The 57,193-nt window shown below is 41.3% G+C and carries 59 protein-coding genes, 1 pseudogene and 3 riboswitches (1 of these 63 cut by a window edge); of the genes and pseudogenes, 19 read left to right on the top strand and 41 right to left on the bottom strand.

From position 1 onward, the window contains the following. Positions 1-653: the 3' portion of a PTS transporter subunit IIC gene (locus tag D0469_RS18375; RefSeq protein ID WP_117328184.1), read on the top strand. The gene continues 367 nt to the left of window position 1, outside the view; only the last 653 of its 1,020 coding nucleotides appear in the window; its start codon lies off the left edge, out of view; it ends in the stop codon at positions 651-653. A gap of 100 nt (positions 654-753) precedes the next feature. Here the strand turns inward: D0469_RS18375 and cobA are convergent, their stop codons facing one another. The 16 genes from cobA to D0469_RS18290 all read right to left on the bottom strand — a co-directional run bounded on the left by cobA (position 754) and on the right by D0469_RS18290 (position 15,804). After that, positions 754-1,518 (bottom strand): uroporphyrinogen-III C-methyltransferase, encoded by a 765-nt coding sequence (gene cobA, locus D0469_RS18370; protein WP_117328183.1) that lies wholly within the window; start codon positions 1,516-1,518, stop codon positions 754-756. 13 nt (positions 1,519-1,531) lie between these two features. Beyond that, a complete protein-coding gene (locus tag D0469_RS18365) occupies positions 1,532-2,920 on the bottom strand; it encodes a cobyrinate a,c-diamide synthase (protein ID WP_117328182.1) in 1,389 nt (462 codons plus the stop codon). Continuing rightward, a complete protein-coding gene (locus D0469_RS18360; RefSeq protein ID WP_117328227.1) occupies positions 2,917-4,041 on the bottom strand; it encodes a cobalt-precorrin 5A hydrolase in 1,125 nt (374 codons plus the stop codon). Before D0469_RS18360 ends, D0469_RS18365 begins: the two co-directional genes overlap by 4 nt. An 11-nt stretch (positions 4,042-4,052) precedes the next feature. Beyond that, complete coding sequence (gene cobM, locus D0469_RS18355) at positions 4,053-4,826, bottom strand: precorrin-4 C(11)-methyltransferase (protein WP_117328181.1); 774 nt, start codon at positions 4,824-4,826, stop codon at positions 4,053-4,055. Further along, positions 4,823-5,524, bottom strand: coding sequence for a precorrin-2 C(20)-methyltransferase (gene cobI / locus D0469_RS18350; protein WP_117328180.1), 702 nt, complete (start codon positions 5,522-5,524; stop codon positions 4,823-4,825). The genes cobM and cobI overlap by 4 nt, the downstream gene beginning before the upstream one ends. A gap of 467 nt (positions 5,525-5,991) precedes the next feature. Continuing rightward, positions 5,992-7,200: a precorrin-6y C5,15-methyltransferase (decarboxylating) subunit CbiE gene (cbiE, locus tag D0469_RS18345; protein ID WP_117328179.1), complete on the bottom strand. Its 1,209-nt coding sequence runs from the start codon at positions 7,198-7,200 to the stop codon at positions 5,992-5,994. Further along, a complete protein-coding gene (locus D0469_RS18340) occupies positions 7,190-8,287 on the bottom strand; it encodes a cobalt-precorrin-5B (C(1))-methyltransferase (RefSeq protein WP_117328178.1) in 1,098 nt (365 codons plus the stop codon). The genes cbiE and D0469_RS18340 overlap by 11 nt, the downstream gene beginning before the upstream one ends. Positions 8,288-8,290: 3 nt before the next feature. After that, the gene (locus D0469_RS18335; protein WP_117328226.1) at positions 8,291-8,938 is read right to left on the bottom strand and encodes a precorrin-8X methylmutase; all 648 of its coding nucleotides are present in this window, start codon (positions 8,936-8,938) and stop codon (positions 8,291-8,293) included. Positions 8,939-8,960: 22 nt separating this feature from the next. Further along, a complete protein-coding gene (gene cobK, locus D0469_RS18330; RefSeq protein WP_117328177.1) occupies positions 8,961-9,734 on the bottom strand; it encodes a precorrin-6A reductase in 774 nt (257 codons plus the stop codon). Continuing rightward, positions 9,731-10,663 carry a sirohydrochlorin chelatase gene (locus D0469_RS18325; RefSeq protein ID WP_117328176.1) on the bottom strand — a complete coding sequence of 311 codons (933 nt, stop codon included), beginning with the start codon at positions 10,661-10,663 and terminating at the stop codon, positions 9,731-9,733. The genes cobK and D0469_RS18325 overlap by 4 nt, the downstream gene beginning before the upstream one ends. Before the next feature lie 501 nt (positions 10,664-11,164). Continuing rightward, a complete protein-coding gene (cobJ, locus tag D0469_RS18315) occupies positions 11,165-12,778 on the bottom strand; it encodes a precorrin-3B C(17)-methyltransferase (protein ID WP_117328174.1) in 1,614 nt (537 codons plus the stop codon). A 10-nt stretch (positions 12,779-12,788) separates the two neighbouring features. Next, a complete protein-coding gene (locus tag D0469_RS18310; protein ID WP_117328173.1) occupies positions 12,789-13,166 on the bottom strand; it encodes a (2Fe-2S) ferredoxin domain-containing protein in 378 nt (125 codons plus the stop codon). Positions 13,167-13,194: 28 nt separating this feature from the next. Next, the gene (locus D0469_RS18305) at positions 13,195-14,037 is read right to left on the bottom strand and encodes an energy-coupling factor ABC transporter ATP-binding protein (RefSeq protein ID WP_117328172.1); all 843 of its coding nucleotides are present in this window, start codon (positions 14,035-14,037) and stop codon (positions 13,195-13,197) included. Between the two features lie 24 nt (positions 14,038-14,061). Next, complete coding sequence (gene cbiQ, locus D0469_RS18300; RefSeq protein WP_158553575.1) at positions 14,062-14,889, bottom strand: cobalt ECF transporter T component CbiQ; 828 nt, start codon at positions 14,887-14,889, stop codon at positions 14,062-14,064. Further along, positions 14,843-15,130, bottom strand: a complete 288-nt coding sequence (locus D0469_RS18295; protein WP_117328170.1) for an energy-coupling factor ABC transporter substrate-binding protein — start codon at positions 15,128-15,130, stop codon at positions 14,843-14,845. Before D0469_RS18295 ends, cbiQ begins: the two co-directional genes overlap by 47 nt. A gap of 2 nt (positions 15,131-15,132) precedes the next feature. Then, a complete protein-coding gene (locus tag D0469_RS18290; RefSeq protein WP_233523117.1) occupies positions 15,133-15,804 on the bottom strand; it encodes an energy-coupling factor ABC transporter permease in 672 nt (223 codons plus the stop codon). A 245-nt stretch (positions 15,805-16,049) separates the two neighbouring features. After that, positions 16,050-16,241: riboswitch (cobalamin riboswitch) on the bottom strand. Positions 16,242-16,468: 227 nt separating this feature from the next. Next, positions 16,469-16,580, top strand: a riboswitch (TPP riboswitch). A gap of 119 nt (positions 16,581-16,699) precedes the next feature. On the opposite strand from D0469_RS18290, the gene thiW reads away from it, so the two are divergent. From thiW to D0469_RS18270, 4 genes are all read left to right on the top strand, one after another. Next, positions 16,700-17,221, top strand: coding sequence for an energy coupling factor transporter S component ThiW (gene thiW, locus D0469_RS18285; protein ID WP_117328168.1), 522 nt, complete (start codon positions 16,700-16,702; stop codon positions 17,219-17,221). Positions 17,222-17,244: 23 nt separating this feature from the next. Beyond that, positions 17,245-19,014 carry a phosphomethylpyrimidine synthase ThiC gene (gene thiC, locus D0469_RS18280; RefSeq protein ID WP_117328167.1) on the top strand — a complete coding sequence of 590 codons (1,770 nt, stop codon included), beginning with the start codon at positions 17,245-17,247 and terminating at the stop codon, positions 19,012-19,014. Positions 19,015-19,326: 312 nt separating this feature from the next. Beyond that, positions 19,327-19,944 (top strand): cell wall hydrolase, encoded by a 618-nt coding sequence (locus D0469_RS18275; protein WP_117328166.1) that lies wholly within the window; start codon positions 19,327-19,329, stop codon positions 19,942-19,944. 174 nt (positions 19,945-20,118) lie between these two features. Further along, on the top strand, positions 20,119-20,937 hold the full coding sequence (locus D0469_RS18270) for an exonuclease domain-containing protein (protein ID WP_158553573.1): 819 nt from the start codon (positions 20,119-20,121) through the stop codon (positions 20,935-20,937). Between the two features lie 98 nt (positions 20,938-21,035). On the opposite strand, the gene D0469_RS21225 is transcribed toward D0469_RS18270, so the two are convergent. Further along, positions 21,036-21,206, bottom strand: a complete 171-nt coding sequence (locus D0469_RS21225) for a hypothetical protein (RefSeq protein WP_158553571.1) — start codon at positions 21,204-21,206, stop codon at positions 21,036-21,038. Between the two features lie 290 nt (positions 21,207-21,496). Here D0469_RS21225 and D0469_RS18265 point away from each other — a divergent pair, with 290 nt between their 5' ends. Then, entirely contained in the window at positions 21,497-22,204 is a 708-nt protein-coding gene (locus D0469_RS18265) for a hypothetical protein (protein ID WP_117328164.1), read from the top strand. Positions 22,205-22,435: 231 nt separating this feature from the next. Here D0469_RS18265 and D0469_RS18260 read toward each other — a convergent pair whose 3' ends face one another. Next, a complete protein-coding gene (locus D0469_RS18260; RefSeq protein ID WP_117328163.1) occupies positions 22,436-22,672 on the bottom strand; it encodes a VOC family protein in 237 nt (78 codons plus the stop codon). 13 nt (positions 22,673-22,685) lie between these two features. Further along, complete coding sequence (locus tag D0469_RS18255) at positions 22,686-23,534, bottom strand: oxidoreductase (protein ID WP_117328162.1); 849 nt, start codon at positions 23,532-23,534, stop codon at positions 22,686-22,688. Between the two features lie 208 nt (positions 23,535-23,742). On the opposite strand from D0469_RS18255, the gene D0469_RS18250 reads away from it, so the two are divergent. The 4 genes from D0469_RS18250 (at position 23,743) to pepF (ending at position 27,973) form a co-directional block, all read left to right on the top strand. Then, the gene (locus D0469_RS18250; protein ID WP_117328161.1) at positions 23,743-23,985 is read left to right on the top strand and encodes a DUF2533 family protein; all 243 of its coding nucleotides are present in this window, start codon (positions 23,743-23,745) and stop codon (positions 23,983-23,985) included. Between the two features lie 319 nt (positions 23,986-24,304). Continuing rightward, positions 24,305-24,484: an H-type small acid-soluble spore protein gene (locus D0469_RS18245; RefSeq protein ID WP_117328160.1), complete on the top strand. Its 180-nt coding sequence runs from the start codon at positions 24,305-24,307 to the stop codon at positions 24,482-24,484. Positions 24,485-24,619: 135 nt separating this feature from the next. After that, on the top strand, positions 24,620-25,663 hold the full coding sequence (locus D0469_RS18240) for a MerR family transcriptional regulator (protein WP_117328159.1): 1,044 nt from the start codon (positions 24,620-24,622) through the stop codon (positions 25,661-25,663). Positions 25,664-26,056: 393 nt separating this feature from the next. Further along, the gene (gene pepF, locus D0469_RS18235; protein ID WP_117328158.1) at positions 26,057-27,973 is read left to right on the top strand and encodes an oligoendopeptidase F; all 1,917 of its coding nucleotides are present in this window, start codon (positions 26,057-26,059) and stop codon (positions 27,971-27,973) included. 212 nt (positions 27,974-28,185) lie between these two features. Here the strand turns inward: pepF and D0469_RS21220 are convergent, their stop codons facing one another. Then, a complete protein-coding gene (locus tag D0469_RS21220; protein WP_158553569.1) occupies positions 28,186-28,350 on the bottom strand; it encodes a hypothetical protein in 165 nt (54 codons plus the stop codon). A 262-nt stretch (positions 28,351-28,612) separates the two neighbouring features. On the opposite strand from D0469_RS21220, the gene D0469_RS18230 reads away from it, so the two are divergent. Continuing rightward, a complete protein-coding gene (locus D0469_RS18230; RefSeq protein ID WP_117328157.1) occupies positions 28,613-29,128 on the top strand; it encodes a DUF2179 domain-containing protein in 516 nt (171 codons plus the stop codon). A gap of 54 nt (positions 29,129-29,182) precedes the next feature. On the opposite strand, the gene D0469_RS18225 is transcribed toward D0469_RS18230, so the two are convergent. Together D0469_RS18225 and D0469_RS18220 are read right to left on the bottom strand one after the other, a co-directional pair. Then, on the bottom strand, positions 29,183-30,739 hold the full coding sequence (locus tag D0469_RS18225) for a glycine betaine ABC transporter substrate-binding protein (protein WP_117328156.1): 1,557 nt from the start codon (positions 30,737-30,739) through the stop codon (positions 29,183-29,185). Beyond that, positions 30,732-31,883 carry an ABC transporter ATP-binding protein gene (locus D0469_RS18220; protein ID WP_117328155.1) on the bottom strand — a complete coding sequence of 384 codons (1,152 nt, stop codon included), beginning with the start codon at positions 31,881-31,883 and terminating at the stop codon, positions 30,732-30,734. The genes D0469_RS18225 and D0469_RS18220 overlap by 8 nt, the downstream gene beginning before the upstream one ends. 764 nt (positions 31,884-32,647) lie before the next feature. Between D0469_RS18220 and D0469_RS18215 the strand changes: the two genes are divergently transcribed. After that, positions 32,648-34,057, top strand: coding sequence for an amino acid permease (locus tag D0469_RS18215; RefSeq protein ID WP_117328154.1), 1,410 nt, complete (start codon positions 32,648-32,650; stop codon positions 34,055-34,057). Positions 34,058-34,195: 138 nt separating this feature from the next. Next, positions 34,196-34,468, top strand: coding sequence for a zinc ribbon domain-containing protein (locus tag D0469_RS18210; protein ID WP_117328153.1), 273 nt, complete (start codon positions 34,196-34,198; stop codon positions 34,466-34,468). Positions 34,469-34,503: 35 nt separating this feature from the next. Here the strand turns inward: D0469_RS18210 and sigH are convergent, their stop codons facing one another. Beyond that, on the bottom strand, positions 34,504-35,160 hold the full coding sequence (gene sigH / locus D0469_RS18205; protein ID WP_117328152.1) for an RNA polymerase sporulation sigma factor SigH: 657 nt from the start codon (positions 35,158-35,160) through the stop codon (positions 34,504-34,506). A gap of 298 nt (positions 35,161-35,458) precedes the next feature. Between sigH and D0469_RS18200 the strand changes: the two genes are divergently transcribed. Together D0469_RS18200 and D0469_RS21420 are read left to right on the top strand one after the other, a co-directional pair. Continuing rightward, positions 35,459-35,749, top strand: coding sequence for a hypothetical protein (locus tag D0469_RS18200; RefSeq protein ID WP_117328151.1), 291 nt, complete (start codon positions 35,459-35,461; stop codon positions 35,747-35,749). Between the two features lie 201 nt (positions 35,750-35,950). After that, a complete protein-coding gene (locus tag D0469_RS21420; protein ID WP_199478566.1) occupies positions 35,951-36,115 on the top strand; it encodes a hypothetical protein in 165 nt (54 codons plus the stop codon). 49 nt (positions 36,116-36,164) lie between these two features. On the opposite strand, the gene D0469_RS18195 is transcribed toward D0469_RS21420, so the two are convergent. The 3 genes from D0469_RS18195 to D0469_RS18180 form a co-directional block, all read right to left on the bottom strand. Further along, positions 36,165-38,678, bottom strand: a complete 2,514-nt coding sequence (locus D0469_RS18195; protein ID WP_117328150.1) for an EAL domain-containing protein — start codon at positions 38,676-38,678, stop codon at positions 36,165-36,167. Between the two features lie 817 nt (positions 38,679-39,495). Next, on the bottom strand, positions 39,496-39,825 hold the full coding sequence (locus D0469_RS18185) for an ArsR/SmtB family transcription factor (protein ID WP_117328148.1): 330 nt from the start codon (positions 39,823-39,825) through the stop codon (positions 39,496-39,498). Then, positions 39,825-40,247 (bottom strand): SRPBCC family protein, encoded by a 423-nt coding sequence (locus D0469_RS18180; protein WP_117328147.1) that lies wholly within the window; start codon positions 40,245-40,247, stop codon positions 39,825-39,827. Before D0469_RS18180 ends, D0469_RS18185 begins: the two co-directional genes overlap by 1 nt. 180 nt (positions 40,248-40,427) lie before the next feature. On the opposite strand from D0469_RS18180, the gene D0469_RS18175 reads away from it, so the two are divergent. Beyond that, a complete protein-coding gene (locus D0469_RS18175) occupies positions 40,428-40,784 on the top strand; it encodes a hypothetical protein (protein ID WP_117328146.1) in 357 nt (118 codons plus the stop codon). A gap of 139 nt (positions 40,785-40,923) precedes the next feature. Here D0469_RS18175 and queE read toward each other — a convergent pair whose 3' ends face one another. The 11 genes from queE to D0469_RS18115 all read right to left on the bottom strand — a co-directional run bounded on the left by queE (position 40,924) and on the right by D0469_RS18115 (position 50,076). Then, entirely contained in the window at positions 40,924-41,652 is a 729-nt protein-coding gene (queE, locus tag D0469_RS18170) for a 7-carboxy-7-deazaguanine synthase QueE (RefSeq protein ID WP_117328145.1), read from the bottom strand. Further along, entirely contained in the window at positions 41,645-42,127 is a 483-nt protein-coding gene (queD, locus tag D0469_RS18165) for a 6-carboxytetrahydropterin synthase QueD (RefSeq protein WP_117328144.1), read from the bottom strand. The genes queE and queD overlap by 8 nt, the downstream gene beginning before the upstream one ends. Positions 42,128-42,131: 4 nt before the next feature. Next, positions 42,132-42,791: a 7-cyano-7-deazaguanine synthase QueC gene (gene queC / locus D0469_RS18160; RefSeq protein ID WP_117328143.1), complete on the bottom strand. Its 660-nt coding sequence runs from the start codon at positions 42,789-42,791 to the stop codon at positions 42,132-42,134. 44 nt (positions 42,792-42,835) lie between these two features. Beyond that, positions 42,836-42,879: riboswitch (PreQ1 riboswitch) on the bottom strand. A gap of 7 nt (positions 42,880-42,886) precedes the next feature. After that, positions 42,887-43,384: a preQ(1) synthase gene (queF, locus tag D0469_RS18155; RefSeq protein WP_117328142.1), complete on the bottom strand. Its 498-nt coding sequence runs from the start codon at positions 43,382-43,384 to the stop codon at positions 42,887-42,889. A gap of 254 nt (positions 43,385-43,638) precedes the next feature. Then, complete coding sequence (locus D0469_RS18150; RefSeq protein WP_117328141.1) at positions 43,639-43,944, bottom strand: hypothetical protein; 306 nt, start codon at positions 43,942-43,944, stop codon at positions 43,639-43,641. Between the two features lie 463 nt (positions 43,945-44,407). Further along, entirely contained in the window at positions 44,408-44,608 is a 201-nt protein-coding gene (locus D0469_RS18145; protein WP_117328140.1) for a cold-shock protein, read from the bottom strand. 149 nt (positions 44,609-44,757) lie between these two features. Then, entirely contained in the window at positions 44,758-45,357 is a 600-nt protein-coding gene (locus D0469_RS18140) for a response regulator transcription factor (RefSeq protein WP_117328139.1), read from the bottom strand. Further along, positions 45,354-46,490, bottom strand: coding sequence for a sensor histidine kinase (locus D0469_RS18135; protein WP_117328138.1), 1,137 nt, complete (start codon positions 46,488-46,490; stop codon positions 45,354-45,356). Before D0469_RS18135 ends, D0469_RS18140 begins: the two co-directional genes overlap by 4 nt. Positions 46,491-46,590: 100 nt before the next feature. Continuing rightward, on the bottom strand, positions 46,591-47,613 hold the full coding sequence (locus D0469_RS18130; RefSeq protein WP_117328137.1) for a fatty acid desaturase: 1,023 nt from the start codon (positions 47,611-47,613) through the stop codon (positions 46,591-46,593). Positions 47,614-48,822: 1,209 nt separating this feature from the next. Next, complete coding sequence (locus D0469_RS18120; protein ID WP_117328135.1) at positions 48,823-49,278, bottom strand: GNAT family N-acetyltransferase; 456 nt, start codon at positions 49,276-49,278, stop codon at positions 48,823-48,825. A gap of 33 nt (positions 49,279-49,311) precedes the next feature. Next, positions 49,312-50,076, bottom strand: coding sequence for a cobalamin-binding protein (locus D0469_RS18115; RefSeq protein ID WP_117328225.1), 765 nt, complete (start codon positions 50,074-50,076; stop codon positions 49,312-49,314). 152 nt (positions 50,077-50,228) lie between these two features. Between D0469_RS18115 and D0469_RS18110 the strand changes: the two genes are divergently transcribed. Then, positions 50,229-50,591, top strand: coding sequence for a VOC family protein (locus D0469_RS18110; protein WP_117328134.1), 363 nt, complete (start codon positions 50,229-50,231; stop codon positions 50,589-50,591). A 432-nt stretch (positions 50,592-51,023) separates the two neighbouring features. On the opposite strand, the gene D0469_RS18100 is transcribed toward D0469_RS18110, so the two are convergent. After that, the gene (locus D0469_RS18100; protein WP_117328224.1) at positions 51,024-51,536 is read right to left on the bottom strand and encodes a GlcG/HbpS family heme-binding protein; all 513 of its coding nucleotides are present in this window, start codon (positions 51,534-51,536) and stop codon (positions 51,024-51,026) included. 237 nt (positions 51,537-51,773) lie between these two features. Between D0469_RS18100 and D0469_RS18095 the strand changes: the two genes are divergently transcribed. Continuing rightward, positions 51,774-52,577 (top strand): FixH family protein, encoded by an 804-nt coding sequence (locus D0469_RS18095; protein WP_158553567.1) that lies wholly within the window; start codon positions 51,774-51,776, stop codon positions 52,575-52,577. A 469-nt stretch (positions 52,578-53,046) separates the two neighbouring features. Here the strand turns inward: D0469_RS18095 and D0469_RS18090 are convergent, their stop codons facing one another. Then, on the bottom strand, positions 53,047-53,487 hold the full coding sequence (locus D0469_RS18090) for a GNAT family N-acetyltransferase (protein ID WP_199478564.1): 441 nt from the start codon (positions 53,485-53,487) through the stop codon (positions 53,047-53,049). A 1,085-nt stretch (positions 53,488-54,572) separates the two neighbouring features. Here D0469_RS18090 and D0469_RS18080 point away from each other — a divergent pair. Continuing rightward, on the top strand, positions 54,573-54,836 hold the full coding sequence (locus D0469_RS18080; RefSeq protein WP_117328131.1) for a hypothetical protein: 264 nt from the start codon (positions 54,573-54,575) through the stop codon (positions 54,834-54,836). 428 nt (positions 54,837-55,264) lie between these two features. On the opposite strand, the gene cobT is transcribed toward D0469_RS18080, so the two are convergent. Beyond that, on the bottom strand, positions 55,265-56,305 hold the full coding sequence (cobT, locus tag D0469_RS18075) for a nicotinate-nucleotide--dimethylbenzimidazole phosphoribosyltransferase (protein ID WP_117328130.1): 1,041 nt from the start codon (positions 56,303-56,305) through the stop codon (positions 55,265-55,267). 275 nt (positions 56,306-56,580) lie between these two features. Then, positions 56,581-57,193: pseudogene (locus D0469_RS18070) on the bottom strand (transposase); the annotation flags it as partial.

Here is a 57,193-nt window from a genome sequence, read left to right as displayed (position 1 = left end):
CAAAGCTGGACATGTTTGCGATTCCAGCTGCTGCCACACTTGTTGGCGGTGTTGCCGGTGTGGGATTGGCTGCTGTTACAACGCCTATGCTGCAATGGCTTAGCGGAGAAATCACTGCTTCCGTTCAGGGTTCGCCAATCATTGCGTCAATGGTCATTTCATTAGTTTGGAGCATTTTGCTTATGACTCCCGCTTCATCTGCAGCCCTGGCAATAGCCCTGCAAATGGATCCGGTCTCAAGCGCAGCTGCTCTAATTGGATGCACAGTACAATTCGTAGGTTTCACTGCAATGAGCCTTCGCCAGAATGACCTTGGCGGATTCCTGGCTCAATGCTTCATTACACCAAAGGTACAGTTCCCAAATCTAATAAAAAATCCAAGACTAGTAATACCGCCATTTGTCGCAGCAGTCATCTGTGCCCCAATTGCTACAATTGGATTTGACTTCCAGGTTTCCTATGAGCTTGCAGGGCTGGGGCTGAATTCATTAATTGCTCCACTTAATATCTTAGCGACACAAGGCATTTCAGGATTCTTAATTTATATCGCTGTTGGAGTCATCTTGCCGATTGCTATCACTCTTGGATTATACATGCTTATTAAACTGGCAGGCTGGGCTAAGACAGGCGATTTGCATATGAAGGTCCAATAAGATTATTTTCTATCAGTTATATTTCGATCGCATACTATTAAATTCAATTATTAGTCTGAATCAGAAAGAGCACAGCCGTCAGCGGATGTGCTCTTTTTGATCAAACTGGAATCAATTGTTCTTCAAACCAATTAATTTTCTCTCTCATTGTCACTACTTTACCCACAAGGATTATTGCCGGGTGCGAAATTCTCTCATTTTTCGCTATCTCTTCGATAGTTTTCAAATTGCCTGTTACTGTCTTTTGGCTGCTTGTAGTGCCCCATTGAATGATGGCAACTGGGGTATTCGGTAATTTTCCGTTTTCAATCAGCTTCCTGCAAATATATGGCAAATTGCCAACTCCCATATAAAAAGCGATTGTGTCAATGCCTTTTGCCAACGAATCCCAATTCAAATGATCAGTCTCTTTTTGGGCCCTGCCATGCGCCGTTACAATTGCAAAAGAGGAGGCATGGTCACGGTGGGTAACGGGAATCCCTGCATATGCTGGTGCAGCAACTCCTGCAGTTATTCCAGGGACAATTTCAAATTCAATCCCCTGTTCCCTTAAGATTTCCGCTTCTTCTCCACCCCTTCCAAAAACAAACGGATCGCCTCCTTTTAACCTTGTGACAATCTTCCCCTCCAGGGCCTTATCTATCAGGAGCTGATTGATTTGTTCCTGGATCAGAGCATGCTTCCCGGGAAGTTTACCGCAAAAGATCAGCTCTGCCCCTGCTTTGGCGTGCTGCAATAATTCCGAATTGACAAGGCGATCATATGTAATTACATCCGCCTTTTGAATACATTCCATTCCGTAAACTGTAATGAGCTTCGGGTCACCTGGTCCCGCTCCAACAAGGTATACTTTTCCTTTTTGCAAGGCGATACCCCCTTTATCTCGAAATTGATTCTTGCTTCTCTTTCCACTCTATACATTTTGCAATCCAGTTCGTTACTAGAGCCGGACAAGATGGAAAATAAAGATGAGTATACCCTGCAATTAAATTGTGCTTCGTATACCCTTCTTTTTTGTTTCCCCGCATCCCTTTCGTTTCATATGCAAAAGGACTTTCTTCCGATGCTTCGTACTTCGAGTAGTGGAATTCATGCCCTTTCGCCACTTCCCCATCCATTAGCAAATAATTTTCTTGTTGTCCTTTAATCGTACGGTATCCAAGAGCTGCCAGCCTGGACTGCATTTTAACACGACCTGGTATGATGCCAATCATCGAATAATTCTCGTTTTCGGTAGTCGATATCGATTCTGTTAAGTACATATAGCCGCCGCATTCAGCAAGTGTTGGCAATCCTTTAAGGATTGCCTCCTTGATAGACTGATTAACCTCTTGCTGGTCAGCAAGTTCAGCCGCATACTCTTCAGGAAATCCTCCGCCTAAATATAGACCTTGTATATCATTCGGGAGCACTTCTCCATGCAATGGTGAGAAAAATACAAGTTCGCCTCCATATGATTGTAAAAGCTCCAGATTTTCTTGATAATAAAAATTAAATGCTTGATCCTTCGCAATTGCCAATCTCACCTTTGTCCCTTGTGCTTCAGGAAAGATCGATTTGGAAGGCTTGTTTAAGGACGCTGCTTCGGACAGTTTAAGTAATAAGTCCAAATCTACTGTTTCCTCCAGCAAAGAACCCAGCCTGTCAAAAAATCCGTTCAGTTCCCCTCTTTCGATGGAGGGAATTAATCCTAAGTGCCGTTCAGGGATTTCAATATCCTGTTCCCGTTTTAAGTATCCGATCACGGGGATTCCGCATTCTTGTTCAATTGCCGTTTTTACAATTTTATAATGCCCTTCGCTTCCAACACGGTTTGCAATAACGCCGACGATATTAGGAGCAGCTGAAAAAACCTGAAACCCCTTCACAATGGCTGCAGCACTTCTGGCCATGCTCGAACAATTTACAATCAGAATGACAGGGCTTTTGGTAATGACGCTAATATCAGCGGTTGTACCGATGTTGGATGCAGGATCCTTTCCATCAAAGAAGCCCATAACCCCTTCGATTACCGATATGTCTGCAGTGCTGCTGCCCCTATGAAAGATTTCAAGGACGGAATCAGTGTCAGCCATCCAGCTGTCCAAATTTCTTGAAGGCCGCCCGGTAACTGCAGTGTGATAAGAAGGATCAATATAATCCGGGCCGCATTTAAAACCCTGAACAGAAAGTCCCCTTTGTTTAAGTGCAGACATAATGGCCAGAGTTACCGTCGTTTTGCCGACGCCGCTCCCTGTTCCGGCAATCACGATTCTGCGGTCTGTCATTTTGCATTCCTCCCATGAGGGATCAGGGCAACTGCAATGGTAACATTGCCTGATTTTTTCTTTGGCAGCAGCGGCTGCTTTGCCCCGCTGGCCAATATGGCAGCAGGTTGGCTGACACCATATGCCCCAGTATATTTATATACCGTTTCCGAAGGATTCTCAATGTCAACCCCGTTCAACTCGGAAGGCTCATAAAAGGAAAAATCCCAGCCATATTTATTTATTAAAAAAAGCAAGCCTTCTTCATCCTTCTTTAAAGCGATGGTTGCTATGCCTTTCACACTTTTGATAGAATACTGTAATTCCGCCAGCGTTTCCTCTATTACTTCTTCAATCTCATCTGCAGACGTTCCCCGGTTGCAGCCAATTCCCAAAATGATATTTTTGGGGCGGAACAAAACCCCATTTCGCAATATGGCGCCCTCTTCCTTTGTTAAAATTCGATGGGTAACGACCAGGGCGGCATCAGGTTCTGCGGCAATTGCTTTTTCAATCGTATCATAGATTTTAATATTTTCAGGCAAAGGGGCATCATAAATCCACCATTCTGTTTCACCTGATTCCTGGACAATTGCTATATGCTCTTCATTAACAACCGATGCACTCACAGGCGTCAGCTTTTCTGGCGAATCCCACTTCCAGCCAAAGCGCTGGCCAAACAGGTCAACGGGAATAGTTTTCTGGACGTCTGAAGCAGTGGTGATAATCGGCGTAGCACCAAGGGAAGCGGCCACTTCCCTCGCAAGCTCGTTGGCCCCGCCTAAATGGCCGGAAAGGACCGATATCGCAAATTCACCTTTATCGTCAATGACAACGATCCCGGGGTCCGTTTTCTTATCCTTTAATAATGGAGCAATCATCCGCACAACCGCACCAAGGGAAATAATAATAATAATACCTTTATATAACGGGAATAGTGACGGAAAGAGGTGGCGGACACTGCCTTCGAACAGCTGAATGCCTTTTTCTTTTTCGTCCCCTTTTTCAAACTTACTCATATAATAAGGATCGACCACCTGAAATGCTTTTTGCAGCTTACGGGCTATTTCCACACCATGTTTTGTTATGGCAACAACTGCATAAGCATTCTTCTGGTGTATAGGCTGGAGCTGATCCTCCATGAGCGAAATGATCAACTCGTCACCCCCTTGCGAAACCCATGCGTGAATGCCTTATCGTACAGTTTTGAACGATACTCCTTTTCGTGAATTGTTGCATCAAGAGCCCAGCCCGCCAGTATCATCGCTTGTTTTCTGATCCCGTTTCTTTTCATATCCTCATCAAGATTTTGAAGTGTGGAATGGACGATCTTCTCATCAGGCCATGAGGCTTTATATACAACAGCAACAGGCGTTTCGGGGCTCCAATTTGCTTCAATCAGTTCTTTGACAACTTTTTTGGTTAGCGTCGCACTTAAAAAAAGCGCGATTGTGCAATGATGCGAAGCTAAGGCTTTGAGTTTTTCGCGCTCTGGTACAGGCGTCCTGCCCTCGGCGCGGGTTAATATGACGGTCTGGGTCAAATCTGGAATGGTCAGCTCTGCCCCAACTGCAGCAGCTGACGCAAAAACTGAGCTTACCCCCGGCACTATTTCCACTTCTACATTGGCGGCTTTTAGCAGTGAGATTTGCTCCATGATTGCCCCATAAACCGCCGGGTCTCCTGTATGGACCCGCACAACCTTTTTGCCCTCTTTTACCCTGTCGACCATCAGGCTGACCATTTCTTCCAAATGCATTCCCGCTGTTTTAATAATCTCCGCTGATGGTTTTCCTTCGTTCATTAATTCTTCATTCACCAATGAATCAGCGTATAAAATCACATCTGCTTCCTGAATCAGCTTCAATCCTCTTACTGTAATTAAGTCGGGTGCGCCAGGCCCCGCCCCTATGATATATAACTTCATTTCCGCACCACCATCAGCGATAAATATTCTAATTCGACACCTTCCAGCTCATCCATGCTCCAAATGACTTCCTCATCTGAGGTGACCTTTGTCACGACCGAGGCTTTCCCCATAAGCTTGCAATCCGATAATACTTTTAACATTGTAGGCAATGCTTTAGCTACTTTAATAAAAACGATACAGTCATTTTCGAGGATTACTTGTTTCATCGCCTCATAATCATTGCGGGCTGGAATGATGGCGACATGATCATCCCCTTCAGCAAGCGGGATGCCCAGTCTAGCTGCTGCACCGTTGATGGAAGAAATTCCTGGTATCACCTTGATCGGTGCCTCAGGGTATCGTTCTTTAATTAGGTTCATCATATGTATAAACGTGCTAAACAGCATCGGGTCACCTTCCGTCACAAAAGCGACATCCTTACCGTCATTAAGCTGCTCCCATACCTTATCTACGGTTGCATTCCATTCCCTTTCCAGTATTCTGGGCTCCTTCGTCATTGGAAATACCAGTCCAAGCATCGTCTTTTCCTCAGGACTTACATATAAATCTATTATTTTATGGGCATAGCTTTTGCTGCCCTTCGATTTCTTCGGATAAGCAATTACATCGGACTCTCTTAAAATCCTAAACGCTTTGATAGTGACTAATTCAGGATCCCCAGGGCCAACCCCGACTCCATATAATGTTCCTACCAACTTAATTCACCTGCCTGTTTGAATTTCCTGCAGTATTGTTTACGGCCTAATTCACAATGCAGAAGTTTACTAACCAAGTTCTTAAGGCCTGTAGTCTATGTTTTACTCAAAAAATGACATCTTTACCCGGCAATTACCGGGCAAACGTACATACCATTCCGAAATACATTCGGCTCTTAAACTCTCAATATTATTTGCCATGAATCTTGCAGGGTTACTAGGAAAAGTTGCAAGTTTAAACGGGATTTTTATTTTACTCACCAAAATCACCTATTAACTTGGTGAAATTTACTAGTTTAATGGCGAAATTATATATTTCACTCATGAAAAGTGCTGGTTTATTCACCAAACTCATATTTGTCTCGCATAAAGTGCTCGTATACTCGCAAATTAACACACTTATTATCCAAAAGTTGTGTTTTACTTGCCAAAACCACTAGTTTACTTGCCAAACAAAATGAATCCTGCTATTCTGCTAATTTTTTTCTTGCTCGTATAATATAAATCGGATTCAGGGCGTCAAAACGCGTTAGATTTAAGATTGGTTTGCTTTTTGAAATTTGCGCCAGGGTAATGCTTGTGTCAAAGCCCCTTTTTTTGAAGCCTTCCACAGATTGGCCCAGGCTTTCAATTGTTACTGCATTCAAGACGATATTGCCATTTTTCTTGAGCCGGCTGCAGCATTGGTCTAGAATATCCTCCATATTTCCCGCTGTTCCACCGATAAAAATCGCATCCGGATCCGGGAAATCTTCCAGTCCTTGCGGGGCCTTTGCATGTTTTACAGTAATATCCGCCCGGAATTTCCTCATATTTTGATAGCAGTTTTCCAAGTCTTTTTCGTTCTTTTCGACTGCAAATACCTGTCCCTCGCTGGCGATTCTTGCTGCTTCGATCGCAACTGATCCTGTACATGTTCCAATATCCCAAACGACGCTGTTCTTTTTTAATTGAAGTGCAATAATGCTTAATGACCGCACATCTTTTTTCGTAATCAGACCCTTGTCAGGTTTTCGCTGATGGAATTCCTCATCCTCTATCCCTAATGGCCATACCGGTCCTTCCTGCACTTTTTTCAAAATGACAACATTTAGAGGATGAAATTCAGCATCAGCCATTTCGGCAAGCTCATGCCAGCCCGACCGCTCTGTTTCATCGCCCAGATTTTCAGCTACAAAAGCCCGATATTCTGTCATACCGTATTCTAAAAGATAGTTTGCGATTTTAGCCGGTGAGTTGCTTTCATCCGTCAAAATTGCAACCTTCTTCTTGCCATCTATCCTCTGGGCCAGTCCAGCCATGCTTCTCCCATGCACACTTACAAAATCAGCATCCTGCCAGGGCTCTCCCATTTTTGCGAAGGCGAGCTGGATCGAGCTTATATTTGGTAAAATCCTGATTGGCAGTTTGTTGGATAAATAACTGCCTATCCCAAAAAATAACGGATCTCCGGAAGCCAGAATAACAGTATTTCTGGTCTCTTTTTGAAGCTTCCGGGCAAGTGAGCTTATATTGCCTTTGATGGCAATCTTTTCACCCTGATAATCAGGAAAGTAAGATAGCTGCCGTTGACCTCCAATCAGCACTTCACTCTCTTCAATCCAGGATAGATATAATGGAAAAAGGCTTGCAGGCCCATTTGTACCTATTCCAATCATTTTTATCTTATTGCTCATATAAACTCGCACTTCCTAACTTCTCGCCTTTTAATGTGTAAAGACTGGTATCGATTTGAACATCTCCGCCTGCTTCTTTTACGGCATGGCGGCAGCAGTATTCACACAGCTTTACGAAATACTCTTTAAAGCCATGCTCCCACATTATGTCGCCAACCTGCGAGGCTGTATTGGCTCCTTTTATTTCATCAATCAGTTCACCTGTCACCCCTGTTTCTTCAGCAATCCGGGCTAGAAAATTAAAATCAATTGGTGCGCTCTTTGAATGCACCATCATGACTCCTTGAGCCACTTTTGAAAATTTCCCCATCATCCCGACCATGGAAATCTTTTTGATTCCAAGCCGTTTACATTGCTTTAATGTAAAACCGACAAAGTCACCCATCTCAATAAAGGCTTCCTCCGGGAGCCCGGGCAGCTGCTCTATCGCAAATTTCTCGCTTCTGCCGCCTGTTGTAATCGCCACATGGTCGCATCCGCTCGCGATCGCTACGTTAATGGCCTGGATAATGCTGGCTTTATAGGCTGCTGAAGAAAAGGGGACCACAATCCCGCGGGTTCCCAAAATAGAGATGCCGCCAAGGATTCCGAGCCGTCCATTAAGGGTTTTCTTGGCCATTTCTTCTCCGTTTGGAACTGAAATGACTACCTTGACACCTCTGTTTATCTGAAAACTGTCAAGCACTTCTGTAACAATCGAGAGAAGCATTTTACGGGGAACTGGATTGATTGCTGCTTCTCCAACTGGGACAGGCAGCCCCGGCTTGGTAACCCTGCCAACGCCTTTGCCTCCATCAAGGATTATATCGGTTCCTTCTGTCCAAGATACTGTAGATAAAATCATCGCTCCATGGGTAACATCAGGATCATCCCCGGCATCTTTAATTACACCTGAAGTCACAAAACCATTTTCCATATTGCAATGTTCTATCGCAAATGTTGCATAGCGTTTTGCCGGGAGATAGATAGTCGCCTCTGTCTGCTCCTCTCCTGTGATAAGAAGAGTTAACGCAGCTTTTGTGGCTGCAGTTGCACATGCTCCAGTTGTGAAGCCCTCCCGCATTATTTTCTGCTTTGTTTCCTCCATCGTTTATACCTGTTCTGCTAATAGAGAAATCGCATTTAATGCTGCAACTGTAACCGTGCTTCCACCTTTCCTTCCAATATTCGTAATGAAAGGAACATCTAATTTTGCAAGCTCTTCCTTAGATTCTGCTGCTGAAACGAATCCGACAGGCAAGCCAATGATCAGTCCTGGCTTTGCTTCCCCTTCTTTAACCAGCCTGATTAATTCCAGCAGGGCAGTCGGGGCATTGCCGATTGCATAAATCCCGCCATCTGCTTCTTTAATGGCTTTTCTCATGGAGATAATCGCCCTGGTCGTGTCAAGCCGCTTTGCTTCCTTCATTACATCATCATCAGAAATGTATACTTTTACTTCACCCCCGAATTTTTCAATCCGAGCTTTACTGACGCCGCTTTGAACCATTTGGACATCAGCGACAATCTTTTTCCCGCTCTTGATTGCCTGGATTCCTGCCCATATTGCATCCTTGTGAAAAAGCAGGCTCTTTCCTAGTTCAAAATCAGCAGACGCGTGAACAACCCGCTGTACTACCCGGTATTGTTCCGGTGTGTATGGATGCTCACCAATTTCCTCATCTATCATGCGAAAGCTTATTTCTTCAATTCTTATTGGGTGAACTGTCTCAGGTTTAAATTCCGTGCGAAAATCCATCATGATTTTCCCTCTCCTTTTTTCATTTAATTGGTACTAATAGATTTCGTATGTGTTCAATAATATTTCCAAAGCTTGAGTAAACGGTTCCATATTGAATCTTTGGCCGGCCAATCATGATTGTTTGTATCCCCAAATCTATTGCTGCATCCAGCTTTTCATCCACTGAACCTTCTTTGCCGCTCTCCTTTGAAATCATTACAGTAACGCCATATTGGCGAAATAGTGCGGTATTGAATTCTTTTGTGAATGGGCCCTGAATTGCAACGATATTTTTCTGCGGGATCCCCAGTTTTTCACATTTTTCCATGTTATCCAATCTTGGGAGCATCCTGGCAATTAGCCTAATGTCCGGCAAAGGAAGTAATTTAGCTGCAAAAATCTCCAGCGTTTTGCTTCCTGTTGCCAAAAAAACAACGCCTCCCTTTTCGGCTGCTGCCTCTGCAGCTTCTTCATAGCTGTCTACTTTAATAACCAATTCATTTTCATAATCAAGCTGCTCCCGCTCATAACGGATATAAGGAACGCCCGCAATCGAAGCACCACTCTTAGCATTTTTCGATGCTTCCTCGGCAAACGGGTGGCTTGCATCCACCACCAAATGAAAGCCTTTTTCTTTTACAAGACTTGCAATCTCTTGATCTGACAACCTGCCAACCTGGACCTCCACTCCCGCCTGCCTTAGCTCCTTTGCTCCATTTTCCGTTACCACCGTTGCCAGCAAAGGGAACCCTGAAGTCTGGATTTGCACAGCTAGTTCGCGAGCATCACTTGTGCCAGCCAGAAATAAGATCATTTAACTGCCTCTTTTCTATGGTTATAGTGGTTATGTTCGTGATGATGTTGAGAATGGCCATGATCATGGTCGTGGTGATGATGAGAATGGTCATGATCATGGTCGTGGTGATGATGGTGTCCAATGAATTCCATTGCATCGAGACGATATGTGCAGGTATCACAATTCATCCTTACTTCATCCTGCAGCGCCTCTGATACCCGATCCATGATTATTTCTTCCAGCTTTTCATGGAACCCAAAGTAACCTGCCAGTTTGAATTCAACTTCAGGATACTGCAGCCTAAAATCTGTCATCATCAATTCAAGGCGCTTAATTAATATTCCTGTGAACAAAAAGTAAGGAAGAATGACAATCCGTTTAGCACCAAGCCTTAGGCAGCGCTCCACCCCTTCTGCAATCAATGGATCTGTTACTCCCATAAAGGATGGTTCGACAATTTTATAAGGGACTGCCTCCCATAATAATCTTGTAATTTTATAAAGATCACTGTTTGCGTCACGGTCGCTGCCGCCTCTTCCCAGTAAAATAACAGCTGAATCAGGTTGTACTGAGTCCAGATCCTCGCCGACTTCCCGTAGCCTGCTTTTGCAAATTTCTGTTGTGTTTTCATGAACACCGATCGGTCTACCGTATGTAAATGAAACTTGTGGATATTTCAACTTTGCTTCGTCAATACACGCCGGAATATGGATCTTCGAATGACCTGCCTGAAGCAGCATAATGGGGATAACCACCACATGAGTGGCGCCTCTTTCTACACAAGCTGTAATTCCTGCTGCTACATCAGGTGTCTCAAACTCTAAAAAACATGTTTCAACTAATATGCTTTGATCCATTTTCGGCAGCAAATTAGTTATAAATTGACGGACCTCTTCATTTCCTTCACTATCACGGCTGCCATGTCCGACAAATAGTACAGCTTTCATTCGTATTCCTCCTTGTTTTTTCATAAGATTAAGAGAGTCTAGCTTCAGCGCCCATCAACTTTTTTCGCAGTAGACTAAAGCCCCAACGCACAGGACGTGCTAGTGCCGGCATCGCCACAGGATGTGGTGGTCTTAGCCCCGGCCTCGAATGTTGTGACCAAGTACCCCACAACCCTGTGTTGCGATCAAGTGCCATCGCCTTGGTCATAAGCCAATCACTTCTGAAGGCAAAAAGCCCCAGTGCTTGTCCTATGCTTTTCGGACTTACACAGGACAAGGAAGGCTCCCTCAGCGATACCTCGCACGAAACAAAGTGGCAGCTTTGTGAGGATGTGCTAGCGTCGACGTTTGACACAGGACGGAGGTTGAAGTGGCCTTAGTTCCAACTCTGCCAGAACTTAGTCGACGTTCCTTTTTTCAGGATGTGGGTCAGAACGGCGTTGCCACAGGACGTGGCGACCTAGCCGTTCTCCCTCTTCCAGGGCACTTGCGCTTTTCTATTTAATCCCCGCATGGAGCCGGTTCGAGTTCGATCTTCGGCATCATGTCCTTGTACACGAATCCTTTTATCTGCTTAACTCTCTTAAAATATTTGAAAAATCTTTCATTTGGATGGCCTTTTTCGATATATTCCTGTACGATTGATTCCACTAACGGGACTAATTGCTTAGGTTCAATGCCTTCGGCTACCGGCTGGCCGGCATGTGCTGTCCTTCCAACTGTTTTCGCCCCCATAAAAAGGTCAAACTTCCCTTGGCGGTAAATAATCCCGATATCTTCATTAACAGCACCGTAACACGCCATGCCACAGCCGTTAAATCCGATATACAGCTCCTTTGGCACTTGAAGTCCTCCAAGCTTCCGCTGTATCTCCAACGCATATGGGATCGAATCCTTTTTATCGCCATCACAAAAATCACAAGCTTTCACGGTTACGACATTGCCAATTGGCGATAATAAGAACCCTTCACTTTCAAGTCTTTCTTGAATGTCTTCCGGACTCTCAGCAGGAATTCGCAAGATGATCTGGTGATGGGGGGTATATTCAAGCTCCCCGGTATCGCCAGCTATTTCTCCCAGCAGCATCATTTGCTTGGAAGTGAATTTTTTCTTATCGACGCCAGGGCTTACTGCTAGCTCAAGGATCTTTTCTTGATGCGGCATTGCGAGTCGTTCCGCCCCAGCTGCTGTTTGGATTTCGCTGCCGCCTAATCGTTCCAATGCTTCGAGGGCAATTTCAAGGGATGTTGCCTTTTCCTTATTGACTGGGTTTGGTTCTTTTTCTCCTCCATGCAATGCCCATGGTTCATTTTCTTCCCTCAGCCGCTCATGCAGCTTCAAAGGCTGCTCCTCTGCGCTTAGTGTATATTTGCGCTGATATCCTCTTGGCGTGATCATTTTTTTGCCATGGAAAAAAGTTGAGGAATTGCCAATGATGACAGTGGTTAGCATGCCAATTTCATGGTTCAGCATATCGCCGAGAGTTGTCATCACGATCTGCTGTCGTTCACGATAACCGCTTTTCACTAACCCCACTGGTGTCCCAGGCGAACGGTACTTTAACAGAATTCGTTGGGCTTCTTTAATTTGCCTGGTACGCCTTCCGCTTTTTGGATTGTAAAGTGCCACAACGAAATCAGCCATTCCTGCTGCCTCTAGGCGGCGGGCGATGATTTCCCATGGTGTTAAATGGTCGCTTAAACTGATCGTGCAGGCATCATGCATAATCGGGGCACCGAGGAGAGCCGCACAAGAGTTAATCGCAGAAATGCCTGGCACAACCTCCACTTCAATCCCGTTTTCTGCGGTCCAGCCTTTTTCAACGAGTACTTCGTATACTAATCCGGCCATTCCGTAAACACCTGCATCACCGCTTGAAATTACCGCAACCTTCCTGCCGCTCTCCGCCAGTTTAACTGCTGCCTGCGCACGGCTTACCTCTTCGGACATCCCTGTACTTATAATCTCTTGATCTGTCAAAAGATCCTTGATTAAATCAACATAAGTTTTATAGCCAAGCACACAATCACTTTCCGAAATGGCCTCTTTTGCCCGGAACGTAATGTGTTTTTCACTGCCTGGCCCAAAACCGACGATCAGAATTCTCCCGCTCATGTTGGCCCCCTTAAGCTTGAGTTATTTTTTCCTTGGAAATACCCAGCGGCCGATTATTCTGCAGCTGCATCCCTGTTTCTTTGGTTACATAACATACCAATTCATCAACTTGGCTTCCCTGCTCTATATGGGCAGTTACAATTTCTTTCGCTAACATTTCATCTACTTCGCCGTACCAGGTTCCATCCGGGTAAACAATCACAACCGGTGCGTCTTTACAGCGCCCGTTGCAGCGTGTGCGTGTTGTATGGACAACAGCATCCAGATTACGGGCAGTAATTTCACCGCGCATTGCCTGGGTTACTTCTTCCCCTCCTTTTCGCATACAGCTTGAGCCATTACAAATTAGTACGTGTTTTCGTGTACCATTCAGATTCCAGGTCGTCACTTGCATTCCCCATTTCTTTTTTTATACACTAGGCCAGGACTCTATTAAGTTTAGCGATTCGTTCTAACAGCTCTTTCCTTGTCCGGGGGTAGGCTCCATTCTTCAATTGTTCCTGGACGCTGTCAAAGACATCGATAATCCATGGTTTTTCCAAATGACTTTTTCGTAAAATCCTCTCATCCTGAAAAACAACAGTTGGACAGCCTTTTGCAATTATTTCCCCCGCATTCATGATCCACACCTCATCTGCCCATTCATAGGCAAGGTTTACATCATGTGTCGAGATGATAATGGAACGGTCTTCATTATGGATATCCTCAAGTACGGCCATAATCTTGTTTGCATAATAAGGGTCCAGGCCGGCAGTAGGTTCATCCAGGATCAGCAGTTCCGGCTCCATCGCCAGAATTCCCGCAATCGCTACTCTTTTCTTTTGCCCTAAGCTTAGGAAATGTGGAGGCTTGTCCTTTATGTTTTCTGTTTCCGTCATCCCGATCGCAGCATCTGCAGCTTTCTTAACTTTTTCTTCTGAAAGCCCAAGATTTCGCGGCCCGTATTGAATGTCCTCATAAACACTGGAGGAAAAAAGCTGTGAGTCCGGATCCTGAAAAACGATGCCTACTAGTTTTCTAAGAATTCTAATCTCGTTTCTCCTGTATGAAATTACTGAACCCTTGAACCGAAGCTGCCCGCTTGTTGGTTTTAAAATTGCATTCAAATGTAACAGCAGAGTTGATTTTCCGGCCCCATTATTGCCTAATAAGGCGATTTTTCTGCCCCGTTCAATCGTAAGACAAACATTGTTAAGCGCTTTCGTATGATCCGGATATTGGTAGGAAACTGAATCAAGTTCGATGATAGGTACATCCATATTGTCGTTCCTCTTTCCATTAATCTATGTAATGAATAACAACAAGCACTGGAAAGCTCCGGCTAACGTAATCACAGCCCAATGCAGGCTCCGAAAGCGCAGATTCATATGGGTTTGATAAACTGACTCGTCATTCCCTCTTGTTGCCATCGCAATATTTACCTCCTCTGCAGACTTCATCGTCTTGATGAATAGCACGGACGCCAATTGCCCTAATGAAATGATGGTTGATCTGAAAGATTTGTATCCAAGTCTGCTGGCTTGCGAAAGCCGAATTTCATACACCGTTTGCAGCAGTATAAATATAAAACGGTACGTCGATAGAGATAGATCAATGAATAATGCAGGAATCCGAAGCTTATGCATAAGCCAGGCCATTTGCTGTGCTGGTGTTGTCAAGATGAAAAAGTACATGCAGCTGACACTGGCGAATACAGAAATAACCAGTCCTACAACACGCTTGACATTATCCACTGTAATATAGATTTGCCATCGGCCGACTTCCGATTTTACTGCGTAACCTGACAGCGCCACATCTGCCGGAGCAAACGATACAAGCATAGCCAAAGCACTTGTTAACAAGAAAAAAGCAGGCAGCTTCAGCATTTGCGTATAATAGCGCAATGGAATTTTGGCACCCATAACAATCGCTGTACTCATAATGGAAAATGTAAACAATCCAACATAAAGATTTTTGGTGACGATGCAAAAAAGCAGAAGTGAAAAAGCAAATACCCCCTTTTCCACCGGATGAACATCTTTGAATAAAGTGATATAAGCGTATTTGTCTATTAGCAGCATACGGCTATTTGCTTTCAGCGTTGTTTGAATATTTCTTCCGGGCTCTGCCAAAACCAATCACATATCCAATTACTAACGATCCAATAGCAGCCTGCAGTGAAAATAACAAACTTTCTGTCTCTCCGCCCGGCGGTTCCCACAATGCTTGGACCCAAGGCGTATATTCCGGTGCAATTTCCTGAATTGCTTCTTCTGCCTGCCCATCCGCTCCCCCAAATTCTGAATCCCTATGGATATAAAAAGGGATGATAGCGAGCAGAATCACAAAAGCCAGTAATAACGTATTTTTCATGATCACCGTGCCTCCTTAATAAAAACTTTTAGAAGCTTTAACTCGTTCATATTGTATTTTTTAATAAGGTTCATCACGATCACCGTCAACAAACCCTCACTAATAGCCAATGGCACCTGAGTAATTGCAAAGATCGCGGCAAATTTATAAAATGATTGCAACACTCCGCCAACTTCACTTGGAAACGCCAGTGCCAATTGCAGTGAAGTACTGATATATGTACCTATCCCCCCAAGTAATGCAGCAAGAAAAACACAAAATGAAAAAGAAAAATTGATTTTTGTCCCTCCTTTAAATACTGCGTATGCAATGAATGGCCCAACAACAGCCATTGAAAAAGCATTTGCTCCCAATGAGGTTAATCCCCCATGTGCAAGCAACAGCGATTGGAACAAAAGAGCAATAGTGCCAAGCACACTCATTGCGGTTGGCCCGAACAGGATCGACCCGAGCCCAACCCCGGTGGGATGTGAACTGCTTCCGGTCACAGATGGAATTTTTAAGGCTGATAATACAAACACGAACGCTCCCGATAAACCAAGAATAGTTTTCAGCTCCGGATTCTCAGTTATCTTTCTTTTGATCGCCCGGAGTCCCACGATAAGGAATGGAATCATAATGATCCACCAAAAAATCGCCCAGGCTGCTGGAAGAAAGCCTTCCATGATATGCATTGCATAAGCAGAATGCAATGAATTTAACCAAAAATAACAGGTAAAAACGAATATAAATGTCAATGGCCAAAAAATTTTCTTAATCAAAAATGACACCTCCATTTTTCTTGCAAAGCAAAAAGAGCATCCAAACCAAATAGGTTTGAATGCTCAGAATAAGTGTATAATGTACCGAATGGCATGAGAACACATACCACTCCACAGACATATCCCTGACAAACACCTCCCTATTTTCCCGTAGGTCCTTCGTGCTCATTAAACAGGCAGGTCTCCTGGCTCATCTTCAACACTTCCTGCGTCTTCCCGTTTTTAACAACAGTGACATCTTGCAGGTCGCTCCGATTTACAGTGGCGGGTACCGCGTCGGAATTTCACCGAGCTTCCCTATTAAGTGAATGCATGAATATGCATTCAACACCTATCCAATGGAAATTATTAAGTTTTTTTCCAATATACTATTAATAATATCATTTGTCCACTTTCAATCTATTATTCTTTATTAACTTAGTACCATTGCAGATGTGGCAAAGCTTCTGTCATATAAAATGGGGATATCCCTCCATTTCAAAAAGTTTAATAATCTCAGCCATCAAAAAACACCTTCATAAAAAGGTTGCTTTTCATTCGTCATATGTTATAGTTATAAATATCAAAATATTATAAATGTTTGCACTGGGGGTGCCGGATATTGGCCGGCTGAGATTAAGACCTTTAAGTCTTTGACCCTTATACCTGATCTGGTTAGTACCAGCGGAGGAAAGTGTGTTGGCTTAGTCTACATACGCAGATTCTGTTGCTGGAGTCTGCTTTTTTGGCTCCAAAAACAAAAGGATTCTGTCCGTTTTCATGTATCCCCCAGTGCGGCAAATAAATTGCCAACTGGAGGGATTTTTTTATGGGAAAAACACAAAGGCTGACGCTGACAGCGATGCTGGTGGCCATTGGCACCCTATCAAGCCATGTATTCTACATTCCAATGGGCTTTGCCAAGGTCTTTCCAATACAGCATTTCATCAATGTGCTTTCTGCTGTATTGCTTGGCCCATACTATGCGATTGCCCAGGCTTTTTCTGTCTCTTTACTCAGGAACCTGATGGGTACTGGCTCAGTTTTCGCGTTCCCTGGGAGCATGATAGGAGCTTTATTGGCTGGTTTTTTATTTATTAAAACAAGAAGATTGGTTTCAGCTGTTGCAGGTGAGGTCCTTGGAACCGGGATTCTGGGCGCCATCGCCTCTTATCCAATTGCAACATTATTCCTCGGAAAAGAAGCGACTTTGTTTGGCTTTATCCCCGCTTTTATTTTCAGCAGCTTAACCGGCGCAGTCATTGGCTATGTACTCTTGCTTGTATTCCTGAAAAATACAGGGGCTGCAAGGGTTCTTAAAATTAATGGGATGTTTAACGGTAAGCACTAATTATAACTAAAGGAGGAAAAACAATGAATGATGTACAAAATCAAGACCAGATGATATGCCAGTTTCCAGGGAGCAGAAAGGTTTACGTTCAGGGTTCCAGATCTGATATCCTGGTTCCGATGAGAGAAATATCCCTTGCTTCGACGGAAGGCATATCCGGAACGACAGAAAATGATCCGGTCAGGGTATATGACACAAGCGGATTGTATACAGATGAAAGCTATATTGCTGATATCAATAAGGGTCTTCCAAAGCTGCGTTCACAGTGGATACTAGAAAGAAAAGATGTGGAAGATTATGAAGGACGTGAAATTAAGCCTGAGGACAATGGCCTTCGCAATGGAGACCCGGCTGATGCCGAAGTATACCCGCATGCTGTCAAAAGACCGCTCAGGGCGAAGCCAGGACATAATGTAACCCAAATGCACTATGCAAAAAAAGGCATCATTACACCCGAGATGGAATTCATCGCAATACGGGAGCAATTACAGCCTGAATTTGTCCGCGATGAGGTTGCCCGCGGCCGGGCGATCATTCCGTCTAATATTAACCACCCTGAAAGTGAACCCATGATTATCGGGCGTAACTTCCATGTGAAAATCAACGCCAATATTGGCAATTCGGCCGTATCTTCTTCTATTTCCGAAGAAGTAGAAAAAATGACATGGGCGACTCGCTGGGGAGCCGATACAATCATGGATCTTTCCACAGGCAAAAATATACATACAACAAGAGAGTGGATCATCCGCAATTCTCCCGTTCCGGTCGGCACCGTTCCCATATATCAGGCATTGGAAAAAGTAAAAGGAATCGCTGAAGATTTAACCTGGGAGATATACCGGGATACACTGATCGAGCAAGCGGAGCAAGGTGTTGATTATTTTACGATACATGCAGGAGTATTGCTTCGTTACATACCGATGACAGCGAAACGGACAACAGGTATCGTATCGCGCGGAGGCTCCGTTTTAGCGCAATGGTGCCTGGCACATCATAAAGAAAACTTCCTGTACACACATTTTGAAGAAATTTGTGAAATCTTAAAAACCTATGATATTTCCGTGTCATTAGGTGATGGCTTGCGCCCGGGATCCATTGCAGACGCAAACGACGAGGCGCAGTTTGCCGAGCTGGAAACTTTGGGAGAGCTGACTAAAATCGCCTGGAAGCATGATGTTCAGGTCATGATTGAAGGCCCTGGCCATGTTCCAATGCATTTAATAAAAGAAAACATGGATAAACAATTGGAAATCTGCAAAGAAGCGCCATTTTATACATTAGGACCGCTGACAACGGACATCGCGCCGGGTTATGACCATATCACCTCTGCCATTGGTGCAGCGATGATCGGCTGGTTTGGCACTGCTATGCTTTGCTATGTTACCCCTAAGGAGCATTTAGGCTTACCGAACAAAAATGATGTTCGCGAAGGTGTTATTGCCTATAAAATCGCGGCTCACGCTGCTGACTTGGCCAAGGGCCATCCAGGCGCGCAAGTCAGGGATAATGCTTTATCAAAGGCACGTTTTGAATTCAGGTGGAATGATCAATTTAATCTATCGCTTGATCCGGAACGCGCTCGGGAATATCATGACGAAACCCTGCCTGCTGAAGGAGCAAAGACGGCCCATTTCTGCTCAATGTGCGGCCCGAAATTCTGCTCGATGAGAATATCCCATGATATCCGCAATATGGCAGAAGCAAATGCCTTAACCGATGAAGATGCGGTTGAAGAAGGAATGAAGGAAAAAGCGAAGGAATTTGTCGAGAACGGTTCTGTTATCTATAGATAAATGTTCACAAAAGAATAGGCTCCGGTCCTTACTGGAGTCTTTTTTGCCATACTGCCCCAAGTATAAGATAGAAAATCAAGTTAAATTGTCTAGCAATATATCGGACAGACAATTAGCCCGGTGACAGTCAATATTTTCTCATAAGTTATGTTACAGATATAACAATCTAGTAACAATAATAGAAAATAAGTTTAAGCAGACATATGCAGGGAAAATTCAACCGGAAACACTTTTTATATCTAAAAATGGAAGGCAGGTGAATAAAGTTTTTTCTTAGTCGCGGAAGTTGAAATCGAGGAGAGATGTTATTTTATGAAAATGGTATATTCAATGTTGGCAGCATTCACGCTTTTTTTAAGTCCAGGATTTACAGGTTCTGCAGCAAAGGCAGCCCCGCTTGCAGAAGGCTCCAAGGGTTCAGAAGTAATACATATCCAAACAATTTTGAATCAAATGGGATATTTGCAATCCGGACCAACCGGGTTTTTCGGACCTTTAACTACCAATGCAGTAAAACAATTTCAGAGAGATTTTCATATTGATGCAATCGGATTGGTCGGCCCAAGAACAATCAGCAGGTTAAATGATGTTAACAGGATGGCACACATAGTAAATGGAGAAGCCCGCGGAGAAAGCTATAAAGGACAGGTTGCTATTGCGGCAGTGATTTTAAACCGGGTGGAATCCAACCAGTTTCCAAATACAATACATAAAGTAATTAATCAAACAAATGCATTTACGGCGCTTAATGATGGACAATATTATTTGGAACCAAGCAGCTCGGCATATAGGGCAGTTAAGGATGCTTTTCTTGGATCGGATCCAACAAATGGATCGCTTTACTACTATAATCCAAGACTAGCAACTGATGATTGGATCTTCACACGTCCTGTAACAAAGCAAATTGGAAACCACGTTTTCGCAAATTAAAATTCATATATAAGTATCCATTTATTTGGCATCTTCTCTCAGAAGGTGCCTTTTTTAAAAAAAATTTCGGTTTTATTAATGACCTTTTTTAGACATTCCAATATATCCATGTTTTTTGATATAACAAACTCACATTTTTCTGATATAATTAGCATTATAGAGAAGGTGATGAATATGCATTATATTATCGTTGATGTGGAGAGAAATAGCTTTAACTATGCCACAGATAAACCGAGCGAAATCATTGAAATCGGTGCTGTCAAAATCAATGCTGACGGCAAAATTATTGACACATTTTCCACTCTAGTGAAACCCTCCTGCCCTCTTTCAAAGTTCACAATTAAGCTTACACAAATTACAGAAGATATGATGTCACAAGCACCAGCTTTTGACGAAGCATATGAGAAATTCGTTCAGTTTTTAGGAGACAGGTACGTATTTGTTTCCTGGGGAAAAGAAGACTACCGTTTCTTCAAGTCGGATTGCCAGCAATATGGATGGGATCTTTTCCAGCCTGACAGGCTATTGGATATACAGGAAGTTTTTATGTATGGAGTTTTAAAGGTTTTCAGTACACCAAGTCTTTCATCTGCACTGCAGCATCTTAATATTGAAGAAAACGAGAATTCACACCGTGCTCTAAGTGATGCTGTAAGTACTGCAAAAATTTTCAGCAAACTGAACCGAATCCTGGACATACATTCGATCGAAAAACCAAAACGCTTTGCCCAAGAGCTTTACTTTCTTAATGGGAAAATCAATAACTCCGGCAAAAAGAAATATTCCAAACTGATTAAAACCGTTATTAAGAAAACCGGCAATCAACAGCTATCATGGCCTGAATTTAAATTGCATCCAAAATGGATTGAATATAAAAGCGATTTCTCTGTCGACAATGTCCTCGAAAAGTTTTATGAAAAGCAATTCCCAAAATATAAAACGAGTGTCATTAATGGCATCTTACAACAGAAAAACGCAGTTAAAACTGTCTAGCTTGTATACTATGTCATCTTACTTGGCTGGTATGCAGGCTTTTTTTATTTATAATCAGTCTGGTTCAGCCAGGCTAAACTGAACCTGGTTACCGAAGATCAGGCATTCTCGTTGTCCTGTTTAATCCGGTTTTCTTCCGGATTATCACCCATTTGCTTATAAAGATCTTTTTGTTTTACATTATTCCCTGATTTGTTTTGTTTTGATTCCTGGGCGTAATCCTCTCCCGGTGGAGTCTTACCACTAGGTTTTTGAGATTGATTGTTCATCAAATATTCCCTCCTATATTGTTTAGCTTTCCAATCTGTACATAACCTATTGTGAAAGGAACTAAACAATCATGGAGTGATTTTTAACTGTCAAAGAACTCGATCCTTATCTATTTGACACGAGTTGCATAAGTAGGATTAACAAGTAGCAACACATGCTCTGTCATTGTATACTCAAATTAGATAGAATCCAGCAGAACAGCAAGTGATCATACATATTTAAAGCGGATATTTCCATTCAGACATTCAAATATTTCTTATTCGCGCACATTGTCAAGGAGGAACAAATCATGTTTACGACCATCCCGCCAAAAGGGGATTACATCCTATTTAGCGATGAAAACGAATATATCTTTAAGCTTAAAGACTGGGGTCTTATATTAGCCAATGCAAAAGCTCCTAAGCATGAGTTTTTGTATAAACGGGACAATACAACTTATAACGTTAAGATTACAGGATATGAAGCAAACGGGACTCACGAAACCGCGGTTGTCTCATTTTCCAATGAGGCCCTGCATTGTGTCCATCCTGCTTTTCTAAAAGAAATGCAAAGCAGTTCGTTTGGCCGGGAGTCTGTATTGGATTCCCCCGATAGAGTAACTAACGACGAACTTCCTGTAGCGGGCGAAGCTCCTGAAGTGAAGATAGTTAATAATAAAGGCGGCAAAAAAACTTCAAAGGACAAACCCAAGAAGCCAATTCTCGATTTACCCGCTGAAAAAGTTTCATTCGAAGCGGTTGTAAAAGAGTTTTCCACAAAATACAATCATTTTAATGAAACGGAGGAAGAGATCCTGATTTTTGAAAAGGTTAAAATTCTTGAAGAAAATCCTCTGGATGTCGGCGAAGCCTGGTCCGGCTACAGCAAAACACTGAAAAAATTAGAACTGGCTGTTGGAGATGCTTTAACCTTCGATGCAAAAATTGTCGACAGAAAACTCAATAAGGACATACGGTATAAAATAAATAATCCCTCCAAACTCAAAAAGCAATCTTAAATAGTAAGTCAACAGACAGCATTTGGAAAGGTGCTTTTCTGATGCTGACCCGGTAATAAAACATATAGGGGCCTCTCAATGGAGACTGCCCCTTTACATTTTTATCATGGGAGAATATGGAACCAGCACATTACGGTCTAGATCTTAAAGATCAACCGTATAATCCCCTTCGGATGGTGATTACCTCGATCGGGCCTCTGATGATTTCAATCTTTTTGCTTTTTTAGACAATTAAACCTGATCAACGATACTTAGCTCAACTGCCTGAAAACAAATATACCTCGTTCCAATCGTATCATTTACAGATATATTCGCTTCTTTAAAAAATATTTCTGTGCTGCCTGTTCTGAAGCCATTTTTATTTTGTTCCTTCCAACTAATTATCTCAAACAGGCCGCTGTAAAACGTTAACGATTTTTCAAGAACTGATACCCAGAATTCAATATGGTTGATCCCCGGGTTCAACATAATTCTCTTCCTCTCAGCTATTGCTTTTCATTCCCTTTTCAACAAGCCGTTCCCACATGTTCCAGGGCAATATATTTTTAAAGAAAATCCCCACCCTCACTCCCTTTCCGATTGGATGGCGAAGCGGGACCCCTTTTTGCTGTGCAATATCGGCTACTTTTTTAGCAACATCCTGGGGATCTCCATATTGAGACTCATTTTTTTGCAGATGGGCTTCGATTTTTTTCATATATTCATAGTAAGGGGAATCAATTTGAAGCGATTTTTCAGTAACCTGCTTGCCGCTTGACCAAATGTTCGTTCTATATGAGCCGGGTTCAACTAAAGCCACATCAATTCCAAAGGCCTTCACTTCCTGGCGGAGGCATTCACTCCATCCCTCGACAGCATGTTTGGAAGCTACGTATGGCGACAAGCCTGGGAAACCGATTCTGCCGCTGATGCTGCTTATGTTAATGACCTTCCCTTTCCGTTGTTTGCGCATATACGGCAACACTGACTGGGTCACTTCGATCATGCCAAACACATTCGTATCAAATTGCATCTTATATTCCTCAATTGGGATTTCTTCAACAAATCCTGCACCGGCATAGCCAGCATTATTTACTAAGGCATCAACCCGTCCCAAGCTTGAGAGAAATACCTTAAATTTCCCCAAAGATTCCTTGGAAACCACGTCAAGCTGGTAAATTTCAATATTTTTCCCTATCCCAAGCTCACTTGCCTTCGCCATTAAATCAAAAGCCCTATCACTATTTCTCATGGTGGCGATAACCCGATACCCTCTCTTAGCAAGTTCTAAAGAAATTAATAGTCCAAATCCGCTTGAAGAACCTGTTACAATTGCTATTTCATCTTTCATACTTTTTTCTCCTTGTTTCGCTAATTAGATTGACAATTTAGCTAGACTGTGATCATTCATTATGTTCTCCTTATTAAGGATATAACTAAAGGATAGTTTTCTTCTATACATATTTCCTGCTTGCTGCTAAAATCCTTTTTTCCTCATATGAATAGACAGGAATACCTGTTAAGATAATAGATACTAAATAATAGCAAGGAGCGATTATATGAGCGTACATAAAGAAATCACTAAGCATGCGTATAAACAAAATCAAAAAATGGTGGAATTTGCGTCTCTTGATGAAGAGCGTGAAAAATATATTCAGGAAGCTATTGAATTATGCAGAGCCGAAAAAGCATTTTCAACTGCAAAAATTAATGAAATTACCTTGAAAATGAATGCACTTTTCCAGGATGCTCGAAAAATGGTTACTCCGGAGATGGTACAGGATTTCGTTAACAAGCAATAAAATTGGATTTAGGAAAAAGGGATGCTGCTCGCTTTTCCTGCTATAGCACTGTATGAACGCTTGGCTCATAGAAATGCAGGAAAAGAAGTATCATCTTGGTTCGTCTATCTGTTTACATCCTCCCTTGCCGTACTTGAAGGAGTTATTTGAGAGTTCTATGAATTTGACTCAGACCGATTATTCTAAATGACATTGCAAGGCGGAGCCAATAAGGACACGATGTCTGATTTAATTGCACAGACAGTGCCGGCGGACTTATTGTTGCTGAGTGGGCTGGTAAAAGGACAAACATAAAGCTAAAAAAGGAGCAGTGATCTGAATGGATTTAAATCGTATAAAAGAAATTATAGGATCTGAAGATGATATTGCAGTTCATTACCATGGGGTGCCTGTCTGGATCGAAGGTATTGATGATACAGGAAGCTTGGCGACAGTTAGTGCGAGGGGAACCCATGACCATAGGCGAGTCGTGGCGATTGATGCGTTAACCGAGGATTAATTATGCAAAAATTGAGGAATTCCATCTTCTTTTGATAGCTTTTGTCACATGGCAGGAAAAAGGCAAAACGTTTGCAGAATATACCCTTAAATTGACTTTTATTCATATAAAGGATAATGAAAGGAAGAGCTAACAATGGCTACTAATCAAATTCTGCGTGCGTATTCAATTAAAGATGTTTCCAAAAGAATTAATATTCCTACAGGGACGATCAGACAATGGGAAAAGGACTTACAGGGATTGCTTCACGTTCCCCGGTCAAAACAGGGTGCACGATTCTACACTCAGACAGAAATTAGCCTGCTTGAGAAGGTAAAGGAAATGCGGGCGAACAACCTTAGCAAGGAAATGATCCGCAAGCTGTTAGAAAGACATAATACTAAGGTTTCGGAAGCTGTTTCCGAAACTTCCGAAACCTCTATGCCTGCGGTTGCTGAAAAGGCGGTCGTCACTTCTGAAAAACCAGCAGCATCTGCTATGGTGCCAAATACTGAGGAACTGTTCGCGGCAATGGAGATGTATCGGCAGCATATGCTAGCGGAAATAAAAGATGCGATGCAAAGCAATCGGAACGAAATAATTGAACAAGTCAAAAAAGAAATTTCCTCTGGTTCCATGCAAACGGTTCAAGGATTGTCTAAATCGATCCAAAGGTCAAGCGAAAAAACAAAAACAGAAGTGCGAGAGCTGGCCCATACGGTCGCTGCTGCTTCGGAACGCACTTTCGAAACATTCGAAGCCCTTTCCGAAGATATTGCGAAAGCTTCAGAACGTACTTCCGAAACATTCGAAGCCCTTTCCGAAGATATTGCGAAAGTATCGGAACGCACCTCCGATACTTTCGAAGCCCTCTCGATTGACATTGTGAAAGCCTCAGAGGCAACCTGCGATAAGATTACGAAGCGTCTTAACGAAAGCTCCAAAATTACAACGAGGGACTATAAAAATATGATGGCCAAAGTATCCCAGGATGTTAAAACAGCCCAGAAGGAAATCAATACTGTCGCTCGAGTGTTAAACCGTGATCAGGAAGCGTTCGTGGATACAATGAACCAAGGACTTAAAGAATTAACCCAGGTTATCCGGGAAAGAGAAGAAGCTTTCCACGGCATGGTGACAAGCTTCAGGGAAGCAGCAGCTGCCAAGAACGAAAAGAAATGGTGGAAGCCTTGGTCTTAATATAAAAAAGCTTCGACCCATCCAAATATCCAACAAAGATAGCCAGTCACCGACTGGCTTTTTTGTATTGGTCTGTCTCCCCTTTCTAAATCTCCTTCCGCTGAAAAGTATACGATTCCAGAAGCAAAGAACAAAAAGAACGTATAGTTTCAAACCACAATAGGAAAAATAAACAACTGCAAAAGATTTGCCAATAAATATAGGAAAGGGTTTTTTAATGATCTCGGTTTTCAATGTGCATTCTTATTCTAAGGCTCTGTTTAACTTGCCTGTTGATTTCCGCTCTAGGGGCGGTTCGGAAGCCTCCTCGGAGCTTCATTGCGCCTGCGGGGTCTCCCTGACGCGCTTATCCCTATTTTCCCCAAATCACTTATTTTGAATGGAGGAAGCAGATTGAAAAAACATGTCATGACTTCTTTGGCAGCAGCTATGATAGCACTTTCACCCATTATTCCTTTTAATGTACTAAGCACCGCTGCCGTACAAGCCCAGGAGCAGGGAGTGAAAACAAACTACAAATCCAGAGCGGAAATTCCAGCTCAATACAAATGGAAGACCGAACATATTTACCAAAGCAAAGCTGCTTGGAAAGCAGATGTAAAGAAGGCAGAACAATTATCAGCAGCCTTTAAAAAGAATTACCAGGGAAAACTTGCAAAGTCAGCTGCTATTATGAAAAAGGCTTTGGAGGACTACAGTACTTTATCACGCATTCATGATAAAGCATATGTGTACGCAAATTTAAATTTAGATGTTCATTCAACATATGCAGACTTGCAGTCATCCGCTGACCGCGCAGAAAAAATGACAACAACCGTATCCGAAAACTCTGCCTGGTTTAACCCTGAGCTTGTGAAGATACCATCTAAGCAAATGAATAACTATTTAAAGGATAAATCCCTTGCACCATATAAATATATGTTGTCTGATATTATTCGTACAAAATCCCATACACTATCTCAGGATCAAGAAGAGCTGCTGGCAAAATTATCCCCGCTGTCATCAACGGGCGCCAACGTATATGAAAAGCTTGCTACTGACGTTAAATTTCCTAAGATAAAGGACGAGAAAGGCAGAGAAGTCCCATTAACCCGTTCCAACTTTATTTCATACATGGAAAGCAAAGACCGAAACGTCCGCAAGCAGGCATATGAAGCTTACTATCAAACATTAGGAAAGTTCCAGGATACATTTGCACAGTCTTTGAGCTCGCATGTACAATCACATAATATTGCTGCAGATGTAAGAAAATATAAATCAGCGGTAGAAGCTGCATTGTCTCCCAACAATATCCCTGTCAAGGTGTACGATCAGCTTATCAATTCCGTAAACAAAGGGCTTCCGCAAATGCACCGCTATATGGAATTGAAGAAAAAGATGCTTGGAGTCGATGAACTGCAAATGTATGACATCTATGCACCCATCGTAGAAGCAGATAAAACATATATTTCCTATGATGAGGCCCAAAAACAGGTATTGGAAGGCTTAAAGCCTCTAGGTGAGGATTATGCGAAAATACTGAAGGAAGCCTTTACCGGCGGCTGGGTCGATGTGTATTCCACCGATGATAAACAAAGTGGCGCGTACCAGTGGGGGGCCTATGACACACATCCATTTGTCTTATTAAACTATCAAGGGACAAATGGTGATGTATCGACCATTGCCCACGAGCTGGGTCATGCTGCACACTCTTATTACTCAAAAATTAAACAGCCTTATTTAACATCCAGCTATGCCACGTTTACTGCAGAAGTTGCTTCTACCATGAATGAAAACCTGCTTTGGCACAGCCAGTATAAAAAGGCAAAAACAAAAGCAGAAAAAATGTACTTGTTAAACCTGAGGCTTGAAAATTTCCGGACTACCCTGTTCCGCCAAACACAGTTTGCGGAATTTGAAAAAGCCATCCATGAGCTGGATCAAAAAGGCGAATCGGTTAACGCAGCAGCCTTGAAAAATATTTATGGTGGTATTAATAAGAAGTACTATGGAAAAGTGATGGTTGCGGATGAAGAGATTGCCATGGAATGGGCCCGTATTCCTCATTTTTATAACTACAAATTCTACGTTTACCAATATGCTACAAGTTTTGCTGCATCCGTTGCACTTTCCAAGCAAGTATTGGAACAGGGTGCACCTTCCGTTAAACGCATTAAAGAGAACTTCCTTCAGGCTGGAGGATCAGCTGACCCTATCAGCATTCTAAAAAGTGCGGGTGTCGATATGTCTACTTCCAAACCTGTCGATGAAGCGATGGAAGTATTCAGGGAGACGCTTGATGAATTAGAAAAACTTATGAACGAGAAATAAAGAAGTACAAATGAAAAGGATGCTCTTATGGGCATTCTTTTTATTTTAATATACGTGTGCCCGTTGGATCACTTTCGATGTTCCAGTTCAGCTTCAATTCCTTTAGCTGAGTGAAACGATTGATAAACCAATTCCAGCTCCCATTCCATCTGATTCCCCTGTCATACCCGGACCCATATCTTCAATAATGATTTCCTGTTTTTATGTCGGCCTTAATGGCGCCCTGCCAGCTTTTTTGCTTCTTTCTGCCACATCTTTTCAAGATTCGTCCCATTCTGATAAATGTTTGGACTATCAATTCCCATAGGCAGATAAAATATTACCGAAAAAACCGGAAACGAAGCCGGCACCAAAACAAGTGCAATAAAGATTTTCACCAGATACCTCGATTGTAATGAGTTTTTGAGATCATAGCTTCACCCGATACCCGTTACATTTGCAATAATTAATAAAATCATTCCCAAAAATGTAATCACTGATAGATATTCAGCTTTCTGCCATTTCTTTTAGTTGTATTGAGCATAACAAAATTATGTTAGATAAATTTTCCATCTATTACTCTGGCAATCATCCGTTGAAAGAAATAATTTTTTGGATTATAGTAATGAAGGTATTGATAATAGGATTCGAGGTGTCAAAATGAAGGAAATCATTCTTATCTTATTGCTGCAGCTTCTATATGTTCCTCTTTTAACACTGAGAACTATATTTTTGGTGAAGAATATTACAGTTTTAGCTTCTATCATGGGAATATTTGAAATGCTGATTTATGTTTTCGGTCTCTCCCTTGTCTTCAGCGGGGATCAAAGCTTACTGGCGATGATTGTATACGCTGTAGGCTTTGGAATTGGCATTATTTTTGGAACAAGGATAGAGCAAAAGCTGGCAATCGGCTATATCAATGTAACGGTTAATACTCAGACGAAAAATGAAGAGTTAATCACAACTCTAAGGGCCAATGGCTTCGGTGTCACACTTTATATTGGTGAAGGAAGAGACAGCGAACGCTACCGTCTGGAGATATTAACAAAGCGCAATCGGGAAGATGAACTGATTGCAACAGTGGAAAAATTTGAACCAAAGGCGTTTATCATTTCGTATGAGCCAAGGCGTTTTAAAGGCGGATTTTTGCTGGACCGGATGAAGAAAAAATAAAAAGCTAAATATGCACAAAAGAGAGGATGCTCACGCAGGAGCATCCTCTTTCTTTTATTTTATTAAACCCTTTTCCTGTAAAAACTCCCTCGCAACTTCTTGGGGATCTTCTTTATCAAGATCTACTTTTGCATTCATTTCTGCCATTTCTTCCTCAGATATTTGATCTCCCAGCTGATTTACGACATCCTTCAGCTCAGGAAATTCTTCCAAGGCTTCCTGGCGCACAACCGGAGCCGCGTAATACGGCGGGAAGAATTTTTTGTCGTCCTTTAAGGTTTTTAGGTTAAAGCGGACAATCCGGCCATCGGTCGTAAATGCCGGAATAGCATTAACTTCCCCTTCTTTTACAGCAGAGTACATTAAGTTTGGATCAAGACTTCTTTTATCCTTAAATTGTAGATTATATGTTTTTACAAAACCGGGATATCCATCTTCACGCTCATAAAAATCGGTAGGAGCACCAAAAGTTATCTGAGATGAATTGGCTGCGAATTCAGAAATTGTTTTTACTCGCATTTGCTGAAAGGTTTCAGGATTTAAGGCAAGTGCATATGTGTTTTCAAATCCAAGCGGCTTCATCCATTCTAAGCCGAGCTCCTCCCTGTACCCTTTTTTCACTTTCTCATAAATCGCATCCGGGGTATCTTCAGGATTATATTTTTCCTTCAAGATCGTCATCAAGCCTGTACCTGTATACTCAACAAAAATATCAACATCACCGTTTTCCGCAGCTTGGGTCATGATTGGAGTCTCTCCAAGCCCTTCCCGAACCTCGACATTATAATCTGTTTTTTCCTTCACATACTCTGAGATAATGTAAGGCAGAATATACTGCTCAGTAAACTTTTTCCCTGCCACCACTACCGTGTTATCCGCAGCACCGCCTCTAAATCCAAAAAACAGTAATAGCGCTGCAGCCGGAGCCAATATTAAAGAGGCCTTTTTCCATGAAAACTTCTTCCCTGACCTAGGATCTGTTGCAACTTCAATCCGTTTTAAAATAAGATCAATCACTATAGCCAGAACAGCCGCTGGGATGGCACCTGCAAGCACAAGTTCATTTCTTGCGGTCGAGAGGCCCCTGTAAATGATATCGCCCAATCCGCCTGCACCAATAAAGGCGGCCAATGTAGCAACCCCAATGGTTAGAACGGTGGCTGTCCGCAAGCCTGCCATGATGATTGGCAAAGCCAGCGGTATCTCAATCATCCTCAGAATTTGATTTTTTGTCATCCCCATGCCGCGTCCAGCTTCTACTGCTGACTGATCCACACCTGTAATTCCTGTATATGTATTCCTCAGGATAGGAAGCAATGCATAAATTGTCAGTGCAATAATTGCAGTAATATTTCCAATCCCAAAAAGCGGGAGTAAAAACCCAAACAGTGCTAAACTGGGGATCGTTTGAAAAATGGACGCAACCCCAATGATCGGTTCTGCAAATTTCCTTCTTCTCGCAATGAAGATTCCTAATGGGATAGCGATAAGCGTTGCAATAACGATTGAAACGATTGATAAAAATAAATGCTGCTGTAACGCTTCAAGAATTTCGCTCCAGCGCGTTCTAAATATATCAATTAGCATGGTTAAGAAATTTTGGTCATTCAATTGCAGCAGCTCCTTCCACAGGTACAGGCGGTGTAATCTTCATTCCTGCAAGGCCTCTCATCATAGTCGAGCGGGTAATCAGCCCGATTAATTTTCCGTTTTGAAGAACAGGAATAACCGAAGCACCGCGGGCAAACATCTCTGCTACATCGGTATATGGAGTATCTGCATTTGCTGTTTGATAATCCGTAGTCATAATGTCAGCCAGTGTCTTCTCTTCTTCAGCATAATGGCGCTCAACATTTTCAATAGTAGCAATTCCAAGCAGCTCATTTTGCTGGTTTGTTACCAGTAAGCTGTCTACTTTATAGTTATTCATAGTTTTTAAAGACTGCGCCAGCCCTCTTGTTGGCCTCGCTGTAATAACTCTTTTCAGCATTAACTCATCTGCAACCGGAACAGAATCCTCACCTGTTGCCAGCCGGTCCTCCCCAATGAAGCCTTTGACAAACTCATTCTTCGGATGGCGGAGGATTCTTTCAGGAGTATCGAACTGGACGATTTCTCCGTCTTTCATTATGGCAATGCGATCAGCAATCTTAATTGCTTCGTCCATATCATGCGTAACGAAGACAATGGTTTTTTTAATCCCCTCCTGCAAGTTAACCAATTCTTCCTGAAGCTGCTCCCGGCTAATGGGGTCCAATGCGCTGAACGGCTCATCCATAAGAATGATCGGCGGTTCGGCAGCCATAGCACGAATTACCCCAACACGTTGCTGCTGTCCGCCACTTAATTCTGAAGGAAAACGGGTTTTATATTCTTCAGGGTCTAAGCCTACCAAATTCAGCAGTTCATCTACTTTGTTTTCATATTGCTCAGGTGCCCAGCCCTTAAGTCTAGGTACCAGTGTAATGTTTTCCTCAATCGTTAAATGCGGCAGCAGGCCGATTTGCTGAATTACATAGCCTATGTTTCTTCGTAATTGGACCTTGTCCATTTTGGAAATGTCTTCACCATTAATGAAAATCTTCCCGCTGCTTGGCTCGATCAGCCGGTTAATCATCCTCATCGTGGTTGTTTTACCACATCCGCTTGGACCGATTAATGCAACAAGTTCACCTTCTTTTATTTCAAAATCAATGTCTTTTAAGGCAACAAAACCATCCGCATATTTTTTGCCTACATGCTGGAATGTGATCAAGTAAATCCCCTCTTTTCTATATGTGCATATTTAAACAAATCCAAATTCTTTTGGTTTTATTATTCCCGCAATTAGAATATTTACCTTTTGAAAAACATGTGATGACATTCACAATATGAATTAATATTATGAAAGCTATATATTTAGGATAACATGTTGTTGCTATAGTATTTTTCTAAAAAGATCCTAAAATAATGCATGTGATATTGGTAAGTACGGGTATTGATCTTTAGGAAAGCCAACATAATGTACTTTTCATAGCTTCCCGTAATGGCTCCCCCCTTTTGTTAATTAGCCAGTTAGCAAGCATATATATTGCATACCCAAGTAAGCGGCTTTTAAACCTCCCATAATTTGTTAAGCTCAAGAACTCTATTTTTAAATATCTTTTTTTGCTATATTAGTATAAAATCTCCCATTGACTTTGCTATCAAATCAGCGTATTCTTATTCAGGTATTTGAATAAAAAAACCCCTCTTAAGATGAGGGTAGTGGTTGCGATAAATAAAATAATTTGATCATTTCAGTAAAGGTTTGTTCGCAGAAACGCCATAGGGTTTCTCTATTTAATGGGACTTAGACTGCTTTAAATGAGTGCAGGGCTTCCTGGCAGAAGCCAGTGATGTACTTTCCTGTTGTTTGATTCGGTATTCATGGCACACCGATTGACCGGAGTGTGTGTTTTTTTATGTGTATTTTTGGCGATTATAATGATAGTCTCCTGCTTTGAGCATTAAGTGGATAACTGGAAGGGAGAATAATATATGAATAGCAGCAGAAAGCTTGGTTTTTGGATTTTAACTGCTTTGGTAGTAGGTAATATGGTGGGATCTGGCATATTTATGCTGCCGCGTTCTTTAGCCGAAGTAGCCAGTCCGGCGGGAGTGATGTCGGCATGGCTGGTAACAGGCTTTGGTGTGCTAATGATAGCACTTGTATTTGGAAATTTGGCTATTAGGAAGCCTAAATTGACCGGTGGTCCTCAAATATATGCGAAGGAATTATTTAAGCCGGGCAGCAATGCTTCGATTCTTTCAGGCTTTATGGCATCATGGGGGTATTGGATTGGAAACTTTGCAGGTAACATTGCAATTATAACCACTTTTGCCAGCTATTTAACAACTTTTTTCCCTGTGTTAACAAGCCAGGCTGAATTATTTACAATTAGCGGATTTACTCTAAAAGCAGGCAATGCTCTTACCTTTATTGTTTGTTCTCTTTTGCTATGGAGCACACACTATATCATTTTAAAAGGGATTGAAGGAGCCGGTAAGATTAACTTTGCTGCTACAGCTGCAAAGGTGATTGGATTCTTTTTGTTTATACTAATTGGTTTGTTTGCATTCCAAAAAGCAAACATTATTCCTTTTGTAGCACCGAGAATGGATGAAGCTGGACAAACAATTAGCTTATACGGGCAAATCAATAATGCTGCCGTAACAACTCTTTGGGCGTTCATTGGGATTGAATCAGCAGTGGTTTTTGCTTCGCGTGCCAAAAAACAAATTGATGTAAAAAGGGCTACGATATTAGGATTGCTTATTGCGCTTGCTATTTACATTGGCATCAGTACATTGGTAATGGGAATGTTAAATCAAGAGACGCTAATTGCTTCCGAGAAGCCGCTGATTGATGCAATTACCACGGTTTTAGGCCCAATTGGCGGAAAAATACTTGCTTTAATCGGAATGATCAGTTTATTCGGATCGACTATCGGATGGGTAATGCTTAGCGCAGAGGTGCCTTACCAGGCAGCCAAGCAGGGGCTATTTTTACCTTCCTTTTTAAAGGTTAACAAAAGAGGTACTCCAGCTTTTTCATTGCTGTTGACAAATATTCTTGGCCAGCTGTTCATCTTTTCAACTATTTCTAATACAATTTCTGCGGCCTTTGATTTTATTATTTACATTGCAACACTGGCATACCTTGTCCCTTATTTCATTGCATCGGCATTCCAGCTTAAACTGACTGCTACTGGTGAAACTTATACAAATTCAAGCAGCAGAATTAGTGATGGCATCATTGCCGTCCTTGCAACAGTTTATTCTATTTGGGTAATAATTGCCGGTACGGCAGATATAAAAACCTTTACATTTGGAGTAATCCTTCTCTCAAGCGGAATCTTCTTTTACAATCGTGTTAAACGAGCAGCCATTGAAAACCAGTCTTTATAATTAGTTCGTAAAAATTGCCCGGCATGAATTCCATGCCGGGCATATTAATTTCAACACGCCCATTTTATTCCGAGGATCCTATTGCTTCTGCTGCTTCATCATTTCAGTAGAATTAACATTTGAATATGAGGTGATTTTATGACTTTATTTAAAAACTGCCAAAGTTGCGGCATGCCTTTAGCTAAAGATAAAAATGGAGGCAGAACAGAACACAATGGTCAAAAAAGCGGTATGTATCGCAGCCATTGTTATGAAAATGGAGAATTTGTCCAGCCGGCCATATCGGCAGCTGAAATGAAGCTGCTTGTTGAGAATAAAATACGCGAATCCGGTTTTCCCAAAATTATGGCAAAACTTTTCACTAGAAATATACATAAACTCGAAAGATGGCAGGAGCATCAGCAAAGATAAAAATGCTGTTGTTCACATTCTGTACGAAAACAATGCTAATGGACCAGCTCTCTCATTTCCAGATACCGTTCCAGCTTTCTTTTTATCCGCTGCAGGGCATTATCAATTGATTTTACATGCTTGTTCAGCAGTTCGGATATTTCCTGATACGATTGGCCATCCATATATAATCTCAGAACTCTTCTTTCTAAATCACTTAGCAATTCTGCCATTTTCATTTCCATATCATCCGTCTTTTCGCGGTTTAGAATCAAAGTGGCTGGATCACTTATTTTTGTGCCTGCAATAATATCCAAAAGCGTAAAGTCCGATTCTGCATCGTAGATGGGCTTGTCTAGTGAAACATAGGAATTTAAGGGCGTATGCTTTTGCCTTGTTGCTGTTTTTATCGCTGTTATCATTTGCCTTGTAATGCATAGCTCAGCAAAGGCCTTAAACGAGGTAAGCTTGTCTTTCCTATAATCCCGGATTGCTTTATAAAGTCCTATCATGCCTTCTTGGATAATATCCTCTCTATCGCCGCCGATTAAAAAATACTTGCTTGCTTTCGCTCGGACAAAATTCCGATATTTATTTATTAATATCTCCGAGGATTCTACATTCCCTTTTTGAAACTTTTCTACCAATGCTTCGTCTTCTATTGCAGCATCATTATCAATCAGTTTGACGCAGAAGTCTACATTCACTTTCATCCCTCCGCCAAATTCAGTTGGATTTTGTTGTTAATTGCTGATACATTTCATATTCATTATATTAAGTGAAAAAACGGATTAAGGAAATTAGCAAATATCGACTATTGTTTACATACCAAGCAGTAAAAGAATGAGAATACCATAAATGCGGGATTGTTTGATGTTTTTCTTGTCGAAACACGTAAACATATCCCGAATTTTATTTTGAATATACATTCGATTCTGCTGTTCGAAATTTGTATAAAATCTCCTCGCGGGGTGAAACTACCATATGATAATTATAGCGGGGGTGCTGACGATGAAAGAGTTATTACAACAGGTCAAGGACATATTGGAGAGATCCTTTGAAAATCCGAATGAACAAGATTTGGATTTCTGCCTGGAAACATTAATGAAGGCAAAGGAATCTGCCGGCGAAAAACAGGAAATGTTTGAAAACATTATCAATGCGGTGACACATGCCAAACATGCTCAGGCTGAGCTTGAACATGCTGGAACTCCCTCTGCTTCCGCCGCTTACGGGCAGGCATACCGTGCACTGGATAAAGGAATCGAGTCATACCTAGAAACAAATAATGATCCATACTAGAAAAACGGAAGCGCCCTGACAGAGGAAGAATGTTCCTCATAAGCCGTCGTTTCGTGCTTTTCCTTTGTGGAGGCTTTACATTCCCACGGGAAAAAGTTTCATGGTTATGGGGCTAGTGAGTTATACATTCATTTCGTTAAAAGACCGACAAGGATTGGCCTTGAAGCCAGCTCTCTTTGGGATTTTTAGGAGGTAAGTTTCATGTCAAAATGCAAAAAAAAGGAGCCGCTATTCCAAAGCGGTGAGCTCCTAGAAGACCAGCAAAAGGGTTTGTACGCACTAGATCCAGAAACAAGCTTGCTGTCCGTTAACTTCGCTACTACGGAGAATCCTTACTTAAATGAACATTACAATGAGGATGAATAACTATCTGCTATAACAAAAAGCTGGTCTCGATTTGGAGCCAGCTTTTTGGTTACATTGTCGTTAACGAAGGTATCATTGTCTTATACGTTTTAGTCGGAATCATAATGCGGAAAATGTTCTGTATAGCGGGTGCACTGTTAAAAGAAATGAGGGCAGCCGTTGATTCAACATTTATTGTTTGATTATTAGAGCGGATGATTTTCATATTGAATGGTTTTAAAGTTTTTTTGTCCTGATAAACATGATTTATTCGTTCCATTATAACCTCGTGCTGCTGAGGATGGATGAAATCCAAAAAAGACTTCCCGATTATCAGATCTTTCGTGGTTGCACCAAAAAGCTTTACTCCTGCTTCATTTATGTATTCTATTTTTCCTGACTGATGGACCAAAATAGCGTCCGGAGCAATTTCAATTAGCTGCCTTAATCTTTCTTCACTTTCTTTTAGCTTTTTTTCAACCTGTTTCCGTTCAGTAATATCTACACATGAGGCGACTACTTCCACTACCCTGCCCCCAGAGGTGATTGGATTTAATGCGGCTAAATAATGGATTCCATTTTTTTCGCCTTCATAAGTTACCTTTTCACCATTCCAGGCTTTTTGATAAACATCAATTTTCCTTTCCGCTGCTGTATCAGGCAGGAAATCGTGTACTGTCTTTCCAATCAGCAATTCAGGGGAAAGGCCCATGCGGTACAGTAACTCTCCGTCTCCCAGTGTATGGATGAATTTATCGTCCTGCTGCTTATATTTAAAGGTCATTCCTTGCTGAAGCTTTATTGTGGCCTGCAAGTTTTGGCGTGCCACCCGCAAGGACTCTTCGACCCAAAGCCGCTCATTTAAAGATTGCAGGACACCTAGCTTTTCTAGTGTAAGTCGTACCTCAGGCAATTTTTCCAGAAGACTATCCAATGGCAGAGGCTTACAAAGTAAATAGCCCTGTACCTCATTGCAAAAATGCTGCTGCAAAAGAAGGAATTGTTCCTTTGTTTCAACGCCCTCTGCATTGACACGCAAGCCCATATTTTTTGCCATCGCGATTATCGTTTGGACAATGGTAGCGTCATTCGAGTCCTTTAATAATTCTGCGACAAAGGATTGGTCTATCTTTAATTTATCAATTGGAAATTTTTTCAGATAAGCAAGTGAACTATACCCAGTTCCGAAGTCATCTATACTGATTTTCACACCCAGTTTTTTCAAACCATTGAGTATTTTAATAGTTCTGCTTACATCCATGGTCATACTCTCTGTTATTTCAAGCTCTAAATAACGAGGATCCAGACCGCTTTCCTTTAGCACACCATCGACGACCTCAACTAAATCATGCTGGTAAAATTGAATGGCCGATAAATTTACAGACACCACGATCGGCGGCAGTCCCTTATCCTGCAGTTCTTTATTCTGTCTGCACGCAGTAGAAAGCACCCATTTGCCGATCGGTATAATTAATCCTGTTTCTTCTGCCAGTGGAATGAAGTCAGCAGGTGACACAAATCCCATTTGCGGATGGTTCCACCGGATGAGAGCCTCTATCCCGCATACTTCCCCTGTTTCCAGATTAACCTGCGGCTGGTAATGAAGGATAAATTCGTTACGTTCAAGTGCCTTATGCAATTTTGTTTCCATTTCTATGAGAGTGTAACCCGTTGACTCAATTGATTCAGAATAAAATCTATATGTATGTTTGCCTTCCTGCTTTGCCTGGTACATCGCCAAATCCGCTAATTTAATGATTTCTTCTGCAGAGTAGCTCCGCCCGACATCATTTGATAAGCATATGCCAATACTGGCAGAAATATATATTTCATGTGAATTCAATTCAAATGGAGTATCTAAGTGCCGAAGTAATTCCCGGGCTACAAACTCAGCATCTTCCCTCCCCGCATTAGGCACAAGAAGGATAAACTCGTCACCCGAATGGCGGTAGAGCTTTCCTTTAACCATATTCTGCACCAATCGCTGAGACACTTTTTGCAGCAGCTCGTCTCCCATTAAATGGCCCAAGGAGTCATTAATGACCTTAAAGCGGTCCAGATCTATAAAAAGGAGTGCAAAATGATTTCGCTCCAGGAATTCCTCGTTTAATGATTCGTAAAGATGCCGGCGATTCGGCAGCCCTGTAAGTTCATCATGATATGCTAAATGCTTAATGTTTTTTTCAGCCATTTTCCGTTCAGTAACATCGCGTCCAATGACAATCAGTCCATTGCGCTGCCCATTGGTATGAAAAAGGGGCACCTTAATGACATCGAAAATCTTCTCTGTGTTATCCAGCTGAGGAATGATTTCTTCTTCCCTGGTAACCTTTCCGGATTCCCAAACCTCCTTATCCCTCTCTTCACAATATATAAGGGCATCCCGAAAAAAAGGTGAATAGACAGCCAATTCGGAGTCCGTTTTACCCTTATAAGGAACATTTTCAAGCTGAAAAAGCCGAAGTGAGAAAGGGTTCGTAAGCAGCCATCTTCCTTCCCCATCTTTAAAACAAATAAAATCGGGCAACTCCCGAATCAACGCAATCATCTGTTGTGTATGTTCTTCAATTTTTACCTGATCCATAGCTGGTCTCCCCGAAAAAAATTCTATCAAGCTGCACTTTTACTTATCTTTAGACTATTGTTCATATATCTAGTATCGTCTCAGTGGAAATCTTTTAAAGTAAAACCAAGCCTTTTGAATCATTATTTTGCATCGATACAAATTTACTTTCTCTGAAATTCAAACTTCGTAAGAATTAATTTTAAATGAACGATTTGCTTTGTCATTTTCACAAAACTTTACCCTTTTGTTAGAATGTTTAATCTAACACCCCCCTTATTGATTACCATCCTTTTTGTTTTCTTAAAGAAGTGATGCTTGCAGCATGATGCCGTCCGAGCACCGCGTAAGTAGCGGTAAGCTTATCAACTGAAAGCAGATCAAACTCAGGAAGATGTATCTTTCTTTTCGAATCCGTTTCACTCAGAGCTTTAAGGACAACTTTGAACCGAACATGCAGGGATGTTAGCAAATTTATTGAAATACTGATTGGCAAACGATAACCGAAGATTCGGCCCAGGCCGCTTCATCCTAAGGTTTAATGGCGGGTTGTCCAAGACATGAAAATAGAAATCTTTCGCTGGTAATTTTAAGAGAGGAGTTTTCACTCGGAAAAAACGAGGGAATTTTCTTTAATAACTATTTTATCAATTCTTTAATACAATTTTAGCGGGAGACCGTTCTGCCCTTTACGTCTGCCCATAACTACATGCCAAGCCTATAAGAAAGACTTAGTTTGAAATGGATTAAGAATGGAGATAGATTAGCAGCAAAAGCTGCCTCCATCCCTTAATCCCGCTCTTTACTCTTCATTGCCTTTTTTGGATTCAATCAGTTTTCATTCTGTTTTTGAACCATCTTCAACTAAATGCTTTAGCATTGAAAGCTTGTTATCCCAGAATTGATCGAAAAAGGAGAGCCAATCTTTCAGCTCGAGAAAAGCTTCAGGCTGGAGACTGTACCTCGTTTCCCGGCCTTTTTTTGTGGCATCCACTAGCCCTGATTCTGATAAAATTCCAAGATGCTTTGATACCGCTGTACGGGTCATCGGAAAATGTTTGCTTATTTCAGTTACCGATAGTTCCTTATCTGACAGCAGTACTAAAACTTTCCTCCGCGTTGGGTCGGCAATCGCCTGAAATACATCATGCTTTTGCGCTTCCCCCATTACCTCTCAACTACTTTGCGAAGCTTATTATGAACAAGCGGTTCCCAGCCATTCTCCATCGTTTTTCTGACATCTTTTTGTGTCTGGCGTGCTCCTGGAATAATGTCATCAGCAGCTCCCCATCCTGAATGCACCAGTGTAAATTCCGTTTGTCCATCCAATTCCTTCAGTTCAAACGAAACATGCCATCCGAACAAGTCCCAGGAAAAAACTAGCCTCTTAGGAGGATCAAGTTCCAGCACCTTACAAGGAGATGGCCCAAAAGGACCCTGCAAATGGAATTCATAGCCTGCTTCTGGCTGAAAATCATTAGGCATGAACCAAGCAGCAATCCCCTCTGAGGTAGCAACTGCATCCCATACCTTCTGGATCGGAGCATTAAAAATAGTTGTTTTACGAATATCAGGCAGTAAGTCTTTCATGTACAAGTCCTCCAAACATTTTTACGAAACCATTCGGTTTCCTATTTTGAATATATACAACCAAATGGTTACCTATCAAGCACTTTAATAATTAGGCTGTTTTCCATAAAGTGGCACCCCTTAAGGTTTAGCGAATCAATTTATGGGAATTAAAGAATGAAACATAAAGGAGGCACTACTATGAAAAAGCAATTGAACAAACTCGTAAATAAAGCAAAAAAATCATACAATCATGCTACCGCCAATATAAAAGAAAAACTGTATGACATGTCAGATACTCCTTATGCAACGGTTCAGCAATTGGCTGATTATATTCAACAGCACCCGGAATCTATATCTTCAACCAGAGAATTTTTAGGAACAAGATATCATTTTTATCAGCTCGAAACCGACCAGAATTTATATTATTTAGAAACAAAGGGGTCAAAGATTTTACAGCTGGACGTGATTTCACAAAATACAGAGGTTGTATCCTATCGTTCCTATCGCGATAAATACACCATAAAGACCCCTATTAAAATAGCTGGACTTATATGAGGGAAATTACCAGATGGATGTAAGAGAAAAAAGTCCGGGCCAATAATGTTTGCGCCGGACTTTTCATTATTTTTTTCTATAGAGAATGCAGGCTGAAATCTTTGTTATGCCGGTATGCCGTATAGAGCAGCTTTTTACATTACACTCCTCTTTTATTACCCCATACATAGGTATGAAGCTGCGGGAGCACTTTAATATTTTGTAGATCATCATCCAGCATCGCCTTATCAATTAGCCACTGATATTTATCAAGCAGCCTGCTGATCAGCACTTGATCATCTGTTGTCCTGCTGTCCTCATTGCCGACCTGCAGGAATATTGGAATATCAGGATAACGCTTATGAACTTTTTTAGCATATAGGTAATCCTCATCGTTAAAAACGACGACCTTTAAGGATACGTTTTGATTCATAGTACGAGCCTTCAGATTATCTAAAATCGTATCAAGTATTTCAAAATTGGTTAGCATACCGGAGCTTGGCGGCTTGGGAGAAATCGTTAATTCATCAATCTGGAAAAACCAATCCTGCCACTTGCTACCCTGTGTTTCCAAGCAGACTTTGATATCGTTTTGTTTCAAAATTTTAATTAATCCATCTAAGTTTTTTAGCAGCGCTGGATTCCCCCCCGAAATGGTTACAAATGAGAATCCATTTCCTCCGAGACGCTTTAGTTCATCCCATATTTGTTCAGGTTCCATCTGGGTGATACTGTCTTTTCCTGTACCATCCCACGTAAAAGCGGAGTCGCACCATGCACAGGAATAATCGCAGCCTGCTGTTCTGACAAACATCGTTTTTTGGCCAATAACCATTCCTTCGCCCTGAATAGTTGGACCGAATATTTCCATAACAGGCAGTTTACTCATTTTCCATCCACTCCCGTCTGGCTTCCGCATATGAGGTAGGAGTTTCATAGAGGCGGACGAACTCGACTCTTGCCCCAGAGTAGCTCTGCTGTCTTTCTTCCTTCCGGAGTGACTCATCCATCTTTTCATAAATCCATACAACCATATTTTCAGCTGTTGTATTCATCGGGGGCAATGTTTCATTCAGGTATCTATGATCAAGAAAAATTTCAATTTCAGTTTTCCAGATTTCTTTAATATCGCCAAAGTCAATCAGTAGGCCACGGTCATCAACATAGCCGCTCAAGCCGAAGATAACGCGGTAGGTGTGCCCATGAAGGTTTTTGCATTTACCTTCATAGGAATGCAGATGGTGGGCAGCGTCAAACGTGAATTCCTTACTGACCATCACCCGTTTACTGTGATACTTTAGTTGTTCTTTTTTTATATCTTCATCCATCTTTTGGAGCTTATCTACGATTCGAAAGCCATACATAATGTTAACACTCCCCCCGAACCTTTAAGTAATCTTGGAGACCTTTTTGCCTTAGCATGCAGGCTGGACACTCTCCACATCCATCTGAAATAATGCCATTATAGCAGGTTAACGTTTTTTCCCGGACAAAACTAAATGCCCCAAGTTCGTCAGCCAGTTTCCACGTCTCTGCTTTATTGAGCCACATTAACGGAGTGTGAATTACGAATGGTTCATCCATCGACAAATTCAAAGTAACATTCAGTGATTTAATGAAAACATCCCGGCAATCCGGATATCCGCTAAAATCAGTTTCACATACACCAGTGACAATGTGTTTTGCTCCTATTCCCCTGGCAAGCACTCCGGCAAATGACAGGAATAATAGATTACGGCCTGGTACAAAAGTAGATGGAAGCTCCCCATCTTCGCCGTCCTTAACTTCAATATTATCCCTTGTTAATGCATTAGGAGCCAATTGATTTAAAAGTGCCATATCTAGAATATGATGTCTAATGCCCAATTCTCTTGTAATATTTTTCGCACATTCAATTTCAGTAATGTGGCGCTGATTATAATCAAAGGTTACAGCCTCAACCTCTGCAAAATTCTCCAAGGCCCAGAATAAACAAGTAGTACTATCCTGTCCGCCGCTAAAAACAACAACTGCTTTAACATTTTCCATGTCATTTTCTCCTCAAAAAAACAGCACAACTAAGAAGCAGTGCTGTTTCCTTAGTTTTTTAAAGAGGGTAGCTAAAAACCTCTACTATTATAAAATTATCGATTGTCTACTGTCTCAGGATATAAATCATGGTTCATCAATCGGTAATCGGCAATTTTCTCGTATTTCGTGCCCGGTTTACCATAATTACAATAAGGATCAATGGATATCCCGCCCCTTGGAGTAAACTTACCCCACACTTCGATATATCGGGGGTCCATTAATTCTATAAGATCGTTCATGATAATATTCACACAATCCTCATGGAAATCTCCATGATTTCTAAAGGAGAACAAATATAGCTTTAAAGACTTGCTCTCGACCATTTTTATGTCAGGAATGTAGCTTATATAAATCGTCGCAAAATCTGGCTGCCCTGTTTGCGGGCAAAGACTTGTGAATTCTGGGCAGTTAAATTTAACAAAATAATCACGATTCGGATGTTTATTATCAAATGACTCCAGAACTTGAGGAGAGTATTCAAACAAATATTTTGTTCCCTGATTCCCTAATAATGTAACTCCTTCTAGTTCTTCTGGTTTTCTTCCAGACATAAAAAAAGCCTCCTTAATGATTCTTGTCATATAGAAGGCTCATAGCAAAGTTATGCACTTTGAAAAAAATAAAACCATATCCACCGCAGGATATGGTTGACAGCTTTATCAAAGCCATAGTTTTTTATAGAGGGTATCTGCTATGAACCTCTTTGTCGCACAGTATTATTTAATTTATTCGCTCCTGTAACTATAGTCAATTTTGATTATGCTGTCAACAAGTTTGTATCATTATATTCATAATGACAAGATGCCTAAAATTTATTTAACCGTTTAAGCACTTCATCGACCTTGTCCGAGATGATTTCATATTTCCCTTCAAACATAGTTAACAGCTTAATTAACTCTCCTTCACGCATTTCCGCTTTCTTCTCGAGTCTTTCCATCTCTTCTAAATACTTCTTTTCAATCCTTTCAATTTCGGTGCTATGCCTGGCTTCCATATCCTTCATGTCCTGCTTGAATTCCTGTCTGATGCTGGGAATATACCAAATAAGAAGATACAAGAAAAGACCAAGAAAAACACCTTCTTTTGCATAATCAAACAAAACCTGTTCCATTTTCCCGTCCCCTTTAATATTGTCCGCTTCACTCATAAGACAAAAGTAAGTCTCATACCATTGTATGAAACTTCAGCTTTATAAGATTGTACTAAAGACAAACAGGCCGCTGAAACAGGCAAAATCATGGCGGATTTTGTTTTTATTTGTCTTTAGCAGCTTATTTTACTTAACGGATTCACTGAAATAGGAGATAGAATTGTTTAGGCTCAAACACAAAATAAAAGCTGAAGCGGCCTGGTAAGAGCAAGAACGGCTAAGATCGCCAAGTCCTCACAAAGCTGCCGAAGCATTCCTTGTCCTGTACGTAATGCGGATAAAATTTGCTTTACTTGATTAGTGATTATCAAAAGCAGTAGGGCTATTTTAAGCTCCAGGCTCCCGGCATTTTTTTACCATATGTTTATATATAACCAACAAAAAAACAGACCCGATTTAACGAGTCTGTTTTGTATGTGCTAGATTATGCTTTCTGTACATTTGCAGCTTGCGGTCCGCGCTGGCCTTCTTCCACTTCAAATGTTACTTCCTGGCCTTCCTCTAAAGACTTATAGCCTTCGCCTTGAATGGCTGAGAAATGAACGAATACATCTTCCCCGCCTTCACGTTCGATGAACCCAAAGCCTTTTTCACTGTTGAACCATTTTACTTTTCCACGTTCCATTGCTGTTGCCTCCTAGCATATCCAAAAAGATTGCAAATTACCTTGCTTACATATTATTACCCGAAAAAAGGTTTTTAAAACCGGTTTTTAAAGATTTATCTGCAAATATTCTGTTTTTACAAACCCGCTTTACATCGTCTTTAAAACAGTCATTTAAACCATCCCTTTTCACGGGATTGAGAGATTGCTTCGATTCGGTTCTTCACTCCAAGCTTATCAAGGATAGTTGATATATAATTTCGGACAGTGCCAGTTTTGATACTAAGCTCAGCTGCTATTTCTTTTGTGTTTTTCCCATTCGCTACGAGTTCCAGAACTTCCCTTTCCCGTTCGGTAAGGGGATTTTCTTCACTATAAACATCATCCATTAGTTCAGGAGCATAAACCCGCCTTCCGGCCATAACACTCCTGATGGAGCTAGCAAGTTCTTCACTCGGGCTGTCCTTTAATAAATAGCCGCTAACTCCTGCTTTCAATGCCCGCTGAAAGTAGCCGGAACGTGCAAAGGTTGTTAAAATAATGACTTTGCAGCCGTGTTCTTTTAATTGTTCTGCTGCCTCGATTCCGCTCTTGCCAGGCATTTCAATATCCATAATACATACATCAGGCTGATGCTGCTTAACAAGCTTAAGCGCAGTTTCCCCATTAGGAGCTTTCCCCACTACTTCCATATCTTCTTCAAGATTGAGCAAGGACCCTAAAGCCCCCAGAAGCATTCCCTGATCTTCAGCAATTACAATCCGAATCATGTCAGCTCCTCCTTAACAGTATGCTTCACTGCATTAGGCACCTTGATAATTAATGTTGTTCCTTCGTCTACTACTATCTCAAGGGTCCCATTTACAAATTCAAGGCGTTCCTTCATTCCCGTCAAGCCATGACCTTTTATAAAGCTATGATCATTTACTGCACCTATACCGTTATCCCTTACTACAATAATAATTTCTTTCCTTTTTTGTTCAACGCTGATCTGGCATACGGTAGCCTGGCTATGTTTGACAACATTGTTCACAGCTTCCTTTAAACACATGCTTAATATATTTTCTGTTAGAGGAGGAAGATTAGATACAGAAATGTCCTGTTCTCCCTGAAACTTTATTTGTGCGGCCTTCAATATTTGGTTCACCCGGAGTATTTCTTCTTTCAGCTTAACGCCTCGCATTTCTGAGACCATCTTTCTCACTTCATTCAATGCCGTCCTGGCGGTATGCTGAACATCCTTAAGCTCATCACGGGCCTGCTCAGGGTCCTTATAAATTAACTTCCTCGCCAAGTCGCTTTTTAGCCCTATCAAAGAAAGCTTTTGGCCGAGCGTATCATGCAGGTCGCGTGCAATACGCTGCCGTTCCTCATGCTTGACCAGCTCCGAGATCCGTTTATTTGCATCTTCAAGCTTTTCCTCCAGCTGCCCCATCTGTTTTCGGCTGCGAATAGTAAAAGGCAGAAGAATGACTCCGATCCAAACGATAATGACTATTGGCAGCTGTTTGATAAACATTGGCTCTTGAAGGACTATATTCAGGTTAATCGCAATGGTCGTCGCAACAAGATGGATGACATAAAGAACTAAAAAAGCAATCCGGTCCTTAATATTTCCATTTAAGTAAGTAATATAAAAGGCGAAATAAATATAGTTGAATAAGCTTGCCGATGAGATGGAAATGGCGATCAACAGGATTGTCCACAAATAAACGGTCCATCCCTGGGCAATGAAAGCAAACCGGTAGCAGAAAAAGAACAAAGCCGTCAGCAAGATTCCAATCGTTATTTCAATCGTTGACGATAATTGAAAAATAAAATAAAACGGCAAAATGCTGAGGATTGTCCAAATATAAGGTGAAATTCCCGTACTCTTCAGCAATATCATATACCTATTTATCATTTTACGACCTCTTTTTTCGGTATTTGATATTTGGTTCAACTGCTATTTTAGCGCAAATCGATATGCCAGTAAAATCTCTATGCATTCCGATAAAAGGCAGTTACTGAACAGGAATACTGCTCTTTTTTCTAGAAATCGCTTTAAGTTCATAAAAACTCACAAAGTTTTTCTCTTTCTCATCCCATAGTTTGAATTTGAGTGATTCTAAGCTTTTAGCGAGAGTAAGAGTTGGTGCATGCTGCAGCGGTTCACTGTTTTTATGTGCCTCTTCAAGCTTATAATTAGGTACCCTTGGGCTTAAATGGTGGACGTGATGGAAACCAATATTCCCTGTTAGCCATTGAAGAACTTTCGGAAGCTTGTAAAATGAGCTTCCTTCAATTGCAGCCCTTACGTATTCCCATTCATCATCTTTTTCAAAATACGTTTGTTCAAAAGTATGCTGCACATAAAAGAGCCAGATGCCTGCGATTCCTGAGATATAGAAAATTGGGCCTTGTACCAAAAGAAAAGACTTCCATCCAAGCAAATAGCAGAACAGTCCTACCAATACAGCTATTAAAAGGTTACTTAGATACGTGTTCATACGCTCCTTGCTTCTAGCACCTTTTCTGTTAAAGCGATTTGAAATTAGAAATGCATAGATAGGACCTAAACCAAACATTACAAGAGGATTACGGTATAAACGATAAACCAGCTTAAGCCACAGGGGCGCTGCTAAATATTCATCCACCGTAAGTACCCAAATATCACCTGTTCCCCGCTTATCTAAATTACTGCTGGTTGCGTGATGCACAGTATGCTCGTGTGCCCATTTTGCATAAGGGAATAATGTAAGTACACCTGTTATCATGCCGATTATTCGATTTGCTTTTCGGCTTTTAAAGAACGAGTGATGGCAGCAATCATGGAAAATGATAAAAATCCGCACTAAAAATCCTGCTGCGATAATAGCCAACCCTAAAGTAAGAAAATAAGAAATCTCCAAACTTTGATAGGCTAGGAACCATAAGATGAAAAAAGGAACAATAGTATTAAACAGCTGACGTATACTATCTCCTGTAATGGAATGTTCATACGGCGACATTTGCTTCCGTAATGCTTTTGCCCTGTGTTGAGTCATTTCAAAATCCTTCCTTCCGCATTCATAATTAAATATAGTATAGCGAAATAGAAGCAGCATTTGCAGACATACATGTCATATGTAGTATATGATAAATGTCATATATGCACATACTAATATCTTACAGATTCACCCCTGACAGAACAAAAAAGAAAACTCCCTGCAGGGTGAAGAACGGCTAAGTTCACCACTTCTTGTCGCGCATCAGCACTAGCACATCCCCGCAAAGCCCCGAGCATCCTTTGTCCAGTGCGTCCGGGCTGGTTGCTTGGAGCTAGAGATAGCTACCATGCTTTAGTTATCCAAAGCTCAATAATTTTTATACTTCCCTTCGAATAAAAAAAGTGCTGGCATATTAACAGCACTGCGTTGGATCTTTAAATCACAGAGTATCAATGGCAGCCTGTACTGCCTCTTTCTGAATGCCCTTTGCCCAATGGGATTCTTTATAAAAAAACTCGTAAGATGGTAATTTTTTATAACACTTAAGGAGGCTTATCATATAAAAACTTCAGTCTTAATTAATTTCATTCCGACAAAAAAGCCCCACTATTTAAGACAGCGGAGCTTGTTCTTTTCAAAGTCCTTTAACCCTCTACTTGCTATCCCATTTTCTTTAATAGAAGCATACGCCAGGCAATCTTTATCTCACTAAAGAATGAAGCTCTTTGTAATGTTTCAGCTTCCTCAAAGTAGTTTTTTGATTAATAAACACACCTGCGGATTCGACCCATTTTGCGTCAATAACTATTTTCATATTTTTGGACAATAAAATTTGAAACAATTGTATATTTAATGCTGCCTGTGCCAACTATAATGAAAAAAGTAGCTGATCTCTTATGAAACTGACGACCATTTCGATTATTTTTTCTATAATTGCTATTCTTGCCGAAGGTTATTTTGGGGTAAGGATCGCCCTATTAAGCCCAGAAAATCCAATTTTGAATCCCCGGTTATTTTTTTCATTGGTCTGGATTCCGAGAGTCTTTTCCAGCATCGCCTTTCTCCTGGCTATCATTGGATATTCCCAGCCAGGAAGAAAGTCTGCTTTCTGGGCCGCGCTTATCTTAAGCCTTTTAGCCATTTGCAGCTGGCTAATTTAACGACGGAGCCGCAAGTAATAAGAAGTGCCAAGCTGCCTGATCAAATCGTATCAGAAGGAAGTTAAATCTGCTTCTTTTTGCCTGATCAAATCGTATCAGAAGGAAGTTAAATCTGCTTCTTTTCAAGAAGGGTTATAAAAATACCTGGGCCAACTTCTGCATCCCGAACCTCAATAAATCCAAAGTTTTTGTATAAATTTTTGGCCGGTGTGTTCAGAGCACCGGTGCTAACGATGATGCTGCGGTCTTTGCTTAACTCTGTAACAATGTAATTAACCAGCTGCCTGGCTATCCCTTTTCTGTAATGGTCCGGGTGAACAACTAAACGGCAAATATCAATCTCTTGTTCAGTTTCAGTAAAAGATATACATCCCGCCAATTCCTCCTTTAAGTTATATCCTATAAATGTTTCTGGACAATCCATTATCGTTTCCACGGTGTCTGTCAGTTGAGGGATACCATCAAACCCAATGATTGCAGCTTCTGCTTTATACGCAGGAATTTGGATTCTTAGGATTTCAATTGCTGTTTCTCTATTTGCATTATTAAGCTTTACCAGCATTTGGCTCCTCCTCTTTACAATTTTCAGACAAAGCTAATGAATCAGCTTGACAAGTTTTTCCAGACCGTCGAGCAGCCGGGGAGATGGCCGGCAGTACAGCTCTTCCTCCAGGATTAGAATCCTGTCATCGTTGATCTTTATCAGCTTTTCGAACCCTTCCCGCGTTTTCACAACACTTTTTTGTACTTTTTTCTTCCTTACACCAACCCAGGCGAGGCAGATAAAATCGGGCTGACGCTTTAAAACATCCTCCCATTCAGTCTGCACACTTGCCAGCTCAACATCTTCAAAAACATTTCTGGCACCTGCTGCTTCAGATATTTCGGTTAGCCAATTGATTTTACCAGGTGTAAAAATAGGTTTAGGCCACCATTCCCAGTAGAGATTAGGCTTTTCTGCCATTTGAGACCCAATTTTTTTTACAGCCTCTAACCGTGACCGGAAAAGCTTTGCTGCCGCTAAACCGCGTTCGTGCTGATTTAACGCTTCTGCTGTTTTTATTAAATCCTTTTCGATATCTGTCAAACTTTGCGGATTTAAAATTATATACGGGATCCCGCGCAATTTAAGAGCTTCAATATTCTTCTCCATACCTGGCACGCTTAAAGAGGCCAAAACCAATTCTGGTTCAAATTTTTCGACCAGGTCCATGTTAATCGATAAATCCGGTCCAAGCCGCGGCAAATTCACAATAGATGCCGGCCAGTCAGAAAAGTCATCGACAGCTACCAGCAGATGGGCAAGACCAAGATATTCCATTAATTCTGTATTGCTGGGACAAATCGAAATGACTCTCATATGTTCACCCTTTTTGAATAAGAATTCAGAATCCAACAATTCCCTTAATTAGTATACCTTACAAATAGCTTATCAGAAAAAAATATGAACAAGCAGGAGGTTATTCATTTCTATAGAATAATAAAGAGAGTCACATTAAAGGAGGAAAAAGGATGAGCCAGGTTTGCGTTATCAATATCTATGTACCCAGCATCCAGGAAGCGGTAGATTTTTATACAGCCGTGTTAGGATTTAAGGTGTATAAACAATATAGCACTAAAATTGTCTCACTCCTTCATGGTGAAGTACCGATCGTTTTAGAGGAATCGGAAAATGCACTCTACAACCCTGACCAAAGTGTGTCAGGAGTTGTGCTGGCTCTCAAAACTGAGGATATCTATCAAACCGTAACACAATTAAAGGAACATAACGTAGAATTTGTGGTGGAAGAACCAACTGATTGCCCTCCGGGAAAATTCATAAGCTTTCGTGATCCATTTGGCAATGTCCTTGAATATCTTCAATTTATTCACTAACACCAAATAAGCCCTGCATACTTGCTTGGGCTTAATTTCAATTGCTAATAAGTTTTAATTTTAGAAAGGTTCATCATGGTTACTCGTATTGAAAACCCATTTGTATATAAAGATTGATTGCCTGATTGTAATAATCCAAAACACTTTAAGGAATATTTAAAACTGATTTTGTCAGCTTTCATGTTAAGCAATTCATCAATTGTGTTCGGCACCTCTACAGGTCTTTTTAGAACATTTCATCTCCTAAGCTTTTATTCCATCTTCATATATAGGCTCAGGGTATTTTCTAAAAAAATTTCTTCTTATTTCATACATTTGAAATCCGGCTTTCTGATAAAACACGAGATTATCAATGCTAGAATTTGCGGTACCGTTATTTCATTATAAGAAAAAGCCCTCCCTGCCGAGATTACAGTGGAGGACTAACGAAAGTTATGTCGGTCTCAGGTGCTGTTCATAAAACTCCTGCAGATAATCTTGTGGCGGTTTCCGAACCTGAACTTCTTCCACTTCATTGCTATTATTGTCGCCATTCTCTTCAGGTATAAATGCTTCAACAACAGCCGCCGCAACCTCCAAATCGTGTTCAATGGTTCCGCAGCAGACACCAACGGCCCCTACAATCTTCTCATCCATTATAATTGGGATTCCGCCACCGAAAGTAGTAATCCGGCCATTATTCTTCGTATTTATGCCAAAAAGCTGGCCATTAGGGGCAGCCAAACTAGTCAGCTCTAAAGTTGGCCTTTTCATCGCAACCGCTGTCCATGCTTTGTCTTGAGCATGATCGATGCTGGCAATTGGAGCATCATCCATGCGGTGACAAGCTACCAAATGACCTCCTTCATCGACAATGGCTATTACCGCAGAAATGCCAATCTCCTTTGCTTTCTGTTCTCCGCCACTTATTAAGTTCCTTGCAACCTCAAGGGTAATGAATTTCATCTTTTTCAACTCCTTACCGGCTTTGGCGCCGTGCTGCATACTTCAAACTTCTGTTCGTGCAGCACAAGAGCAGATAACCAATTGTATTATATGGCCAATAGATTGGCCGGAGTGTCAAAAAATAAGCCCGTTGTTACACTTGTCCTTAAACTTGCCACATTTTCATTCGCAAAAATATGTATAATAGATAATGTTGAGTTTAGAATACATATTTATGAACTAGAATTGGAGATACTTATGAAAAAGATTTTGTTTCTATTTCTATCACTGCTCTTCGTTATTACTGGTTGTTCTAAGGAAGAAAATTCACCCGCCCAAAAGGACGAATTGCCTGAACTAATAGAAGTGGTTATCAATCTCCCTGAAAAGGCTGATCCTAATAAAAGTGTAACTATCAAAGCTTCTGTTACACAGGGCGATGAAAAAGTAACGGATGCTGATGAAGTAAAGTTTGAAATCGGGAAAGCAGGCCAGGAAAACACCGAAATGATTGAAGCGAAACATCAAGGTAAGGGTGTTTACACAATAGATTACATCTTTAAAGAGGATGGAAAATATATGGTGGTGGCACATGTAACGGCCAGAAGCATGCATAATATGCCAGAGAAAGAGATAACAGTTGGAACTGGCAGAAATACAGCTGCAAAAGAGGAAAATCAGCAGATCCAAAGCGACGGGAATTCTGCTAATGAAGGCACCGTACATGCACATGGAAACGAGAAAACAAAACGTTCTCATGACCATAAACACGGCAATATAGCCATTGACTTCCAAATTGACGATGCCATTAAAGCACATGAGGAAGCTGTTTTAATTGCGAACATTCAGAATGCAGGCCAGCCCCTAATCGGTGCAGATGTAAGATTTGAACTTTGGCAGGACAGCCAGGAAGCTCACGAATTTGTGGCAGCCAGAGAAGGAATCAATGGGGAATATAGCGTAAGTAAAACCTTCACAGCCACTGGTGTGTATAATATAAAAATCCACCTTGAAAAAGAGGATATTCATGAGCATCAAGATGAGAAAATTGATGTAAAATAAGGAGTCAGGCAACAAGAGCACCGGCATTTTCTAAAGTGCCGGTGCTCTTGTTTGCAGTCTTCAGTCCAGGTCCGCCATTGCCTCTTCTCAGTTTCTCTAAGTATAAGAATTTTTAATTTTTTCTGTTTTTTGAATTAAATGTATGTTCAATCGCCAGAATTTCTTTACTATCATCACACCTTTTAGCACCATAGGAATTGGATATCAGGTAATTCTGAAAAATGAATATGACTTGTCTTCATTATTACTCAAAATAGCTTTACCGCCTTATAATAAAAATGGCTTCATGTTACGTAAATTAACCTATGCCGCTTCACCTCATTGTAAAATTATTCCTGCCTTGTCTGCTTAAGGAGTTTAGTGAAATTCCAAATCTTGCTATGGTACTTCTTCTTTTGTTACCTCTCCATATATTTAAGGAGTTTTTTGATGTCTTACCATGCTGTTAAGCAAGACCCGAAGTCGGTATTTAATCATTTAATTTCTTCAAATATACAAAACTTGTTTTATGATACTCCATTTTATTCTCATAAAAGCGATGGGCGTCCACTCTTTGCAGCCCAGAGGACAGAGACACTGTCTTAAAGCCATGGTTATCCGCCCACTCATGGACATAGGTGAGAAGTTTTTCACCATATTTTTTGGAACGCTCTTTCTGGTCAGTTACCAAATCGCATACCCAGATAAACCGGCCATTATATAAAGTGATCATCGGCATGAACCCGGTAACCGCGACAATTCTGCCCTGGACAGCCAATCCAAACATTTTATAGCCTTCCATTTCCTGCGCCTCCTTAACCAAATTCAAGTAGGTCCTTTCGTCCAGATGTGTCCGAAGTTGCTTCATGACAGGAAACGCTTCCTTCCATTGCTCTTCGCCCATTAATTCTTGAATAATATGCTCGCTCATGTTTTTCCTCCAAGTCAGTTTTACAATTACTATCATCATAATAATAAGCTGGTATCTTAGTAAGAATCAGTTTTGATGCAATTTCAGGAACAGCTTTTTATTTATTCCGCTAATAAAAAAGGCGTGAAATTGACCCTGCATCTGTCTATTTTGAACAAGCCGAAACAGGATGCCGTCCTCTATTATTACTTGGGGATGGTTGACCTAAACGTATTTTAAGATTCAGAAGGAATACAGCTGTTAAATGAGGCTTGGTTTGACTAAAAGATTTATTAGGATATTATTATATTTCTTTCTTATTACAGCAGCCGGATAGTAATATGCAATGTACTGATGATCTATCCACTTCGTACTTTTTGTTACCATAAGTTAAAAGAAGTTCTCCTGATCCTCAATAAAATTAGATACCCTTTGATAGGTGGCTGCCAAATCCGTTTTGTGCCGGGATAATAACATATCAGTATAAACGAAAAGGATGTGATGTTATGAAAAGAAACAAGAAGCAAAAAAGGCGGACAAGCAATTGTATCTTCCCCGGCTACAGATGGTGCGGACCAGGATGCAGCGGACCAGGCGCTCCCCTAAATGCTGTAGACGCCTGCTGCAAGATGCATGACCGTTGCTTAGGGCAAGGCGTTCCAACCTGCCGCTGCGACTCTGAATTTATGAATTGCCTTCGTTCAAGAAGGCATAAATTCTCTGATGAGGGGAAAACAGCTGCTATAATATATCAAATTATGAAGCTAAAAACATTATTTACCTGTTGAAAATCGTTTAAGCACTACTGCGTTCTTTCATTTTCGTTTTGATAAATAGAATAATCCGGAATGGCAGCTCGACTAAATGGGAACCGATTTCATATTCGTAACACTTTCTAGTAAATCCTCTGTTTCTGAACATAATCAAAGCAGAATTATATTTTTACCGGAAGGCAGCTTTCTTCTTCAACAGGATTATTTTGAAAAATTACGCATAATATACTGCAGAAAGAGGAAAGTTGATACCTTGAGTCGAACTTACCAATTAAACGAAAAAATTGAAAATACGTAAGATTCTGAAATCACAAATATTAGGAGGTAGGTTGATTGAAAAGGCCAACAAAACCAATGTTAGATTCAGTGAAACGGTTCATTATTATTCAATTAGATTGTCTATTCCAATCTTCAGATCTGAAGGAAAAAGACGAAATCAGAAATCGTTTTAGCATGTTCGTTTCAAGCATTAACAATTTGGAGATCCTTAACTCGATTACAGATCAGATCTTTGATATTGACGAAACTTGCCCGGACGGAATCCTTTTGCTGGAAAATATAATATTAGAATGTGAGAAACAGGCAGCAACTGTTTAATCATCAACTATAGAGAAAAAGCGAACAGAAGCTCTGTTTGCTTTTTCATTACTGGAAAATTTTCTCCGTCTACACAGCTAGATGCCCCTTATTGCTATAAATCATAACAATTCCTAATTTATAAGCAGATTATTATTCTTCACATTTCTAATTTCCTTATAACACAGTTAACCAGTTACTGCCATTTACCTTATATTTAGAATTTTTAACTATATTTTATCCAATTTATTCTACAAAAAGTTTTAAAATGTAAAAAAGCTCCATTAAAGTGATACACCAAAAAAAGAGGAAAGAAATATATTCATTCCCCATGAGTTACGAAAGATGCTTTCAATACCTCTGTCCACTTTTAACTATAACCACACATCCCGGTCAAATAAATAATATTTTCTGGCTCCGACAAGATACACTCCTAAAAAAGATCCACGTTACTCTTTTGAGATGCCTGCTGATGCAAAAGTCGCCATTTCTTTTAACATCAATGTGGCTGACGTCAGGATGGGAAAAGCAACAGCTGCTCCGCTTCCTTCACCTAAACACAATTCGAGATCAAGAAGCGGTTTCTTTGATAATAATTTAAGGGCTATTTTATGTCCCGGTTCAACAGAACAATGACCGACGATCATATAATCAATGGCTGTAGAACAGATTTCCTTTGCCAATAGTGCCGAAATGGCGGCTATAAAGCCGTCAACCAAAATCGGCACCCGGTTCGCAGCTGCTGAGAGCATTGCCCCTGTCATTGCAGCTATTTCCAAACCACCTATTTTTGCTAAGATATCTATTGGATCCTTTCGGTCAGGCTTTCTCTCATCTAGTGCTCGAACAATAACCTGTTGTTTATGTATGATTTTTTCGACCGCAATCCCAGTTTCCCGGCCGACAAGCGTACTTACGTCCTGACCGGATAATACGGCTAATATTGCACTGCTTGCCGTTGTATTTCCAATGCCCATTTCACCCAAAATTAAGCATTTGCATCCCTGCCCAATCATATTTTCAGCCCGCTCATAGCCAGCGGCAATCACACTTTCGACCTCTTTTCTTGTCATCGCATCCTGCTTGCAGAAATTACTTGTTCCATAGCGGATCTTGCGGTTTACAAGACCATCAGCCTCGATATCGGTGGCAATCCCGACATCAACTACCTCAAACATCGCCCCAATTTGTCTGCTAAAGACATTAATTGCTGCTCCGCTGTTTAAAAAATTCATCACCATTTGCACGGTAACTTCTTGCGGAAAAGCGGAAACTCCTTCTTCAACCACTCCGTGATCTGCCGCAAACACGATCACACCAGGAGGTGACACGACAGGAAACACTTCCGATGTCATTTCCGCCAGTTGAATCGCCAATTCCTCGAGTCTCCCTAAACTCCCTGGAGGTTTTGTTAAGTTATCAATATACTTACGTACCCTTTGACCCATTTCTTTATCGAGAGTTTGAATGGCCGTTTTAACACAATTCATTGAGAATTCCCCCTTTTGCGAAAAAATCCCTTCATTTTTTGTTTATACAAATCTAGTATTACGTCAATTGTTGGTTCGACCCGTCCAATCCAGGTAATGGCGGAGCACATAGAAAAGCATGAAAAAAATAGAGATATCAAAAGGCACTGTACATTCAGTGCCTCAGATTGTCGACAAAAGGGGTTCGGAATGGTCTCTTTCCGAACCCCCTTTTTAGTGATTATTTCTATTTTTGCTTATTTTGAGTGTGAATGGACCTCATTTAGCCTTATTTATTAGGCCATTTCTGGACCTTGCCATGTCCAGTTTGCCATCTTCTTCAAATTCATGGCAGCGAAAGTAAGCATCGCCTGCATCGACAATTTTGTAAGTCCCCTTAACGTTGTCAGGCGCATGCCATGCTTTTCTTTTGCATCTGCGAATACGCGTTCTATCGTTTCTTTGCGTTTCGCATAAATTGGTTTTACATCCTTGTGGTGTCGCAAATGATCTGTTTCCTCTACATAATCCTGCCAAATATGCCTCGTCACCACTTTTTGATAGTCCTTGCTTCCGGTACATTGGGATAGGAATGGGCAGCCAGCACAAATGTGCTTAGGTGATTTATACTCACGATAGCCTTCCTTGTTGTAGAGTAATTCAGAACCTGCCCTGCAGGGCAGAGGTAACAGTCGAAGTGTCCATCATAGACATAGTCATGCTTTTTGAAAAACCCATCTTTTGCGAGAGGTTTTGTATAAGGCATCGCAGGTGTGATTTTGTTGTTAATTAAATACTTTGTAATGGCAGGTGTTTTATAGGCTGCATCAGCCGCAACCGCTTTGGGTTTTCCGACCTTCCCGATTACTTGTTCAACCAACGGCTCAAAGATATGGCTGTCATGTGTAT

Origin of the sequence: Peribacillus saganii (assembly GCF_003429095.1) — a bacterium.
Classification (GTDB): domain Bacteria; phylum Bacillota; class Bacilli; order Bacillales; family DSM-1321; genus Peribacillus; species Peribacillus saganii.
This window is presented reverse-complemented; position numbering and strand designations above follow the sequence as displayed.

What these genes read in the sequence shown, in the direction of transcription:
- D0469_RS18365 (WP_117328182.1), bottom strand. Translation starts at nt 2,920, where the DNA reads ATGACAGACCGCAGAATCGTGATTGCCGGAACAGGGAGCGGCGTCGGC.
- D0469_RS18360 (WP_117328227.1), bottom strand. Translation starts at nt 4,041, where the DNA reads ATGGAGGATCAGCTCCAGCCTATACACCAGAAGAATGCTTATGCAGTT.
- cobM (WP_117328181.1), bottom strand. Translation starts at nt 4,826, where the DNA reads ATGAAGTTATATATCATAGGGGCGGGGCCTGGCGCACCCGACTTAATT.
- cbiE (WP_117328179.1), bottom strand. Translation starts at nt 7,200, where the DNA reads ATGAGCAATAAGATAAAAATGATTGGAATAGGTACAAATGGGCCTGCA.
- D0469_RS18340 (WP_117328178.1), bottom strand. Translation starts at nt 8,287, where the DNA reads ATGGAGGAAACAAAGCAGAAAATAATGCGGGAGGGCTTCACAACTGGA.
- D0469_RS18335 (WP_117328226.1), bottom strand. Translation starts at nt 8,938, where the DNA reads ATGGATTTTCGCACGGAATTTAAACCTGAGACAGTTCACCCAATAAGA.
- cobK (WP_117328177.1), bottom strand. Translation starts at nt 9,734, where the DNA reads ATGATCTTATTTCTGGCTGGCACAAGTGATGCTCGCGAACTAGCTGTG.
- D0469_RS18325 (WP_117328176.1), bottom strand. Translation starts at nt 10,663, where the DNA reads ATGAAAGCTGTACTATTTGTCGGACATGGCAGCCGTGATAGTGAAGGA.
- cobJ (WP_117328174.1), bottom strand. Translation starts at nt 12,778, where the DNA reads ATGAGCGGGAGAATTCTGATCGTCGGTTTTGGGCCAGGCAGTGAAAAA.
- D0469_RS18305 (WP_117328172.1), bottom strand. Translation starts at nt 14,037, where the DNA reads ATGGATGTACCTATCATCGAACTTGATTCAGTTTCCTACCAATATCCG.
- D0469_RS18295 (WP_117328170.1), bottom strand. Translation starts at nt 15,130, where the DNA reads ATGAAAAATACGTTATTACTGGCTTTTGTGATTCTGCTCGCTATCATC.
- D0469_RS18290 (WP_233523117.1), bottom strand. Translation starts at nt 15,804, where the DNA reads ATGCATATCATGGAAGGCTTTCTTCCAGCAGCCTGGGCGATTTTTTGG.
- thiW (WP_117328168.1), top strand. Translation starts at nt 16,700, where the DNA reads ATGGGAAAAACACAAAGGCTGACGCTGACAGCGATGCTGGTGGCCATT.
- thiC (WP_117328167.1), top strand. Translation starts at nt 17,245, where the DNA reads ATGAATGATGTACAAAATCAAGACCAGATGATATGCCAGTTTCCAGGG.
- D0469_RS18275 (WP_117328166.1), top strand. Translation starts at nt 19,327, where the DNA reads ATGAAAATGGTATATTCAATGTTGGCAGCATTCACGCTTTTTTTAAGT.
- D0469_RS18270 (WP_158553573.1), top strand. Translation starts at nt 20,119, where the DNA reads ATGCATTATATTATCGTTGATGTGGAGAGAAATAGCTTTAACTATGCC.
- D0469_RS21225 (WP_158553571.1), bottom strand. Translation starts at nt 21,206, where the DNA reads ATGAACAATCAATCTCAAAAACCTAGTGGTAAGACTCCACCGGGAGAG.
- D0469_RS18265 (WP_117328164.1), top strand. Translation starts at nt 21,497, where the DNA reads ATGTTTACGACCATCCCGCCAAAAGGGGATTACATCCTATTTAGCGAT.
- D0469_RS18260 (WP_117328163.1), bottom strand. Translation starts at nt 22,672, where the DNA reads ATGTTGAACCCGGGGATCAACCATATTGAATTCTGGGTATCAGTTCTT.
- D0469_RS18255 (WP_117328162.1), bottom strand. Translation starts at nt 23,534, where the DNA reads ATGAAAGATGAAATAGCAATTGTAACAGGTTCTTCAAGCGGATTTGGA.
- D0469_RS18250 (WP_117328161.1), top strand. Translation starts at nt 23,743, where the DNA reads ATGAGCGTACATAAAGAAATCACTAAGCATGCGTATAAACAAAATCAA.
- D0469_RS18245 (WP_117328160.1), top strand. Translation starts at nt 24,305, where the DNA reads ATGGATTTAAATCGTATAAAAGAAATTATAGGATCTGAAGATGATATT.
- D0469_RS18240 (WP_117328159.1), top strand. Translation starts at nt 24,620, where the DNA reads ATGGCTACTAATCAAATTCTGCGTGCGTATTCAATTAAAGATGTTTCC.
- D0469_RS18230 (WP_117328157.1), top strand. Translation starts at nt 28,613, where the DNA reads ATGAAGGAAATCATTCTTATCTTATTGCTGCAGCTTCTATATGTTCCT.
- D0469_RS18215 (WP_117328154.1), top strand. Translation starts at nt 32,648, where the DNA reads ATGAATAGCAGCAGAAAGCTTGGTTTTTGGATTTTAACTGCTTTGGTA.
- D0469_RS18210 (WP_117328153.1), top strand. Translation starts at nt 34,196, where the DNA reads ATGACTTTATTTAAAAACTGCCAAAGTTGCGGCATGCCTTTAGCTAAA.
- sigH (WP_117328152.1), bottom strand. Translation starts at nt 35,160, where the DNA reads ATGAAAGTGAATGTAGACTTCTGCGTCAAACTGATTGATAATGATGCT.
- D0469_RS18200 (WP_117328151.1), top strand. Translation starts at nt 35,459, where the DNA reads ATGAAAGAGTTATTACAACAGGTCAAGGACATATTGGAGAGATCCTTT.
- D0469_RS21420 (WP_199478566.1), top strand. Translation starts at nt 35,951, where the DNA reads ATGTCAAAATGCAAAAAAAAGGAGCCGCTATTCCAAAGCGGTGAGCTC.
- D0469_RS18195 (WP_117328150.1), bottom strand. Translation starts at nt 38,678, where the DNA reads ATGGATCAGGTAAAAATTGAAGAACATACACAACAGATGATTGCGTTG.
- D0469_RS18185 (WP_117328148.1), bottom strand. Translation starts at nt 39,825, where the DNA reads ATGGGGGAAGCGCAAAAGCATGATGTATTTCAGGCGATTGCCGACCCA.
- D0469_RS18180 (WP_117328147.1), bottom strand. Translation starts at nt 40,247, where the DNA reads ATGAAAGACTTACTGCCTGATATTCGTAAAACAACTATTTTTAATGCT.
- D0469_RS18175 (WP_117328146.1), top strand. Translation starts at nt 40,428, where the DNA reads ATGAAAAAGCAATTGAACAAACTCGTAAATAAAGCAAAAAAATCATAC.
- queE (WP_117328145.1), bottom strand. Translation starts at nt 41,652, where the DNA reads ATGAGTAAACTGCCTGTTATGGAAATATTCGGTCCAACTATTCAGGGC.
- queD (WP_117328144.1), bottom strand. Translation starts at nt 42,127, where the DNA reads ATGTATGGCTTTCGAATCGTAGATAAGCTCCAAAAGATGGATGAAGAT.
- queC (WP_117328143.1), bottom strand. Translation starts at nt 42,791, where the DNA reads ATGGAAAATGTTAAAGCAGTTGTTGTTTTTAGCGGCGGACAGGATAGT.
- queF (WP_117328142.1), bottom strand. Translation starts at nt 43,384, where the DNA reads ATGTCTGGAAGAAAACCAGAAGAACTAGAAGGAGTTACATTATTAGGG.
- D0469_RS18150 (WP_117328141.1), bottom strand. Translation starts at nt 43,944, where the DNA reads ATGGAACAGGTTTTGTTTGATTATGCAAAAGAAGGTGTTTTTCTTGGT.
- D0469_RS18145 (WP_117328140.1), bottom strand. Translation starts at nt 44,608, where the DNA reads ATGGAACGTGGAAAAGTAAAATGGTTCAACAGTGAAAAAGGCTTTGGG.
- D0469_RS18140 (WP_117328139.1), bottom strand. Translation starts at nt 45,357, where the DNA reads ATGATTCGGATTGTAATTGCTGAAGATCAGGGAATGCTTCTGGGGGCT.
- D0469_RS18135 (WP_117328138.1), bottom strand. Translation starts at nt 46,490, where the DNA reads ATGATAAATAGGTATATGATATTGCTGAAGAGTACGGGAATTTCACCT.
- D0469_RS18130 (WP_117328137.1), bottom strand. Translation starts at nt 47,613, where the DNA reads ATGACTCAACACAGGGCAAAAGCATTACGGAAGCAAATGTCGCCGTAT.
- D0469_RS18120 (WP_117328135.1), bottom strand. Translation starts at nt 49,278, where the DNA reads ATGCTGGTAAAGCTTAATAATGCAAATAGAGAAACAGCAATTGAAATC.
- D0469_RS18115 (WP_117328225.1), bottom strand. Translation starts at nt 50,076, where the DNA reads ATGAGAGTCATTTCGATTTGTCCCAGCAATACAGAATTAATGGAATAT.
- D0469_RS18110 (WP_117328134.1), top strand. Translation starts at nt 50,229, where the DNA reads ATGAGCCAGGTTTGCGTTATCAATATCTATGTACCCAGCATCCAGGAA.
- D0469_RS18100 (WP_117328224.1), bottom strand. Translation starts at nt 51,536, where the DNA reads ATGAAATTCATTACCCTTGAGGTTGCAAGGAACTTAATAAGTGGCGGA.
- D0469_RS18095 (WP_158553567.1), top strand. Translation starts at nt 51,774, where the DNA reads ATGAAAAAGATTTTGTTTCTATTTCTATCACTGCTCTTCGTTATTACT.
- D0469_RS18090 (WP_199478564.1), bottom strand. Translation starts at nt 53,487, where the DNA reads ATGAGCGAGCATATTATTCAAGAATTAATGGGCGAAGAGCAATGGAAG.
- cobT (WP_117328130.1), bottom strand. Translation starts at nt 56,305, where the DNA reads ATGAATTGTGTTAAAACGGCCATTCAAACTCTCGATAAAGAAATGGGT.